Source organism: Rudaea sp., assembly GCF_047601565.1.
Taxonomy (GTDB): domain Bacteria; phylum Pseudomonadota; class Gammaproteobacteria; order Xanthomonadales; family Rhodanobacteraceae; genus Rudaea.
This window is the reverse complement of sequence record NZ_JASGIY010000001.1, coordinates 977,001-1,033,437: the sequence shown is the minus strand read 5'-3', so window position 1 is coordinate 1,033,437 and position 56,437 is coordinate 977,001. Positions and strand designations below refer to the sequence as shown.

Sequence of the window (56,437 nt, the reverse complement as noted above, 5' to 3'; positions counted from 1 at the left end):
TAGATGCCGCCGTCGCCGAGCACGGCGCTGGTCAGGCTCTGGTCGGTGCGCAGCCAGCGACCGCCGATTTCGCTGTAGCCGTAGGCGCGATGCGACACCGGTGGGCCGCCGTGCACGCGCGCGAGCGTGTCGCGCATGCCGAGCGGGACGAAGATGCGCTCGCGCAGGAAATCCTGGAACGGTTTGCCCGATGCACGCTCGACGATCAGCGCCAGCATGGCGTAGCCGGTGTTGCTGTAGCGGTAGCTCGTGCCGGGCGCGAAGTAGAGCTTGTCGGTCTTCTCGATCAAGCGCAGCACGTCGGCGTCGCGCAGTTGCCGGTCCGATTCGGGCACGGATTCGGCGCTGGTCGGCGGCAATGCGCTGGCCGACGGCAGCGGCGCCGGCTCGGGCGGTGACTGCGGCATCACGTCCTCGTAGTCGATCAGGCCGCCGGTATGGGTGAGCAGGTGGCGCAGCGTGATCGCATCGGCCACGCCCGGCAGCGACGGCAGCCATTTGCGCGCGCGGTCGTCGAGCGCGAGCTTGCCGTCCTCGGCGAGCAGCAGGATGGACGCGGCGGTGAATTCCTTGGTCATCGAGGCGAGGCGGTAGTTCGTCGCCGGCATCGCGGCGACGACGTTCTCGAGGTCGGCGTAGCCGTAGCTTTTGCGGATCGCAGGATGGCCGTCGCGCAGCACGAGCAGCGAGGCGCCGGGCACCTTGCCCTGGTAGCGGCGCATCAGTTCGTCGACGCGTTCGTCCGGGTCGCGCCGCGTCGCGTTCGCGCAGCCGGCGAGCGCGGCCGCGGCGAGCGCGGCAAGGAAAGTGCGGCGCGGCATCGCCGCGTGAGGATGGTGCGTGGCGGTCATGGCAAGTCCCCGGAGCAATCGCCTTCACGCGCGAAGACGAAGTTTTTGCAAGTCTAAGCCGAAATCGGGCGGCAGTCGGAAATCAGTTCTGCGCGGCTCGCCCGTCGCGGGAATCGGGAAGGTTGCCCAAGGCCTTGCCGGTCCGCCACGCAGCGCGCGGCTGCCGTCAGCGCATCGCGCGCGCCGATCCGACCTGCGCCTCGAAGTCGTAGTCGAACTGGTCGTAGTAAAGGTTGCCGCCGCGCCATTCCGCCTCGCCGCGCTGCGAATCGACGGTGTCGGAGCGGAAGTGAGTCTTGGCAGGCGTGAACTGGCGGCCCCAGTCGTCGTTGAAAGCGAGGCGGTAAGCGTCGAGGCCGCCCAGATAGAACCCGGCGAGCACGGGGTCGGGGCTGTCGAGGCGGCCCGTGGTCACGTCCACCGGCATCCAGCCGTAGGGCGCCATGTAGAGCTGGCCCCAGTCATGCAGGTTGGTGAACGCGCCGTCGGAATAGACCATGCCCGACTGCCAGCGCGTCGGAATGCCGTTGAGCCGCAGCAGCGTGATTAGCAGCAGCGTCTGCTGGCCGCAGTCGGCGTGGCCGGCGTGCAGCGCGTAGTCGCCGATGTTCGTGATCGTCGAATACTCGCGCGCGCCGGCCCACGGAACCTGATCCACCGCGGCGAACAGCCTCTGTGCGATGCGCCAGGGATTTTTCTCCTCGCCGACGATCTGGCGCGAGAACAGCCGCATCGCCTCGCTGAACACCATGTGCGGTGCACGCTCGGCAACGTAGGGTGCGAGTTCCGGAGTGATCGTCGCCGGCACGACCTTGTCCGCGTCGACGTCGAAATGACGGCCGTAGACGGTCAACTCGTACTGGATCGAAAACACGGTCGGCCGGCCCGCGACCGCGGGTTTTTCCAGATACACCGTGCGCTGCAGCGCCGACTCGGGCGCGATGGTCCGCTTGGCCGGTTCACTGCGCAGGAAGCGCAGGTTCTCCTGCTGGCCGGCGATCGCGCGGGGATACGGAATCCAGGCGCGTACCGTCTCGCCTGCCGGCACCGCGTCGGCCTTGACCGTCAGCGACTGCTTCACGCGCACGTGGCGCGGTGCGGCGCTCGTGGTGTGCGCGGCCGCGGCGGCGTCCAGCACTTCGCGATGGTACGGGTTGAGGTGTTCCATCGGTCCGTCGACCAGCGGTGTTTGCTGCCGGCGCCGCGCCAGCGCCTCGCGGCTCAGGCGGAACAAGTTGGCCGCCGCGCGGCTGAAATAGCGACGTTCGCCGTCGATGATCTGCGACTCGAACAGACCGTGCGCGTCCCAGTTCGCGAACTCGGCGTCGGTCAGATCGGGTATCTCGCTGCGCAGGCGTGTCTTGACCGCGTCGGCGTCGAGCGGGAAATCCAGCAGGATCCGGCGCATGCGCTCGCGCTGGAATTCGAGCGCGTCGCGCGTGACGGCGGGCAATCCTTCCTGCGCGAGCGACGCGGCGATCGCAGACTCGGCCGCGGCGAACTGACCCGCGTCGACGCGTGCGGCGATCAGCGCGAGGTCGGGCCCGGCCGCGAAGGCGGATGAGGCGAGGAGCAGCGCCGGCAGCACAAGCCATACGCGGCGCGGCCTGCGGGTGGTCATCATCCTGCTCGCCGCCGTGCCCATGTTCGCCCATTCCTCGCTGCCTGATCGCGGCCTTGTCTAACATGGCCGCAGGCGCGCGTCAAAAATCGTGTTTTTGCGGTCAGGCTCCCGGCGTAGACGCGGAGTGTCTGCGCCGAACGACATGATGGCGACGACGGTCCCGCGACCTCGGCGATGGGCTTGCCGCTTGAGTCGCCCGGCATCCCTGCTCGGCGTCGACGCCGTGCCCGACGTGTTCGTTACGGTCGGCAAGGTCGGTGCCGACCTTGCCACGATCTGTCTGTCGCGGGCTGCGAAACAGGCGCTATCCCGAATCGGTCGTTGCAGGGGCAAAGAAGCCGCTGTCGGGGTGTTGACGAACCGGGAATCGGATGTATGATTCGCCCCCCTTCGACGAACGCCGCCGCCGGCCCGGTCGGAGGGATGAACACCGGCGAAACTTTCCGAAATTTTTCCGCAAAAAGGTGTTGACGGTTTCAAAAATGGTTGTATAGTAGGCGGCTCCCTCGAACGAAATGTTCGCTGGGCGCGGTAGCGGAAACGCACCGCAGCATTCGATCTTTGACAGTGTGCGCAGGTGACTTGTGTGGGCGCCTTGGGGTGGACAACACGTCCATCGAATCAAGAGCGTCTTCAAGCCTGGATCGAGTCACATCGATCCGAAATTTGAGTAATCAAAGCAGCTTGGTTTCACTCTCTAAAGTAATTTGTCCGTAGGCAATACGGGCTGCAAGTTCAACTGAAGAGTTTGATCCTGGCTCAGAGTGAACGCTGGCGGCATGCCTAACACATGCAAGTCGAACGGCAGCACAGCAGTAGCAATACTGTGGGTGGCGAGTGGCGGACGGGTGAGGAATACATCGGAATTTGCCCTGTCGTGGGGGATAACGTAGGGAAACTTACGCTAATACCGCATACGACCTAACGGTGAAAGCGGGGGATCGCAAGACCTCGCGCGGTTGGAGAAGCCGATGTCAGATTAGCTAGTTGGCGGGGTAATGGCCCACCAAGGCGACGATCTGTAGCTGGTCTGAGAGGATGATCAGCCACACTGGGACTGAGACACGGCCCAGACTCCTACGGGAGGCAGCAGTGGGGAATATTGGACAATGGGGGCAACCCTGATCCAGCAATGCCGCGTGTGTGAAGAAGGCCTTCGGGTTGTAAAGCACTTTTATCAGGAGCGAAATCTGCAGGGCTAATACCCATGCAGTCTGACGGTACCTGAGGAATAAGCACCGGCTAACTTCGTGCCAGCAGCCGCGGTAATACGAAGGGTGCAAGCGTTACTCGGAATTACTGGGCGTAAAGCGTGAGTAGGTGGTTTCTTAAGTCTGCTGTGAAAGCCCCGGGCTCAACCTGGGAATTGCAGTGGATACTGGGGAGCTAGAGTGCGGTAGAGGGTAGTGGAATTCCCGGTGTAGCGGTGAAATGCGTAGAGATCGGGAGGAACACCAGTGGCGAAGGCGGCTACCTGGACCAGCACTGACACTGAGTCACGAAAGCGTGGGGAGCAAACAGGATTAGATACCCTGGTAGTCCACGCCCTAAACGATGCGAACTGGATGTTGGGTGCAACTTGGCACTCAGTATCGAAGCTAACGCGTTAAGTTCGCCGCCTGGGGAGTACGGTCGCAAGACTGAAACTCAAAGGAATTGACGGGGGCCCGCACAAGCGGTGGAGTATGTGGTTTAATTCGACGCAACGCGAAGAACCTTACCTGGCCTTGACATGTCCGGAACCTTGCAGAGATGCGAGGGTGCCTTCGGGAATCGGAACACAGGTGCTGCATGGCTGTCGTCAGCTCGTGTCGTGAGATGTTGGGTTAAGTCCCGCAACGAGCGCAACCCTTGTCCTTAGTTGCCAGCACGTAATGGTGGGAACTCTAAGGAGACCGCCGGTGACAAACCGGAGGAAGGTGGGGATGACGTCAAGTCATCATGGCCCTTACGGCCAGGGCTACACACGTACTACAATGGGAGGCACAGAGGGTTGCGAAGCCGCGAGGCGAAGCCAATCCCAGAAAACCTCTCTCAGTCCGGATCGCAGTCTGCAACTCGACTGCGTGAAGTCGGAATCGCTAGTAATCGCGAATCAGCATTGTCGCGGTGAATACGTTCCCGGGCCTTGTACACACCGCCCGTCACACCATGGGAGTTGGTTGCTCCAGAAGCAGGTAGTCTAACCGCAAGGGGGACGCTTGCCACGGAGTGGTCAATGACTGGGGTGAAGTCGTAACAAGGTAGCCGTATCGGAAGGTGCGGCTGGATCACCTCCTTTCGAGAACGACGTGCACTCCACGGCGTCCACACAAGACACCTGCATTTGAGAAAGTTAAGGGCCTAGGACTTTGGGTCCCAGCGCCCGAAATATCGGGGCTGTAGCTCAGCTGGGAGAGCACCTGCTTTGCAAGCAGGGGGTCACCGGTTCGATCCCGGTCAGCTCCACCAGTTTCCGTGTTTCATCGCGGAATGTTTTTGGGTCTGTAGCTCAGGTGGTTAGAGCGCACCCCTGATAAGGGTGAGGCCGGTGGTTCGAGTCCTCCCAGACCCACCATTTCTCAAATGCCTGCACACTAAACGAAATTTTTCTTGTCGAGCGTTGAGGCCCGACAAGGTTCTTTGACAACTTGGGACGTAACAAGCGTCTGATCTCTCACCGAGATTGGATGTGTCGTTGAGGCAATTAGGCGATTTATCAAGTGAATTGAGAGTGTGGTCCGAAGGCGACTTCGGGTTATATGATCAAGCGAATAAGCGTCTACGGTGGATGCCTTGGCGGTCAGAGGCGATGAAGGACGTGACAGCCTGCGAAAAGCATGGGGGAGCCGGCAATAGGCATTGATCCCGTGATGTCCGAATGGGGAAACCCACCTCGCAAGAGGTATCCCGATCTGAATCTATAGGATCGGGAAGCGAACCCAGGGAACTGAAATATCTCAGTACCTGGAGGAAAAGAAATCAACCGAGATTCCGCTAGTAGCGACGAGCGAACGCGGATTAGCCCAAAAGTCGTATATGTTTTAGCCGAACGGTCTGGAAAGTCCGGCCATAGCGGGTGATAGCCCCGTAAGCGAAAAGGCATATGCGATGAAAGTGAGTAAGGCGGGGCACGTGAAACCCTGTCTGAACATGGGAGGACCATCTTCCAAGGCTAAATACTCCTGACCGACCGATAGTGAACCAGTACCGTGAGGGAAAGGCGAAAAGAACCCCGGAGAGGGGAGTGAAATAGAACCTGAAACCGTAGATGTACAAGCAGTGGAAGCCCGCAAGGGCGACTGCGTACCTTTTGTATAATGGGTCAGCGACTTACTTGTCTGTGGCAAGCTTAACCGTATAGGGAAGGCGAAGGGAAACCGAGTCTGAATAGGGCGAATAGTCGCAGGCAGTAGACCCGAAACCAGGTGATCTAGCCATGCCCAGGGTGAAGGTGCGGTAACACGCACTGGAGGCCCGAACCCACTCCTGTTGCAAAAGTAGGGGATGAGGTGTGGCTAGGAGTGAAAAGCTAACCGAACCTGGAGATAGCTGGTTCTCCTCGAAAGCTATTTAGGTAGCGCCTCGTGCGAACACTCTTGGGGGTAGAGCACTGTTATGGCTAGCGGGTCATCGCGACTTAGCAAACCATGGCAAACTCCGAATACCAAGACGTGCTACACGGGAGACACACGGCGGGTGCGAACGTCCGTCGTGAAAAGGGAAACAACCCAGACCCACAGCTAAGGTCCCCAAATCATCGCTCAGTGGAAAACGATGTGGAAAGGCATAAACAGCCAGGAGGTTGGCTTAGAAGCAGCCACCCTTTAAAGAAAGCGTAATAGCTCACTGGTCGAGTCGGTCTGCGCGGAAGATTTAACGGGGCTAAGCGATGTACCGAAGCTTGGGGTGCATATATTCTTCGGAATGTGTGCGCGGTAGAGGAGCGTTCTGTACGCCTGCGAAGGTGGATCGATAGGTCTGCTGGAGGTATCAGAAGCGCGAATGCTGACATGAGTAACGATAATGGAGGTGAAAAGCCTCCACGCCGAAAGCCCAAGGTTTCCTCGCGCAACGTTCATCGGCGCAGGGTGAGTCGGTCCCTAAGGCGAGGCGGAAACGCGTAGTCGATGGGAATCTGGTTAATATTCCAGAACCGCTCGTGATTGCGATGGAGTGACGGAGAAGGTTAGGTGTACCGGGCGTTGGTTGTCCCGGGGAAAGGCGGTAGGTGTGATCTCTTGGCAAATCCGGAGGTCTCTACACCGAGCACCGAGACGAGCTCTTTTAGAGCGAAGTCACTGATACCACGCTTCCAGGAAAAACTTCTAAGCTTCAGATCACGAGGACCGTACCGTAATCCGACACAGGTAGGCAGGGTGAGAATCCCAAGGCGCTTGAGAGAACTCGGGTGAAGGAACTAGGCAACATAGCACCGTAACTTCGGGAGAAGGTGCACCCAGGATCGTGGCTACGTGCGTAGCTGAGCGATCTTGGGTCGCAGTGACCAGGCCGCTGCGACTGTTTATCAAAAACACAGCACTCTGCAAACACGAAAGTGGACGTATAGGGTGTGACGCCTGCCCGGTGCTGGAAGGTTAATTGATGGGGTCAGCCGCAAGGCGAAGCTCTTGATCGAAGCCCCAGTAAACGGCGGCCGTAACTATAACGGTCCTAAGGTTAGTTAATCGCAGCCTTAGTAAAATCGAACCAAATGCGGGAAACTCCTCAAAAACGTACTGATACTCGCCGATAATTTCGGCAGTAAAAATTCAGACGACACGGGGACAATCCGCAGGAAAGACCCGAATCAACAAATTCGGGAATCCTCAGAGACTTAACGTTCGAGTATGCTTCAATGAAACTTGACGCACAGTGGATAGTGGGATTTGTCGATGGCGAAGGTTGCTTTCATGTGGGTATCAATGCTCACACGGAAATGACCGCGGGATTCCAGGTGCTTCCGGAATTCACCGTGGTGCAACACGAGCGCGACGTGCAAGTGCTTCATGCTCTGAAAAGCTTTTTCGGATGCGGCGTGGTTCGCAGGAATCACGGTGACCGGATGGCTTATCGAGTGCGCAGCCAAGAGCATCTTTTGCAAATCATCATTCCATTTTTCGCCAAGCACTCGCTCAAAACGCGAAAGAACGTGGAATTTCATAAATTCCGCGATATTCTCAAGCTGATGGAAGCGGGGATTCATCTCAAACGGCAAGGAGTCGAAGAAATTCGAGCGATTGCCGCGGCGATGAATCGAGGAGCTACAAGATAAAGTCCGACTGATCCGGAAACGGATGCAGAAACAAATCGAGCGAAATTCCTTGTCGGGTAAGTTCCGACCTGCACGAATGGCGTAACGACAGCGGCGCTGTCTCCACCCGAGACTCAGTGAAATTGAAATCGCTGTGAAGATGCAGCGTTCCCGTGGCAAGACGGAAAGACCCCGTGAACCTTTACTATAGCTTTACACTGAACGTTGAGTTCTTCTGTGTAGGATAGGTGGGAGGCTACGAAGTGCAGGCGCTAGCTTGCATGGAGCCAACCTTGAAATACCACCCTGAAGTGCTTGACGTTCTAACCTGGGCCCGTAATCCGGGTCGGGGACCGTGTATGGTGGGTAGTTTGACTGGGGCGGTCTCCTCCCAAAGAGTAACGGAGGAGCACGAAGGTACGCTCAGCACGGTCGGACATCGTGCAATGTGTGTAAAGGCATAAGCGTGCTTGACTGCGAGATCGACGGATCAAGCAGGTACGAAAGTAGGTCTTAGTGATCCGGTGGTTCTGTATGGAAGGGCCATCGCTCAACGGATAAAAGGTACTCCGGGGATAACAGGCTGATACTGCCCAAGAGTTCATATCGACGGCAGTGTTTGGCACCTCGATGTCGGCTCATCACATCCTGGGGCTGTAGCCGGTCCCAAGGGTATGGCTGTTCGCCATTTAAAGTGGTACGCGAGCTGGGTTCAGAACGTCGTGAGACAGTTCGGTCCCTATCTGCCATGGGCGTTGGATGTTTGAGAGGGGCTGCTCCTAGTACGAGAGGACCGGAGTGGACGTATCTCTGGTGTTCCGGTTGTCACGCCAGTGGCACTGCCGGGTAGCTATATACGGAAGCGATAACCGCTGAAAGCATCTAAGCGGGAAGCGCGCCTCAAGATGAGACATCCCGGAGCTTAAGCTCCCTGAAGGAACCATCAAGACTAGGTGGTTGATAGGTCGGGTGTGTATCGCAGTAATGCCGAGCTAACCGATACTAATGATCCGTGTGGCTTGATCATATAACTCAAAGTCGCTTTGGCTTTGAATGAACTCACTGAGAACTCGCCAAGCAATTGACTCAATGCACGTCGCTCGATGAGAGCTCGACGCAAGTTACGTCCCAAGTCCCAATGTCGGGTTTGCGCCGATCCCTCGATGGATCCGGCTGCAAAACCCCAATGGTTCCCTGGCGGATACAGCAGTGTGGTCCCACCCGTTCCCATCCCGAACACGGAAGTGAAACGCACCCGCGCCGATGGTAGTGTGGCTTAAGCCATGTGAGAGTAGGTCACTGCCAGGGGCTTCATCCAAAACCCTCGAGTCGAAAGGCTCGAGGGTTTTTTCTCCGGGCATCCTGCCCTTCGCCGCTACGCGGCCGGCTGCGCCGTTCGCGCCGCCCCTGCGGCGCAGTGCCCGTGATTTACGGCTCGATGAGCGGCTTCGAACCCGTCGTCGTGGTCTGCAGAGGAGCTGTCGAGCTGTCAAGGAAATCCAGCATCGCCGCAGCCACCGGCCGGGCGTCTTCCAGATGCAGATGATGGTTGCCGGGCAGGCGCACGAGGCTCAGCTTCGGTATCTGCGCGGCGCGCGCGAGCATCAGGCTTTCGGGAATCTGCATTGCCATCGGTTCGGCGAGCACGAACAGCGTCGGCGCCTGCACACCGGCGAGGATCGCAAGTACCTGGTCTTCGGAGAAACGCTGCGGCGAAGCCGGCATCAGGCGTGGATCGGACGACCACGACCAGCCGCCCTCGACTTCGCGGGTACCGCGCAGCACGAGCGCACGTGCTGCGGCATCCGACAAATCGCCAGCCTTGCGCCGTGCCGCAACGGCGATCTCGACGTTGGCGAACACACGCAACGCCTTGCTCGCATTCTCGCGCGATTGCACGATGCCCTTCTGCAGTTGCCCCAGCGATTTCTCGACCGGCGCGCTGACCGCGCCGGCGACTTCGATCAGGAACAGTTTTTCCACGCGTTCGGGAAACGCCGCGGCGACGAAGCTTGCGATGCCGCCGCCCAGCGAATGGCCGAGCAAACTGAATTTCTTCCAGCCCAGCGCATCCGCAGCGGCGAGCACGTCGTCGAGGTAGTCGACGAAGTGGTAGCGCACGCCGGCTGGCCGATGCTGCGAGCGACCGTGACCTGGCAGGTCGATTGCGACGACATGGAAGTGTGCGGCGAGCAACGGCGCGAGCGCGTCGAAGCTGGCCGCGTTGTCGAGCCAGCCGTGGATGGCGAGCAGCAGCGGCAGGGCTGCGTCGCCCCATTCCTTCGCCGCCAAGCGGAGATGCGGCGTGGCTATCGTCAACTCACGCGGCGGCATGAGGCCCGTCCGCCCAGCCTTGCAGATGCCGCCGGATCAGCGCGACAAGCATGTCGACATGGGCCGTTTCCGCGTTGAGCGCGGGAATGTATTCCAGCGACTCTCCACCTGCATCGAGGAAGCGCACACGGTCGCGGATCGCGATTTCCTCGAGCGTCTCCAGGCAATCCACCGAAAATCCCGGACAAAACACCTGGATGTTGCGAATGCCCTCTGCGGGCCAGCGGTCGAGCAGCTCTTCGGTATATGGCTTGACCCAGACCTCGCGCCCGACGCGCGATTGAAATCCCAGCGCACATTCCTCCCCGGTCAGGCCGAGTTTCGCGCGCAGCAGCGCGGCCGTAGCGCGGCACTGGTCGAGATACGGATCGCCGGCGTCGATGCATCGCCGCGGCAGGCCGTGGAACGACAGCAGCAGCTTTTGCGCGCGCCTGTTACGGCGCCAGTATGTCTGCAAGCTCGTGGCGAGCGCGTCGATGTAACGGCCGTCGTCGTGATAGTCGCTGACGAAGCGCAACTCGGGCGGCCAGCGCAACGCCTGCAGCGCGCGCGTGGCTGCGTCGAAGGCCGAGCCGGTCGACGCGGCGGAATACTGCGGATACAGCGGCAGCACGAGCAGCCGGCGCACGCCTGCGGCATGCAGACGCGTGATCGCATCGCGCAGCGACGGATTGCCGTAGCGCATCGCCAATTCCACGCACACACCTTCGCCCGCAAACACGGCATGGAGCTTCCCGGCTAAGGTGCGGCTGTGGACGAGCAGCGGGGAACCTTGTGCGGTCCAGATGCTCGAGTAGGCGTGCGCCGAGCGCGCCGGCCGGATACGCAGGATCGCGCCGTGCAGGATCGGCCACCACAGCCAGCGCGGCGTTTCGATCACGCGCGGATCGGAAAGGAATTCGGCAAGATAGCGGCGCACGGCGGCGGTCGTCGGCGCGTCCGGCGTGCCGAGGTTGACGAGGAGCACCGCGGTTTTCGCCGAAGGCGCCTGCGGCGCGATAATGTCGGTCATGGCCCGATTATACGGGTGCCGACCGTGTCGCCGATTGTCGCGGAGTTCATCCCCGTTGGGTTACTTTTTCGTATCGTCGTGAGAGAGGTTCTTTCGTGAAGCGCCGTTTTCTGACTCTGCTGTTGATTCTGGGTTGCGCCCCTGCCGTGTTCGCCGGAGAGGCGGAAAACCTGCGCGCCGCCAATGCCGTGCGCGTGCTGCGCGAATTGCTGCAGGCGCCCGACAAGGGTCTGCCCAGCGACATGATCGCCAACGCCTACGCGGTCGCTGTGATTCCCGACGTGCTCAAGGCCGGCCTCGTCATCGGCGGCCGCCACGGTTTGGGGCTGCTTTCGGTGAAGACCGAGAACGGCACCTGGAGCAATCCGAGCTTCATCTCGATGTCGGGCGGCAGCATCGGCTTCCAGGCCGGCGTGTCTTCGACCGACGTGATCCTCGTATTCCGCACCCAGCGTGGCGTCGATTCGATCGTGCACGGCAAGTTCACGCTCGGCGCGGACGCCTCCGCCGCGGCCGGCCCGGTTGGGCGCAGCGCGCAAGCATCGACCGACGCGCAGATGAAGGCGGAAATTTTCTCCTACTCGCGTGCACGCGGCCTGTTCGCCGGCGCGGCGCTCGACGGTTCGGTGATCTCGATTGACAACGACGCGAATGCGGCCGTCTACGGCGCGGGCGTCACGCCGCGGCGTATCTTCGCCGGCGGCGTCGGCAACGTGCCCAACGCGATCGTCGATTTCCGCGATCGGCTGGAAGAATACGGCCGCTGAGGTTTCCACGGCGTCGATGCGATATCATTTCAAGTTCGGATCGCAAGGGTTTCCGGAGGATTTATGGGCAGTTTCAGCATCTGGCATTGGCTTATTCTTCTCGTCATCGTCGCGCTCGTGTTCGGCACGAAGCGCCTGCGCAATATTGGCGAGGACGTAGGCCAGGCAATCAAGGGTTTCAAGAAGGGCATGGCCGAGCCGGACGATCAGGCGCAGTTGAAGGCCGATCCGCCCGCGCAGGGCGAGAGTGCCCAGGCCAGGTCGGACAAGGTCGATTCGCATTGATGCAAACGCGGTAGCGCCGCCATGTTCGATTTCAGCTTCGGCGAGATGGGTCTGATCGCGGTCGTTGCCCTGCTCGTGCTCGGCCCCGAGCGCCTGCCGCGCGTGGCGCGTACGGCAGGTGCGCTCGTGCGCCGCGCGCGCAACAGTTGGCAGAACGTGCGCGACGAGATCGAACGCGAACTGCAAGCCGAGGACCTGAAGCGCAGTTTCGAGGAAGCCCGGCGCACGGCCGCCGACCTGCGCGACGACATCCACGGCACTGCCGCCGATCTGCGCGCTTCGGCAGAGAAGACCGCGGAGCAAATCGGGAAAACAACCGACGCGGCGGCGGGTGCCGATTCCCGGAATTCCCCGTTGGCGCAGGAAGCGGTCGGTCATGAGCCACGCTGATCCCGGTGCGGAAAAACCGGGCGACGACGGCGAGCAGAGCTTCATTTCGCATCTGATCGAGTTGCGCGAACGCCTGCTCAAGGCGGTCACCGCGGTGATGATCGTGCTGCTGTGTCTGTTGCCGTTCGCGAACAGGCTTTACGGCTGGCTGGCGCTGCCGCTGGTCTCGCACCTGCCGCAAGGCGGCACGATGATCGCGATCGAGGTGATCGCGCCGTTCCTGATTCCGGTCAAGTTCGCCTTCTTCGTCGCGCTTGTGCTGGCGATGCCGGTGGTGCTCTACCAGCTCTGGGCTTTCGTCGCGCCGGGTCTGTACAAACACGAAAAGCGTCTGGCGGTACCGATCCTGGCTTCCGCAGTGGTGCTGTTCTACATCGGTTGCGCCTTCGCCTATTTTCTCGTGCTGCCGGCCGTCGCCAAGTTCACTGCCGCCTTTGCGCCGGCCGGCGTTACCGTGTCGCCCGACATCGGCAAGTATCTCGACTTTGCCCTGCTGCTGTTCCTCGCCTTCGGCCTGTGCTTCGAGATTCCGGTGGTGCTGCTGATCCTCGTCGTGGTCGGCGTGGTCACGCCGGCGCAGCTCGTCGAGAGCCGCCGCTACGCGATCGTCGCCTCGTTCGTGGCCGCCGCATTCCTAACTCCGCCCGACGCCCTGTCGATGCTGATGCTGGCGATTCCGATGTGCCTGCTCTACGAACTGGGCATCGTCGGCGCGCGCGTGTTGATCCGCCCCGCGGCGGACGACCGCTCGAACGTCCCCGGCGCCTGAGCGCGCGGCGCCTGCGGGAATTTGCACCAAAGTGAAAATGTGCACCGTGTTGCGTCCGCACGTTGCATTTCACTCGCCCTTGTATACAATGTTTTCGCAAACCACCTGATCCGGTTTCCCTCTTTCGGAGTACCTCCATGGCGAAAAACGAAGAAGAAGCCCGCGACGCCTCGTTGCGCGTTTCCAAGAAAGTGCGCGATGCGCTCAAGGCCGCGGCGGCGAACGCCGGCCGGCCGCTGTACGATGTGACCAACGAGGCGATCAACAATTTCCTCGCCAAGGCCTCGACGGCGCGCAAGACCAAGAAGTAAGCGTCACCCGAATTGCACGACCGCAGCGGCAACCGCTGCGGCAGGGGAAGAAGAAAGCGGCCGCCCGGCCGCTTTTTCGTTTTTGCGCACGGGCAGGATGCCGCAATGTATACATTGCGCCGCCGCGCCGTTCATTCGACCGGCGGCAACACGCCGATCACCTCGGGTATCGTGGTCACGCCGCGCGCGACCTGTGCCGCCGCGGAGACGCGCAGCGGCCGCATGCCCTCGGCGAGCGCGGTTTCGGTGAGCCGACCCAGGTCGATTTCGGTCTGGATCAAACGCCGGATCGGCGCGGAGATGCGCATCATCTCGTAGATGCCGGTGCGGCCGAGATAGCCGGTGTTGCGGCATTCCAGGCAGCCGGTCGGGCCGTAGACCTTCGCCGGCGGCGGCAGGCTCCAGCGGTGCACGAGCGCATCCCAGGCGCGCAAGTCGAGTTTGGTCTCGGCCTTGCAGTGCGGGCAGAGCGTGCGCACGAGGCGCTGCGCGACCACGCCGGTCAGGGTCGACTGGATCAGATAGTGCGGCGCGCCGAGGTCGAGCAGGCGCGGCAGCGCGCTCGTAGCGTCGTTGGTGTGCAGCGTCGACAGCACGAGATGGCCGGTCAGCGACGCCTGGATCGCCATCTGCGCCGTTTCGAGGTCGCGGATCTCGCCGACCATGATGATGTCCGGGTCCTGGCGCATCAGCGTGCGCACGCCCATGGCGAAGTCCAGGTCGATCGAAGCCTGCACCTGCATCTGGTTGAATTCGGGCGAGACCATTTCGATCGGGTCCTCGACCGTGCAGACGTTGATGTCCGGCGTGGCCAGATGCTTCAGCGTCGAATACAGCGTCGTCGTCTTGCCCGAGCCGGTCGGTCCGGTGACGAGGACAATGCCGTGCGGCCGTTCGACCAGGCCGCGCCAGATGAGCTCCTCGTCCATCGAGAAGCCGAGCTGGCGGAATTCCTTGACCACGATGTCCGGGTCGAAGATGCGCATGACGACCTTCTCGCCGAACGCGGTCGGCATCGTCGACAGGCGCAACTCGACCTCGCGGCCGCCACTCGAACGCGTCTTGATGCGGCCGTCCTGCGGGCGGCGCTTCTCGGCGAGGTCCATGCGGCCGAGGATCTTCACGCGCGCGGTCACCGCCGTCATCACCGGCGTCGGCAGCTCGAACACCTTGTGCATCACGCCGTCGATGCGGAAGCGGATCGGACTGGTGTCGCGGCGCGGTTCGAGATGGATGTCGGAGGCGCGCTGCTCGAACGCATACTGCAACAGCCAGTCGACGATGTGCACGACGTGGCGGTCGTCGGCGCCGACGTCGCCGGATTTGCCCAGTTCCAGCAACTGTTCGAAGTTGAGGATCGCGCTGGCGTCGTTCTTCGCGTCGCGCGCCTTCTGGATCGAGCGTTGTACGCCGTAGAATTCGACCAGGTAGCGCTGCAAGTCGACCGGATTGACGACGACGCGGCGCACTTCGCGGCGCAGGACATGGCCGATGTCGGCCAGCCAGCGCGTGTCGAACGGCTCGCAGGTGGCCATCGTCACGTGCTGCGAGGAAACCTCGACCGGCAGGATGCGGAAGCGCTGCGCGTAGGCGTGCGAAACCACCTGCGTCACCGCGGCGACGTCGACCTTCATCGGATCGATCTTGAGATAGGGCAGGGCGGCCTTGTCGGCCAGCCATTGCGTCAGCACTTCGAGGCTCAACGGCTTCTTGTCGCGCGCATTGGCGAGTTTGAGATTGGCGATCACCGCGAGCGGATGCAGTTCGAGCTTGCTGCGCGCGGTGCGCGCGTCGGCGCGCACCTTGAGCGCGTCGTCTTCGGCGAGAATGCCGTCGCGCAGCAGCGCGCCGAGCACGGCTTCGAGATCGAGCTTGCGGTGCAACGACAGCTCCGGGTCGGCCTTCGGCGCCGGCGCGTCGGCTGGCGTATTACGTTGCGGAGCGATGGCCATGTTCACCCTGATTGCGGCGGCGTAGTCGTGCTTCAGCCGATATACTAGCGCGCTTTCCGCCCGCCACCGCGCTCCAGGACCTGATTCGCATGCCCGGCCCCACCTTTCAGGACATCATCCAGACCTTGAACCGCTACTGGGCCGATCAAGGCTGCGTGCTGCTCCAGCCGCTCGACACCGAGGTCGGCGCGGGCACGTTCCATCCGGCTACCTTCCTGCGTGCGCTCGGCCCCGAGCCGTGGGCGGCGGCCTACGTGCAGCCCTCGCGCCGGCCGACCGACGGGCGCTACGGCGACAACCCGAACCGTTTGCAGCATTACTACCAGTATCAGGTCGTGATGAAGCCGAACCCGGACGATATCCTCGATCGGTACATCGGCTCGTTGAAGGAACTCGGCGTCGACCCGCTCGTGCACGACCTGCGCTTCGTCGAGGACAACTGGGAATCGCCGACGCTCGGCGCGTGGGGTCTCGGCTGGGAAGTCTGGCTCAACGGCATGGAAGTCACCCAGTTCACCTATTTCCAGCAGGCCGGCGGTCTCGAATGCAAACCGGTGACCGGCGAGATCACTTACGGCCTCGAACGCTTGGCGATGTATCTGCAGAACGTCGATAACGTCTACGATTTGGTCTGGACGCAGGCGCCGCACGGCATCGTCACCTACGGCGACGTGTTCCATCAGAACGAGGTCGAGCAATCGACGTACAACTTCGAGCACGCGAACGTCGAAAAACTGTTCGCGTGGTTCGACACCTGCGAGGCCGAGGCGAAAAAACTCGTCGAGGCCGGCCTGCCGCTGCCGGCCTACGAACAGGTGATGAAAGCCAGCCACACGTTCAACCTTCTCGACGCACGCCGCGCGATCAGCGTGACCGAACGCCAGCGCTATATCCTGCGTGTGCGCACCTTGGCGCGCGCGGTTGCCGAGGCGTATTACTCGCAGCGCGAGAAGCTTGGCTTTCCCGGAATCAAGAAACCATTGCGCGCAGCCTGAAAATCCCTAACCGCGTCATTCCCGCGAACGCGGGAATCCAGTTTCTTCTTTTCATGCTTTTCGTACAAAAGCGAGATCAAGAGGGATTCCCGCGTTCGCGGAAATGACGGCAAAAAAAGAATCGCGTCGAGCTTTCATCATGACTCAATCCAAATCCCTGCTCATCGAACTGGGCACCGAGGAATTGCCGCCGAAAGCGCTCGACGAACTCGCGAGCGCCTTCGCGAACGGCATCGCCGAAGGCTTGAAAAAGCGCGGCGTCGAAACCGACGCGGCGAACGCGAAAACGTATTGCTCGCCGCGCCGTCTTGCCGTGCTCGTTCCGGGCGTCGCCGCGGAACAGCCACTGCAGAAGTCCGAAGTATTGGGGCCGTACCTCAGCATCGGCCTCGACGCGAGCGGCGCGCCGACGCCGGCGTTGCAGGGCTTCGCCGCGAAGAACCATGTCGCCGTCGAGCAATTGCAGCGCCTCGCCGACGCGAAAGGCGAGCGCTTCGTCGCGCGCAGCGAGAAGCCTGGCCGGCCGACGACGGCACTGATTCCCGAAATCGTCGCCGAAGCGCTCAAGGCGCTGCCGATTCCCAAGCCGATGCGCTGGGGCGATCACGACTACGCGTTCGTGCGCCCGGCGCACTGGCTCGTGATGCTCTACGGCGGCGACATCGTCGACGGCGAAATTCTCGGATTGAAGTCGGGGCGCCAGTCGCGCGGCCATCGCTTCCTTCATCCGCGGCCCGTGCACGTAGCCGACGCCGAATCCTGGCTCGATTCGCTGCACGCCGCGAAGGTACTGGCCGATCCGGCCGCGCGGCGTGCGCGCGTGCGCGAGGAAGTCGCGCGCGTGACGAAAGAAACCGGCGGCGTACCGCGCCTGTCCGAGGCGCTTTGCGACGAGATCGCCAACCTGACCGAATGGCCGGTCGCGATCGCCTGCGCGTTCGAGCGCGAGTTCCTCGCCGTGCCGCAGGAAGCGCTCGTGACGACGATGGAGACGAACCAGAAGTTCGTGCCCGTGTTCGACGCGAACGGCAAGCTGACCGAGCATTTCATCGGCGTCGCCAACATCGAATCGAAGGACCCCGCCGAAATCCGCAAGGGCTACGAGCGCGTGATCCGTCCGCGCTTCGCCGATGCGAAGTTCTTCTGGGACGAGGATTTGAAAACGCCGCTGGCCGCGTATCAGGACGGTTTGAAGAACGTCACCTACCAGCAGGCACTCGGCAGCGTCTGGGACAAGAGCGTGCGTGTTGCCGAACTCGCGCGCGTGATCGCCAATCGCCTCGGCGTCGATGCGGGCCTCGCCACGCGCGCGGCGGCGTTGTCGAAGTGCGATCTGCTCACGCGCATGGTCGGCGAGTTCCCCGAACTGCAAGGCGTGATGGGCCGCTACTACGCAACCACGAACGGCGAGAGCGCCGAAGTCGCGCAGGCGCTCGACGAGTTCTATGCACCGCGTTTCGCCGGCGACGGCATCGCGAAGGGCAAGGTCGCGCAGGTGCTCGCCGTCGCCGAGCGCCTCGATACGCTTGGCGGCATCTTCGTCGTCGGCCTCAAGCCGAGCGGCAACAAGGATCCGTTCGCGCTGCGCCGCGCCGCGCTTGGGCTCGCGCGCACGCTGATCGAAGGCGGCCTCGCGCTCGATTTGAAAGCGCTGATCATCGAAGCGCTGCAATTGCTGCCCGAGACGGCGCTCGCCGCGGGCCTGCCGAAGGGCAAGGACGGCAAGCCGCCTGCGCTCGACGCGGGCGCGCGCCGTGGAACGCTCGCTGCCGAACTCTACGATTTCGTGCTCGACCGCCTGCGCAGCTATTACGCCGATCAGGGCATCGCCGCCGAAGCGTTCGAGGCCGTGCGCGCGCTCACGCCGGCCGACCTGACCGACTTCGATCGTCGCCTGCGCGCCGTGGTCGAATTCGCCAAACTGCCGCAGGCGCAGGCACTTGCCGCGGCGAACAAGCGCATCGGCAACATCCTGCGCCAGGCCGGCGGCGACATCCGCGGCAGAGTCGATCCGGCGCTGCTCGACGCCGGCGCCGAAGCCGACCTGCATCGCGCGGTCGAAGAAACGGCAGCCGCGATCGCTCCGCTCGCCGCGCAACGTCGTTACGTCGAAACGCTGCAACGGCTTGCCGGCCTGCGCGAGCCGGTCGACAAGTTCTTCGATGCGGTGATGGTGATGGCCGACGACGTCGCCAAGCGCGCGAATCGCCTTGCACTGCTCCATCGGTTGCGCAGCATGTTCCTCGACGTCGCCGATATCTCGCTATTGCCCGGAGCGTGAGCCGCAATCGCAGTTTTCGCAGCCCGGGCCTTTGCGGCGCAATGCGCTGCTGGCAGACAAGGGGGCCGAACAAGGGTCAATGTCGCAAAAAGACCCCAAATTCCCATCGTAGGGCGGGTCTCGACCCGCCGTCGCATTCCAGTCGAATTTCTCCTACGCGTAATGGCGAGAATTCCCGCAGCGCAAACGCATTCGCTGTTGCATCGTGCAGGCATGTCGAACTATCGCCGCGCATGGGTGCCGGGTGGCGCCTGTTTTTTCACGGTCAACCTGTTGCGCCGGGATTCGCGGTTGCTGGTCGAACGCATCGACGCACTGCGCGCCGCATTCCGTCGCACGCAGGCGCAGCGTGCGTTCGAGATCGCCGCCATCGTGGTTCTGCCCGACCATCTGCATTGCCTGTGGCGATTGCCCGAGGGCGATGCGGACAACGCCACGCGCTGGCGAAACATCAAAGCCGAGTTCTCGCGTGCGGTTCCGCCCGCCGAGCACCGCAGCGCGCGACGGCTGGCGAAGAACGAGCGCGGAATCTGGCAGCGACGATACTGGGAGCATCTGATCCGTGATGAACGCGACTGGTCCGCGCATGTGGACTACATCCACATCAACCCCGTCAAGCACGGCCACGCCGAACGGGTGGCGGACTGGCCGTATTCGTCGTTTCACCGCTACGTGCTTCGCGGCGACTTGCCCGCCGATTGGGCGGGCGCAGCGGCGAGCGAGGGCGGTTTCGGCGAGCGCGGCGCAATCGATGCCGGGACGAGGCGGCCAAGGTAGGCGGGTCAACCAAGGCAGGCGGGTCAAGACCCGCCCTACCGGCATGCGGCTGCCCTTGACCGCCTTGCGCGTTACAACCGGCATGGTAGGGCGGGTCTTGACCCGCCTTACGCGTTTGATCCGCCTTACGCGTTCAATACTCGTAGACAATACTCTGTGTAGCTCCGAACGGCGACGAGCCAATTTCGACGGCACGCATCAAGGAGTCACCCGAGAATAGAAACGCGTACTGCTTCTCACCGGTGTATCCGCCATAACTATTTTTGGCGTTGATACGGCATGGAAGAATCCATCCAGAATAGTCTTTGCCTCCCCATGCGCGACCACTTCCAATCGTTCCCTGCGTCATCTCGCCGCAGTCCCAGTGCGCGGAATAGGGGTCCTCAAAATGCTTTGCATGACTTCCTGAGCGCGAGCAATTGCCTTTTCCTGATCCGGTTTTTCTGATGCAGGGTGCGCCGGCTCAACCTTCTTCCCGTCAACCGATCCGGTGCGCTCGATATTCTTTCGCCGCGCACAAGCATCCATGAAGACTTCGCTTTTCATCCTTGGCTCTTTCGTGTCCATGTATTCCTTCTCGCAAACGAATTTGTCGCCAGGTTCGGCAAATTCAGGGCTTTTCATTTGAGGAAAAGCTTTTGCGGGACAAAGGATTGTGATGGCCACTGCGGAAATAGCTAGAAATTTCACCCTCATCCCCTTGCGATAAAAGGTCCGTAACCTCGTAGGTTGACGAAAACGGGGCCAAGTTCACTTCCCTGACCCCACCTTCGCTCAAAGCAACGGAATCAAAAGCAACGCCACGATATTGATGATCTTGATCAGCGGATTCACCGCCGGCCCCGCGGTGTCCTTGTACGGATCGCCGACGGTGTCGCCAGTGACGGCGGCCTTGTGCGCGTCGGAGCCCTTGCCGCCGAAGTTGCCGTCCTCGATGTACTTCTTGGCGTTGTCCCAGGCGCCGCCGCCGGTGGTCATCGAGATGGCGACGAACAGGCCGGTGACGATGGTGCCGATCAGCACGCCGCCGAGCGCCTGCGCGCCGGCGACCGAGCCGCCGAGCCATTTGAAGCCGAACACGACGACGACAGGTACGAGCACGGGCAGCAGCGAGGGAATCATCATTTCCTTGATTGCCGCCTTGGTCAGCATGTCGACCGCGCGCGAGTAGTCGGGTTTGGTCTTGCCTTCCATGATGCCCTTGATCTCGCGGAACTGGCGGCGCACTTCCTCGACCACGGCGCCGGCCGAGCGGCCGACCGCTTCCATCGCCATCGAGGCGAACAGGTACGGGATCAGGCCGCCGATCAACAGGCCGATGATGACGTAGTGGTTCGACAGGTCGAAGGTGACGTTGGCGAGGCCCGGCTGGCCCGAGAGGTTGTGCGTGTAGTCGGCAAACAAGACCAGCGCTGCCAAACCGGCCGAGCCGATCGCGTAGCCCTTGGTCACCGCCTTAGTGGTGTTGCCGACCGCGTCAAGCGGGTCGGTGACGGCGCGCACTTCCTTCGGCAGTTCGCTCATCTCGGCGATGCCGCCGGCGTTGTCGGTGATCGGGCCGTAGGCGTCGAGCGCGACGATCATGCCGGTCATCGACAGCATGGCCGTGGCGGCGATGGCGATGCCGTAGAGGCCGCCGAGCGCATACGCGCCCCAGATCGACGCGCACACCGCGAGCACGGGATACGCGGTCGATTTCATCGAGATGCCGATGCCGGCGATGATGTTGGTCGCATGGCCCGTGGTCGAAGCCTGCGCGACGTGGCGCACCGGGGCGTACTCGGTCGCGGTGTAGTACTCGGTGATGACGACCATCGCGGCCGTAAGCGCGAGGCCGATCAGCGCGCAGCCGAACAGGTTGCCCGCGCCGATCGGCGTGCCGGCCATCAGCGAGTTGGTGATGAACCAGAACGCGATCGCCGCGATCACCGCCGAAACGGCGACGCCGACGTAGAGCGCATTCATGATCTTCGCGCCGGGCTTGGTCTTGACGAAAAACGTGCCGATGATCGAGGCGACGATGGACACGCCGCCGAGCACGAGCGGATAGAGCACGCCGTTCGGCCCCACCGTGGCGGCGCTGATGCCGCCGAGCAGCATCGTCGCGACCAGCGTGACCGCGTAGGTCTCGAACAGGTCGGCGGCCATGCCGGCGCAGTCGCCGACGTTGTCGCCGACGTTGTCCGCGATCACGGCCGGGTTGCGCGGGTCGTCCTCGGGGATGCCGGCCTCGACCTTGCCGACGAGGTCGGCGCCGACGTCGGCGCCCTTGGTGAAGATGCCGCCGCCGAGGCGCGCGAATATCGAGATCAGCGACGAGCCGAAGGCGAGGCCGACGAGGGCGTGCAGCGCTTTTTCGGTCGGCAAACCGAAATGCAGCAGCGCGAGGTAGTAACCGGCGACGCCGATCAGGCCGAGGCCGACCACAAGCATGCCGGTGATCGCGCCGCCGCGGAACGCGACGTCGAGCGCGGCGGAAATGCCCGAGCGCGCCGCTTCCGCCGTGCGCACGTTGGAGGCGACCGAGACGTTCATGCCGATGAAGCCCGCCGCGCCGGAGAGAATGGCGCCGATCGCGAAGCCGATCGCCGTAGGCCAGCTCAATGCGAAGCCGATGACGACGAACAGCACCGCGCCGACGATGCCGATCGTCGTGTACTGGCGGTTGAGATAGGCGCGCGCGCCTTCCTGGATCGCCGCGGCGATCTGCTGCATGCGCTCGTTGCCGGCGGGCTTGGCCATGATCCAACTGCGCGACCAGACGCCGTAGACGATCGCGAGCAGCGCGCAGATGGGCGCGATCCAGTAACCGTATTGTTGCAGCATGCCTTTCTCCCTTGGAACAGGCTGATGGATGGGAACGACGATGGGGTGGTGCGAAACGAACTTGCCGAAGTATACCCGGCCTCGACGGGATGGGTAACTGCGCTGCGCCATCGCCTCGACGGTATCGTTGTCAGCGCCGATGCGGCGCGCGCGCCAGCGCCCAGACGTCCACGCGCGCGACGCCGGCACGCTTGAGCGTGCGCGCGGCTTCGCGCAGCGTCGCGCCGGTGGTCATCACGTCGTCGAGAATGACGGCGTGCGCGGGTGGCTCGCCATTGGCCGAAAGTACGTCGCCGTTCGCGCCGAACGCGCCGCGCAGGTTGCGGCGGCGCGCGACGGCGTCGAGGTTCGACTGCGCGGCGGTCGCGCGCGTGCGGCGCAGCAGGTCGGGCGCGAGCGCAATGCCGAATTCGCGCGCGAGCGGCCTGGCCAGTTCCAGTGCCTGGTTGTAGCCGCGTTCGCGCAGGCGCGCGGCGTGCAGCGGCACCGGCACGATGACTTCGGGCAGCGTGGCGATCGCGCGGTCGGCGAGCGCCGTGTGCAGCGCGTCGATCCACAGCTCGGCCAGCACGCGCCCGGCCGCGAGGCTGCGGCCGAACTTGAGGCGGGTCAGCAGCAGATCGAGCGGATGGCCATAGAGATACGGCGCGAACGCGGCGTCGAACGGCGGCTCGTTCTTCAGGCATTCGCCGCAGTGTGCCGCAGGCGCGGCGAGCGACAACGCGCAGCGCGCGCAGGCGACGCGATTACGGACGAGGTCGGCGGCGCAGGCGGAGCAGAGGTCTCGCAGGTTTTCGCCGCGCGCGCCGCAGAGCAGGCAGTGCGGCGGCAGCAACGCGAATTGCAGGCGCCGCCAGAGTCCGTCAACTTGCAACGTCGTTTTCCGGTTGACAGGGGTGAGGGGCGAATTCACACTGCCGGCAGTTTACGCCCAAGCCGGAATGCCCGAATGTCCGTGACGATCGAACTCGTGCCGAATCGCGAAACCGTCAGCCGCGCCGAGGTGCTCGCGCTGTTCGCGCTGCCGTTCAACGACCTGCTCGCGCGCGCCCACGGCGTGCACCGCGCACACCACGACGCGAACGCAGTGCAGGTATCGACCCTGCTATCGATCAAGACCGGCGGTTGTCCCGAAGACTGCGCCTACTGTCCGCAGAGCGCGCGTTACGCCACCGGCGTGAAGGCGGAAAAGCTGATGTCGCTCGACGCGGTGCTCGACAAGGCAAAGCAGGCCAAGGCCGCCGGCGCCACGCGCTTCTGCATGGGCGCGGCATGGCGCTCGCCAAAGGACCGCGACGTGGAAAAGGTCGCCGAAATGGTCGGCGCCGTGCGCGCGCTCGGCATGGAAACCTGCGCCACGCTCGGCATGCTCAGCGCGCCGCAGGCATCGAGGCTGAAGTCGGCCGGACTCGACTACTACAACCACAATCTCGACACCGCGCCCGAGTTCTACGGCGAGATCATCCACACGCGCGACTACCAGGATCGCCTCGACACACTCGAAAACGTGCGTGCCGCCGGCATGAAGACCTGCTGCGGCGGCATCGTCGGCATGGGCGAATCGCGCGAGCAGCGCGCCGGCCTTCTGCACATGCTCGCGAGCCTGCCGGAACATCCGCAATCGGTGCCGATCAACCGTCTCGTCCAAGTCGCCGGCACGCCGCTCAACGGCACCGCGCTGCTCGATCCGTTCGAATTCGTGCGCACGATCGCGGTTGCGCGCATTCTGATGCCGCGTTCGATGGTGCGCCTGTCCGCCGGCCGCGCCGAGATGAGCGACGAGTTGCAGGCGCTGTGCTTCTTTGCCGGTGCGAACTCGATCTTCTACGGCGAGAAGCTTCTGACTACCGGTAATCCCGACGTCGAGCACGACCAGGCGCTGTTCGCACGCCTCGGCATCGCGCCGATGCAGGTCGAGCTGGACCCCGGCACGGTGCATGCGGACATCGTCGAAGCAGCATAAGCTTCCCTTCTCCCACCGGGAGAAGGTGGCGCGCAGCGCCGGATGAGGGAAAGACGCGTCAACAACGAATATCACTTCAATTTGTTACGCCTTTCCCTCATCCGCCCTTCGGGCACCTTCTCCCGGGGGAGAACGGAAGAAAAGAGCATGACCCGCCCTGATCTGATCGAACGTCTCGCCGCCGCGCAGGCCGAACGCGCCAGGCACGATCTGCTGCGCCGCCTGCGCGAAGTCGAAGCAGTCGACGGCGTGCATATCTGGATCGACGGACGGACGCTCGTCAATTTCGCCAGCAACGACTATCTCGGCCTGGCGCAACATCCGGCCTTGCAGGAAGCGCTGATCCGCGCGGCGAAGCAATGGGGCGTCGGCGCGACCGCGGCGCATCTGCTCGGCGGTCATCGCGACGAACACGCCGCGCTCGAGGAAAAGCTCGCGCGCTGGACAAAGCGCGACGCCGCGCTGCTGTTCTCGACCGGCTACATGGCCAATCTCGGCGCGATGCAGGCCTTGCTCGGCGAAGGCGACGTCTGTGTGCAGGACAAGCTCGACCATGCCTGTTTGATCGACGGCGCACGGCTCGCGGGCGCGACGCTCAAGCGCTACGTGCATGCCGATGCCGACAGTGCGCGAAGGCAACTCGAAGCGAACCCCGACGGCGCGGCCCTGCTTGCGACCGACGGCGTGTTCAGCATGGATGGCGACGTCGCACCGCTGGCCGGGCTGGCTGCGCTGTGCAAGGCGCAGCGGGCCACGCTGATGGTCGACGACGCACACGGCCTCGGCGTGCTCGGCCAGGAGGGTGCCGGCAGTCTCGCCGATGCGGGTCTGGAGCAGGACGACGCGCCCGTGCTGATGGCGACGCTCGGCAAGGCGCTCGGCGTCTCCGGCGCATTCATCGCCGGCAGCAAGGCGCTGATCGACGGCTTCGTACAGTTTGCGCGTACGCACGTCTACACCACGGCGATGCCGCCCGCGCTCGCGGCAGCGACGAGCGTGGCCGTCGACATCGTGCGTTTCGAGGATTGGCGGCGCGACAAGCTGCGTCGCCTCGTCGCCCATTTCCGCCACGGCGCAGGCGAGCGCGACATCGCTCTGCTCGACTCGCGCACGCCGATCCAGCCCGTGTTGATCGGCGCGAGCCGCGCGGCGCTGGTCGCCGCGCAGCGGCTCGAAAGCGACGGCTGCTTCGTGCCCGCCATCCGCCCGCCGACCGTCGCGCAGGGCAAGGCGCGGCTGCGCGTCACGTTCTCGGCGCTACACGAGGAAGCCGACGTGGAAAAACTCTTGAACGCCCTCGCGCGCGCGATCGCGCATGCGCGCGGGGCGACGAAAAAGGAACGTTGACGCATGCTGCATATCGAAACGGTCGGCGCAGGCCCCGAACTCGTGCTGATCCACGGCTGGGCGATGCACGGCGGCATCTTCGCGCCGCTGACGCCGCTGCTCGCCGAACGCTTCCGCGTGCATGTCGTCGACCTGCCGGGGCACGGTTTCAGTCGTGGCGACGAGAGCGTGTGCGACCTCGCCACGTGGGCCGCCCGCGTGCTCGACGCGACGCCGCCCGCGATCTGGGTCGGCTGGTCGCTCGGCGGCCTTGTCGCGCTGCAAGCCGCGCTGACGCGGCCATCGCAAGTGCACGGCCTCGTCGAGACGGCCGCGTCGCCCCGATTCGTCAATGTCGACGGCTGGACGCATGGCGTCGATCTCGCCGTCTTCACCCAGTTCGCGCTCGGTCTGCGGCAGAACTACCGCGAGGCGATCGAGCGCTTCCTCGCGCTGGAGACGCTTGGCTCGGCGAACGCACAGGCCGAACTGCGCGAGCTGAAGGCGCTCGTGTTCGCGCGCAGCGAGCCCGATATCGAGATTCTCGAACACGGACTGGACGTGCTCGAAACCGCCGATCTGCGCATCCGGCTTGCGCAACTGGCGATGCCGAGCCTGTGGATCGCCGGTCGCCGCGACCGCCTCGTGCCGCCTGCGGCGATGCGCTGGGCGTCCGCACAAAGTATGCAAAGTGGATTTGTGGAAATCGCTTCGGGACATGCGCCGTTCTTGAGCCATGCGCGCGAGGTCGCCGATGCGATCTTCGATTTCGCAGCGAGGTTGCCCGCGCCATGACGCCGCCGTTCGACACGAACCAGGTGCGCCGCTCGTTCGGCCGCGCCGCGGCGAGCTACGAGGCGCATGCGGTGCTCCAGCGCGAAGTCGAGCGACGCTTGCTCGAACGCCTCGACTACGTCGAGACGGCGCCTGCGCGCGTACTCGATCTCGGCTGCGGACCCGGCGCTGCCGCACAGGCGATGCGCTTGCGCTGGAAGAACGCACAGGTGATCGCGCTCGACGCGGCGATGCCGATGCTGGAGCGGGTGAAAGCCCATTGGCTGCGTCCGGTCGCGCGCGTTAATGCCGATGCGCGCGCGCTGCCGCTCGCCGACGCGAGCGTCGGCGTGCTGTTCTCGAATCTGTGCATCCAGTGGATCGATGATCTGCCCGCGCTGTTCGACGAGTTCCGCCGCGTGCTCAAGCCGCGTGGTTATCTCGCGCTGTCGACGTTCGGTCCCGACACGCTGCACGAGCTGCGGGCCGCATGGGCGCAGGCGGACCGCACACCGCATGTCAGCCAGTTCGTCGACATCGCCCGCGTTGGCGATGCGCTGATGCAGGCGGGCTTCCGCGACCCCGTGCTCGACGCCGAACATTTCACGCTGACGTACCACGCCGCGCCGACGTTGATGCGCGAGCTGAAGGCGATCGGCGCGACCAATGCCGATCCGCGGCGCGCGCGCGGACTGACCGGGCGCGCGCACTATCGCCGCGCGGTCGAAGCCTACGAGTCGTTTCGTTTCGACGGCGTGTTGCCGGCGACCTACGAAGTCATCTACGCGCACGCCTGGTCGCCCGATCCGGGCCAGCCGCGTCGCGGACGCGGCGGCGGCGAGATCGCAAGCTTCCCGATCGACCGCTTGCGCGGTTCGCGACGTTGACCGAATCCTCTTGGTCCGTCATTCCCGCTTTCGCGGGAATGACGACAAAAGATCACACCTCACCATGGCGAAAGCACGAAACGAGATGGTCGTTGACCATTCCCGTCGCCTGCATGTGCGCGTACATGATCGTTGAGCCGACGAAGTTGAAGCCGCGCTTTTGCATGTCGCGGCTCAGCTTGTCCGACAGTTCGGTGCGCGCCGGCACGTCGACGTGGCCGCGCCGGCGGTTGCGGATCGGCTTGCCGTCGACGAACGACCAGAAGTAGGCATCGAGGCTGCCGAATTCGCCGATCACCTTGAGCGCGGCGCGCGCATTGTTGCGCGCGGACCAGATCTTCTGCCGGTTGCGGACGATGCCCGGATCGAGCAGCCGTTTTTCCAGCGCCGCGTCGGTCATGCGCGCGACCTTGGCGATGTCGAAGTCGTGGAACGCGCGCCGATACGCTGCGCGCTTGTTCAGCACCGTGGCCCACGACAGGCCCGCCTGCGCACCTTCCAGAACGAGGAATTCGAACAGCTTGTCGTCGTCGTGCAAGGGCACGCCCCATTCCTCGTCGTGGTACGAGTAATACAGCGCGTTACCGCCCTCGACCCAACGGCAACGCGAGAGAGAGGCGGATTTTGCCGTCATTGACCGAGCACCTGCGCGGTCCAGTCCGGCAGGTTGTAGTAGTTGGTCACGCGCGCAATCCTGCCGTCGCGCACGTCGAAGAACGCGCCGGCGGGCAGGACGTACTTTTGTCCGCGCGCGGGCGGCAGGCCTTCGTCGGTGACGAGGTAATCGCCGTGGACGACGAACTCGGCGCCGGCGCGCGCGCCATCTTCGCCGGCCATCACGACGATGTCGCGCAACTGCTCGCGATAGCAGCGTTCCATGTGCTCGAGGAATGCGCGGAATGCGCTCTTGCCCGTCTCGCGCTTGCCCTGGTTGATGTCGTGCGCGACGTCGTCGGTCAGGCAGGCGAGCATGCCTTCCCAGTCGCCGGCGTTGAAGGCGGCATAGTAGCGGCGGATCAGGGCGATCGAATTCTGTTGTGTCATGGTGTTTCCATGTCGATGTTGCCGCCGGAGAGAATTACGCCGACGCGGCGGCCGCGGAAAATTTCGGGATGGCGGAGCACGGCGGCGAGCGCGATCGCCGAAGAGGGCTCGATCACGATCTTCATGCGCTCGAAGACGAGGCGTTGCGCCGCGAGTGTTTGCGCATCGTCGATGGTCAGAACACGCACGCCGTATTGGCGCAACAGCGCGAAGTTGATCTCGCCGAGTTGTCCGCGCAGGCCGTCGCAGACGGTGTCCGGCACGATGTCGGTGACGCGCGCACCGCGGCGCAGCGATTCGAAGGCGTCGGCCGCGCCGGCGGGTTCGGCGGCGTAGAGCTCAATGCGAGGATGAAGCGCCCGGGCCGCGATCGCGCTGCCGCCGATAAGGCCGCCGCCGCCGATCGGCGCGATCAGCGCATCGAGTTCGTCGGTTTCGCGCAGCAATTCGAGCGCGGCCGTACCCTGGCCCGCGATCACGCGTGGGTTGGTGTAGGGGTGGATGAGTTCGGCGCCCGTCTCGGCCTGTATCCGCGCAGCGGCTGCTTCGCGTGCCGCGATCGTCGGCGCGCAGAAGTGCAGGTTTGCGCCATAGGCCGCGATCGCGGCGAGCTTGGACTTCACCGCGTTTTCCGGCACGACGACGTGGGCACGAATGCCTCGCGTACGCGCGGCCAGCGCCAAGGCGGCCCCATGATTGCCCGAGGAATGCGTGACCACGCCACGCGCGGCACAGGCGTCGCCCAGCGTCCACACCGCATTGCAGGCACCGCGGAACTTGAATGCGCCGGCACGCTGGAAGTTCTCGCACTTGAACGCGAGTGTGGCGCCGGCGAGCGCGTCGAGGCTTCGCGCGCGCAGCACCGGGGTGCGCGCGGCATGCGGTTCAATGCGGTGCGCGGCGAATTCGACGTCGACGAAATCCGGCAGGCCCACGGTTGCGACCTGCATGGATCTGGAAGGTTCGGGCATGGGCACGATCATAACCCGGTCGTGCGATGCCGCGGTTGGGTGGGCCGCAGCAACGGAGCTTGCGGCCTGTCGAAAACCCGTCAGTGCTGCGGCAGCTTGTCCAGCGCGGCGGAGACGCGCGCATGCTTGTTCTGCAACGTTTCGATCGCGGTCTGCGGATTCGGGTTCAGACCGATTTCTTCCATGGCCATTTCGATGCGGCCCAGTTCGATCATCAGATCGTGACGCAGATACTGCACGCTGCTGATGGGATTCGAGTGATGTTCGTTCAACATGGTGTTACCCCTGATAGATTTCTTCGGCCCAGAATTCGGGCTGAAAAGGCTAAGCAAGTGTCGTGCCAATTAAGAGTTCATAAAGAAATGCACGGCAAACCATTCATCAATATGGAGTTATTGAGGAAATTTGTTCCATTTCGCAAAATTCTCGAGTATAGTGATTTACGAAGGTGGTCGATTGCTTTGAATTTGCCGGCGCCGGGGGTGACACAACGCGTCCAGACGGGACGAAAATTCGTTGTGACCAGGGGATGGGATGGGAAGCGGGAATCTGCAGCGCTGTGGCAGGCTTCACGTTTTTCTGGTTCGTCCCGAGGTAAGCTCTAAAAAAGATACATTAGATACATTGAGACGGCGAAGTCTGCGGTACGAAGCCTTGGCTCGGCAGAGTCGCGACGCAGAACATAGGGTTACTGGCGCCCGGCATACGGTCCTCTTGGATTCCCCCTGTTCCTAAGACCGCCGGGCGCCAGCCTTTCCTCCTGAAATCCCTTCGCTGGTTCCTTGCTGCGTCCTTCGGACTGGCGCGAATCGGCCCCTGAGCCCAATCATCAACGCGCTGGCAGCGGCGCTGTGCGTTCGTTCGAAGTGCCTACGAATCAAAGCAGGAACCGTGCCAAGCTCGCACTGATATACTCGTCTCTCGTCAATCCCACCTCGGCCGCGCCGGCCTTGCCATGAATTCCGATTCCCACTTCGATGCGATCGTCGTTGGCGGCGGCCACGCCGGCACCGAGGCCGCGCTTGCCGCAGCTCGGCTCGGCGCGCGCACGCTGCTGCTCACGCACAACATCGAAACGCTCGGCCAGATGAGTTGCAACCCCGCCATCGGTGGCATCGGCAAAGGCCATCTGGTCAGGGAAATCGACGCGCTTGGCGGCGTGATGGCGCAGGTCGCGGACCGCGCCGGCATCCAGTGGCGCACGCTCAATGCCTCCAAGGGCGCGGCCGTGCGCGCGACGCGCTGCCAGACCGACCGTGCCCTGTACAAGGCCGCCATTCGCGAGCGCCTGGAAACCCAGCCGAACCTGGCCATCTTCCAGCAGGCGGTGGACGATCTGATCGTGGAAGGGCAGAAAGTGACAGGCGTGGTCACCCAGATGGGCTTGGCCTTCCGCGCCCGCTGCGTCGTGCTGACCGCGGGGACGTTCCTCGCCGGCAAGATCCATATCGGCTTCGAGAACTATGCGGGTGGCCGTGCGGGCGACCCGTCGGCGCAGCGCCTCGCCGCGCGCCTGCGCGAGCTGCCGCTGGCGGTCGATCGCCTGAAAACCGGCACGCCGCCGCGCCTCGACGGCCGCAGCATCGACTTTTCCGCGCTGGCCGAACAGCCCAGCGACACGCCGATGCCGGTATTCTCGTTCTGGGGCGACGCCGCCGATCATCCGCGCCAGGTGCCGTGCTGGATCACGCATACGAGCGAACGTACGCACGAAATCATCCGCGCAGGCCTCGATCGATCGCCTTTGTATACGGGAAAGATCGAAGGCGTCGGCCCGCGCTACTGCCCCTCGATCGAGGACAAGGTGGTGCGTTTCGCCGAGAAAGGCTCGCACCAGATCTTCCTCGAGCCGGAAGGGTTGCATACGACCGAGATTTACCCGAATGGCATCTCGACCTCGCTGCCGTTCGATGTGCAATTGGAGCTCGTGCGTTCGATCAGGGGACTCGAAAACGCCCATATAACGCGCCCGGGCTATGCGATCGAATACGACTATTTCGATCCGCGCGGCCTCAAGGCTTCGCTTGAGACCAAGGCGATCGAGGGCTTGTACTTCGCCGGCCAGATCAACGGCACCACGGGCTACGAAGAAGCCGCCGCGCAGGGTTTGATCGCCGGCCTCAACGCTGCGCGCGCGGCGCAGGATCGCGAGCCGTGGACGCCGCGACGCGACGAGGCCTATATCGGCGTGCTGATCGACGACCTCATCACCGACGGCACGCGTGAGCCGTACCGCATGTTCACCTCGCGCGCCGAATACCGTCTGAATCTGCGCGAGGACAATGCCGACTTGCGCCTATGCGACAAGGGCTTCGAACTCGGCAGTCTCGATGCGGCGTGCTACGACGCATTCCGGCGCAAACGCGAGGCGATCGATGGCGAGACCGCACGCCTGAAGGCGATCTGGGCTGCGCCGAACAATGCGCTCGGGCGCGAAGTCCGCGAGACGCTCGGTATCGAATTGTCGCGCGAAACGAATGCGCTCGACCTGTTGCGTCGCCCCGAACTCGACTACGCGCAACTGATGCATGTCCCCGCGCTCGGGCCGGGCGTCGGCGATGCACTCGTCGCCGAACAAGTGCAGATTTCGGCGAAGTATGCGGGTTACCTCGAACGCCAGAACGAAGAAATCGAGCGCCAGCGCCGCCACGAAGACACCGCCATTCCCGATGCGTTCGACTATGCGCAGGTGCGCGGCCTTTCCGCCGAAGTGACGCAGAAACTCGGGGCGGCGCAGCCGCAGACCATCGGCCAGGCGATGCGCATTTCCGGCGTCACGCCGGCGGCGATCTCGCTGCTGCTCGTGCATCTCAAGCGCGGTCAGCGTCGCGTCGCCTGAGCCGATGCGGCGCGGCCTTCCGTCCCGTGCGCTGGTGGCCGCATTGCTGCTCGCGCCGCCAGCCGTATTCGCGCAGGACGGCGGTGATGCTGAAGCCGCCGTCACGCCCTATCGTCCGACGGTGTCGAATCCCGCGAGCCTGCCGCATGCAGGCCGGATCGAGGGCGAATTCGGCGGCATTGCCAGTCGACAGGATGGTTCGCGCGAAGGCAGCGTGCCGTGGCTGGTGAAGGTCGCGCTGGCCGACGACTACGGCATCCTCGTCGGCGGTAACGCGTATGCGACGAGCACGCCTCCCGGCGGCGAGACGGTGCGCAGGATCGGCGACCTGTCGCTGGAATGGAAGCAGGCGTTTGCGCTGGGCGAGCATGCGGCGTTCGGCATCAAGGCGGGTGAAATCGTGCCGACGGCGCGGCGCACTCTCGGCGTCGGCAAGCCGGCCGGCATCGTCAACGGCATCTACAGTGTCGACCTCGGCGCGACGAACCTCGGCGGCACGCGCTACACGACGCGCGTGCCTGGCGTCTCGCGCTGGCAGAGCACCTGGGCCGGCGCTGCGTCATGGTCGCTCGACCCGATCTGGGGCGCCGCTATGGAATTGTCCGGCGCGCATCAGCGCGGCACGCCCGTGCAAAGCCAGTTGCTCGGCGCAGTGAACTACAACGAATCCGCGCACCTGGTACTCGACGCGGGTTTCTCCTGCGGTCTTGCCCATGCCGCGCACGACAAGAGCGTCTTCGCCGGCGCGACCGTCCTGCTCGGGCGGATCGCTGATTTCGGACGACGCATCGCAGGCACAAGCCCGCGCTGGATTGCAAGCCCGCGCACTCGCCTACAATGCCTGCCCTTTCATCCGGAAAGCCGCTGCCGCTCACCGTATGTCGAACATCGAACTCAAGATCGCCGCCGAAATCGCCGCCAAGCCCGATCAGGTCGCCGCGGCTGTGCAGCTGCTCGACGAAGGCGCCACGGTACCGTTCATCGCGCGCTATCGAAAAGAGGTCACCGGCGGTCTCGACGACACGCAATTGCGCAAGCTCGAAGAACGTCTGCGCTATCTGCGCGAGCTCGAAGAGCGCCGCGTCGCCGTGCTGGCGAGCATCGCGGAACAGAACAAGCTGACCGATGAGCTGAAGGCGCAGATCCTCGACGCCGACACTAAGGCGCGCCTCGAAGACCTGTACCTGCCGTACAAACCCAAACGCCGTACCAAGGCGCAGATCGCGCGTGACGCGGGCTTGCAGCCGCTCGCCGATGCGCTGCGCGCCAATCCAGCGGAGACGCCCGAAGCGCTCGCCACGACGTATGTTGATGCGGAGAAGAACGTTGCCGACGTGAAGGCCGCGCTCGACGGCGCGCGCGTGATCGTGCTCGAAGAGATGAGCGAAGACGCGGCATTGATCGGCGAACTGCGCGAGTGGCTATGGGGCCGCTGCCAGATCCGCGCCAAGGTCGTCGTCGGCAAGGAAGTCGAGGGCGCGAAGTATCGCGATTACTTCGATCACGCCGAGTCGATCAAGGCGATTCCGTCGCACCGCTTGCTCGCGCTGTTCCGCGCGCGCAACGAGGGTTTTCTCGATCTGGATTTGGAGCCCGGCGCGGAAGCCGAACAAGGCCATGCCGAAGCCGAAGGCCGCATCGCCGCGCATTTCGACATCGCCGACCGCGGTCGTCCGGCCGATGCGTGGTTGCGCGAGTGCTGCCGCCAGCTCTGGCGCATCAAGCTGATGTTGCAATTGACCCTCGACCTGTTCGGCCGCGCGCGCGAGGCGGCCGAGGATGAAGCGATCCGCGTATTCGGCAGCAATCTGAAAGACCTGATGATGGCGGCGCCCGCCGGCCACAAGGTCGTGATGGGCCTCGATCCGGGCATCCGCACCGGCGTCAAGGTCGCGATCGTCGAGACCACGGGCAAGGTGCTCGGCACCGGCACGATCTATCCGCACGAGCCGCGCAACGAGTGGGACAAGTCGATCGCGTATCTCGCCGCCGCATGCAGGCAGTTCAAGGTCGACCTGATCTCGATCGGCAACGGCACCGCGTCGCGCGAGACCGACAAGCTCGCCGGCGAGTTGATGAAGAAGCATGCCGAGCTGAAGCTCGCGAAGATCGTCGTCTCCGAGGCCGGCGCTTCGGTGTACTCGGCGTCGGAAACGGCGGCCAAGGAATTCCCCGACATGGACGTGTCGCTGCGCGGCGCGGTGTCGATCGCGCGGCGCTTGCAGGACCCGCTCGCCGAACTTGTCAAGATCGAGCCGAAGGCGATCGGGGTCGGCCAGTACCAGCACGACATCAACCAGGTGAAGCTCGCGCGCGCGCTCGACGCCGTCGTCGAGGACTGCGTCAACCGCGTCGGCGTCGACGTCAACACTGCGTCGGCCTCGCTGCTGTCGCGCGTCGCGGGCCTGAGCGCGAGCGTGGCCGAGAACGTGGTGAAGTACCGCGACGAGCACGGCGCATTCCGCACGCGCGAGGCGATCAGGAAAGTGCCGCGGCTCGGCGACAAGGCGTTCGAGCAGTGCGCCGGCTTCCTGCGCGTGACCAGCGGCGACAATCCGCTCGACGCGTCGAGCGTGCATCCGGAAGCCTATCCGGTCGTCGAGCGCATCGTCGGCGACAGCAAGCGCGAGGTGAAGCAGGTCGTCGGCGACATCGCCTTCCTGCGCTCGCTCAAGGCGGAAAAGTATACCGACGACAAGTTCGGCCTGCCGACGGTGCGCGACATCCTCAAGGAACTGGAAAAGCCCGGCCGCGATCCGCGCCCCGCGTTCCACATGCCCGAGTTCGCCGACGGCATCGAGGACATGAAGGACCTGAAGCCCGGCATGGTGCTCGAAGGCCGCGTCTCCAACGTCGCCGCGTTCGGCGCCTTCGTCGACATCGGCGTGCACCAGGACGGCCTCGTCCACATCTCGGCACTGTCGACCAAGTTCGTCAAGGATCCGCGCGAGGCGGTGAAGGCCGGCGACATCGTCAAGGTCAAGGTGCTCGAGGTCGACCTGCCGCGCAAGCGCATCGCATTGACGATGCGGCTCGACGATCCGGTCGGCGCCGATGCGCAGGGGCGCACATCGGCGCGCGATGGCGGTGCGGCATCGCGCGATCCGCGCGGAGCGAGACCGGTGCCGGGCGGTCGCGGCGGCTTCGCAAAGCCGGGCGCTCCGGCACAGGCCAACAACGCTTTCTCCGACGCCTTCGCGAAGGCGCGGCGGCAATAGCGCGGCGGCAAACTACGCTATGTCATTCCGGCGGTGCGGCCAGGAATGACGGATGGGCGTCAGCGATGCTTTTTCGCCGGCGCGCCTTTCTTCGCCTTGTCGTCGGTCTGCGCGCCGGTCTGCGGCTTCGGCGCATGGCCTTGCGCCACGTCGAGCGCCGCGTCCGCATGTGCTTGCATGGCCTTCGCGTCGGCTTCGGAGACGTCCGAGGTCTGGCCGTTGGCGACTTTTTCGTGCAGCACGAGACTGCCGTCGTCGCCCCAGCCGACCCTCGTCGTCGCCAGCACGGCGCGCGAACCCACCGGCGAAGCTTCGCGCACGATCACCCACGGCTTGTCGTCCTTGTAGGCGATCTTGTAGGTGGTGCGGCCGCTGTCGTCGTAAGCGTCGGTCACCTCACGCACGAACTTGACCTTGCCGTTCGAGGTGAACGCATCCCACGCCGTGCCGAAGTTGTCGTTCGAATACTTGCCGCTGATCTGCTTGAGGTTGCCGGTCTGTGCGGCGGCCTTCTTGTACTCCTCGAACAGCTTCTCGGCCGGCGTCGCCTCTGGCGCGAGCTGAACGTCGACCTTGGCCGTGCGCGCCTTGTCGGTGAGCACCTGATATTCCAGCTTCTTGAGGAAGCGACGGTCGCCGTCGGTCAGGATCGCATCGAGAGCGTAGATGCCCTTCGGATCGACCTTGCCCGCGTCGATTGGCAGGTTGAACGACAGCGGCAGCTTGTTGGCATTCGGGATCGTCGATTGCGCGAGCACGATCTCGGGATGCGCCACGTCGAAGACCTTGATGTCGACCTTGGCCGCGTCGCTGAGGTCGCGCGCCTCGATCAGGCTGATCGTGCCGCTGACCGCGCTCGGGATCGGCGCGACCACGGGTGCGGGCGGCGGTGGCGGTGCGGACGAGCCGCAGGCGGCGAGCAGTGCCGCGGAGAGAACGGTGGTGGCAAGAAGAATTCGCATGGCTAGCCTCCTCGAGCAAATCGAAAATATACGGTGCATCACCCTTTCGTGCAGCAAGCGCCAGCGTTTGCGAAAAATCCGCGATGGAGTTTTTCAGGCCGTTCCTGCGCCGTGCCGACTTCCGCCCACAATGGATCGGGTTCGATTCTAGCCGGACGAGCGTGCGCTGCACAGATGGGTGGCGAAGCCGTTTCGCGGCGTTTGCATTCGAGCCACCCGCAATTTGCGGGGCCGGAGGCGGCCTCGCGAGACGGGCGATGTCAAACATTCGTTAATGTTCGCCCTTCCCAAGCGCCGACAGGCTTGCCGCGATGCGCGCGCAGAGCGCGTCGTAGTCGCCATCGTAGTGGTGGCCGCCCGGCAGCGAAACGTCGCTGACGTTCGGCTTACCGGCCAGCGTCGCGCAGAAGCTGTCGGCGCCTTCGTCGGTACCGTGGACGCAGATCACGGGGACTTTCGACTGCGCGATTTCGGGGCCGATCGGAATCGCGCCGTCGTGGTGGGTGGAGCCGAACCAGTCGCCGACGTGGATTTCGAACACGGCTTCGTCGTCGGGCGAGATCAGCACCTGGGCAGCGATGCGCGCGCGCGCCGCATCGGGCAGGCGGTTGACGACGACCGGTGCGAGGCTGGCGCCGAACGAGTAGCCGATGACGACGAAATCCGCATTCGGATGTTCGCTGCCGTAATGGCCGACGATGCGCGTGACCGCGTCGGCGGCCGCGGCCGGCGTGCGTGTCTGCCAGAAGAATTTCAGCGTGTTGAGGCCGACCACGACGATGCCGCGTTTGCTCAATTGGTCGGCCACGGCGATGTCCAGACCCGCCCAGCCGCCGTCGCCGGTGAGGATGATCGCGATGCGTTCGGCGAACGCGCCCTGCGCGGGCACTTCGACCAGCGGCAGGTCGGCGACGTCGCCCGGCAGTGGCTTGGCGACGCTCGCCGGCGCGGTCAGCCGGGCGACGGCACGGTTCAATTCGTCGCCCGTGTCCGCACGCGGATGGCCGCGCCACGACGGCGGCAGCGGCAGGAAATTCCACAATGCCCGCCACGACGACAGCGCGCCGTCCACGCGCGCGCCGATGGCAAATGGCAGAGGCAGCCAGCGGTTCGGCAGCGCTTTCACCGGCGCGATGCGGAACCGGCTGTCGTCGGCAACGGACATTTCGCCGGCATCGCCCTTGCAGATCGGCTTCGGGAAGCGCGGGGAAAAATCCCAGCCGAGCGTGACGAGGCCGCCGAACGTGCCTTTCGGCGCCTGCGCATCGACCGCGTAGGCGAATGCCGCGCCCGCGCCATCGCCGACCAGGAGTGGATAAGTGAAATTCTTCACTTTTTGATTTTTTTGCATCCAGTCGCTCATCTCCTGGATGTGCGCGGACGGGAAATGGCAAGCGTCGTTCCTGATCGACTCCATTGCCTTTTCGTAGACCGGGTAATCGATGCCGAAAACCAGCGCGCCGTCGTCGGCGAGCGCGGTCGCGAGCGCTTCGGAGCGGGCGTTCCAGCCTTCCTTGTCGGAAACGAAGACGACGGTACGTTTGGCTTCGTCGGCAGGCGCGGCGACGTGGACGTCGCCGAACAGGCCGTAGTGGACCGGAACAGTGCCTGCTTCGGCAGAGGGGTGGAAGAAAAACAGAAGGAGCAAGAAGAATCCGGCGGCGAGCCGGACAATCGCGACGTCATTCCGGCAGGGAATGCCGGAATCCAGGCACCAGGGATGGCGATATTCGGCAAAGCAATGACGACCCGTGTTCACGATATTTGCAGGATATCGCCTGAATTAAGCCGCGCCGCGAAGTGACGTTGGCTTGAATAGTTAGGCTTGCTCTTGAACAAGCGGGAGCAGGCGTGAATCTTTCAGTGCCGCAAGACGATGCCCAATGCCTGACAAGTAATCTTGGTTTGAGGCAAACTCAAGAAACGATGCAACGCTTGATTGGCGAACAAGCATGGCTGCGTCCCAACGCTCGCTGTTTGGGCCAACCAAGAACGGCCCGCCTTTGCCATAGAACAAAACCTCGCCTCCAGAAGCCTCTAAGAATGGAAGCGTATGCTCCATATAAAAACGGTAGGCAGCCTCACCGGAGATTGGCGAAGCTGGCGCAAGCGAAGGATTGGCTGAATAGTCTGCAACTGAGCGAAAGCGCATTAAATTGAGCATGACCACGCTACCCGAAATGCCGCGAGTGAAGAACTCGCGACCTGATTCTTGTGTGGGTTCGAGGTATGTCTGCGGAGTGGTCATAAAAATTCCAAAAGTAGAGAAAATGTGTCAAGCAAGCCTACCGTATTCGGCATCCATGCCGTCTCGATTCCGGCATTCCCTGCCGGAATGACGAGCAGAGAAAAATCATCGCGCCTTGGCCATCAACGCCTCGATCTCGTCCGCATCGTTCGGCACGACCGAGGTGAGGATTTCCGGCGCGCCGCGCGTGACGACCACGTCGTCCTCGATGCGGATGCCGATGCCGCGCCATTTCGCATCCACGCCTTTCGCGTCTGGCGCAATGTAGATGCCCGGCTCGACCGTGACGACCATGCCGGGTTCGAGTTCGCGGTATTCGCCGTCGACGCGGTAGTCGCCGACGTCGTGCACGTCGAGGCCGAGCCAGTGGCCGGTCTTGTGCATGTAGAAGCGGCGATACGAACCCTCGTCGAGGTTCTTCTGCACGCCGCCCTTGAGCAGGCCGAGTTTCACGAGGCCCGCGGTGATCGTGCGCACCGCCGCGTCGTGGTAGGCGATGAACGGCCTGCCGGGCCGTACCTCGGCGATCGCCGCGCGTTGCGCGGCGAGCACGATGTCGTAGAGCACACGCTGCGCCGGCGTGAACCGGCCGTTGACCGGAAACGTGCGCGTGATGTCGGAGGCGTAGCAGTCGAGCTCCGCGCCCGCATCGATCAGCAGCAGGTCGCCGTCCTTGAGCGGCGCATTGTTCGCGCGATAGTGCAGCACGCAGCCGTTCGCGCCGCCGGCGACGATGGGTTCGTAGCTCGGCACCGCACCGTGCTTGCGGAATGCGTGCAGCAGTTCCGCTTCGACCTCGTGCTCGTTCATGCCGGGTCGCACGGCACGCATCGCGCGCAGATGCGCCGCGGCGGCGATCTTCGCGCAGCGCGCCATTACGCGCAGTTCGGCGCGCGTCTTGTACAGGCGCAGGTCGTGCAGGATGTGGCCGAGCGCGACGAACTCGTGCGGCGCGCGCGCGCCGCGGCGGATCTGTTCGCGCACGCGGTTGACCCAGCCGATCAGCTTGGTGTCGAACTCGACGTCGCGGCCGAAGTGGTAGTAGACGCGCGAGCGGCCCTCGATCATGCCGGGCAGGATGTCGTCGATGTCGCCGATCGGGAACGCGTCGTCCATGCCGTAGCGTTCGACCGCGCCTTCGGTGCCGGCGCGCGCGCCGTCCCAGGCTTCGCGCTCGGCGTCGCGCTCGCGGCAGAACAGGATCTGCTCGCCGTGCTCGCGGCCCGGGATCAGCGCGAGCACGGCCTCGGGCTCGCCGAAGCCGGTCAGGTACTGGAAATCGCTGTCCTGCCGGTACGGGTAATGTGAGTCGTTGTTGCGCACGCGCTCGGGCGCGGCCGGCACGATGCAGATTGCGTCGTCGCCGACGATGCGCATGAGCTGTTTGCGGCGGCGGGCGTATTCCTTCGGTTCGATCATGGGTGAGGGCCGAGGGGCGAATGAACAGCGGTACGGCAGGAAGAAGGGCGGTGGCCCGGCTTTTCGGTCCCGGGCCCCCGCGTTCGTGCACGGCGGCACGCGTCCGCATCGCCGGGAAACGCGCGCATTGTAGCAGTCCGCAACGGCTGTCCGGCCGCGCTTCGCGGCGCGTTGACCGTGTTCGGCCGCTTGCATATAGTGCCGGCATGCCCGAATCGCCCAACCTCGTCAACGAGTTCGCCGAGATCAGCGGTCGGCTGGATCGCCTGATCGAACTCGTGCATCGCCTCAGCGAAGAGAATCGCAGCCTGCGCGCGAGCCAGGAACAACTCAGCGTCGAGCGTTCGAACCTGCTGGCGAAGAACGAGCAGGCGCGTTCGCGCGTCGAAGCGATGATCGTGCGCCTGCGTTCGCTGGAGAGCAACGCATGAGCGAGGCGACGCCCGTCGCGGTCAGCATCCTCGACCGCGAGTTTCTCGTCGCCTGCACGCCGGAGGAGCGTCCCGGCCTGATTGCCGCCGCGGCCTACCTCGACGGCAAGATGCGAGAGGTGCGCGGCAATACGCGCACGCAGGGTCTGGATCGCATCGCGGTGATGGCCGCACTCAATATCGCGCACGAGCTGATGCAATCGAAACAGCGCGCCGACATCGACGGCGGCAGCTTGGCGCAGCAATTGCAAAAGCTGCGCGGCAAGCTCGACACGGCGTTGGCGGCGCACGTAAAATAGGCGCGCGTCCCCTGCGGTGTGCGACAGCGCATCCAAACATATCGCCTTGGTCCTATAAACGACCCCGGGATGGCGGTGCGAAAGTCCGTGAGCATGTCCGCCGTGCGCGGAAAGCCTGACGACCAGCGAGCCCTCCCACCTGATCTTCGGATCAAGGTCGTTTGATGTGCATCGGCATCGCGGAGGGCGTTTATTATTGCGTTCGTCCGTGAACGCGAAAGTCAAAAAGCGGCCATCCCTGGCCGCACTTCCAACAACATCTTCCGTTGAACTGGCTTTATTCAGCCGTCATTCCCGCGAAAGCGGGAATGACGGCAACACTGCTCCGTCTCGCCATGCTCCCCGATCCGGTTGCCCTCCGCACGCAAATGCGCACACGCCGCGCTGGTTTGAGCGCCGCTGAACGTGTCGCTGCGGCCAACGGCGTTGCGATCAGCCTCGATGCGCTTCCGGAATTCCACGTCGACCAACGCATCGCGGGCTATTGGGCCGTCGGCGGCGAAATGCCGTTGCATGCGGCGGTCGCGCGGCTCAATGCGCGTGGGCAGCAATACTGCCTGCCGATCGTCGGCAAGGATCGTCGCCTGCGTTTCGCGCTGCTGAAACCGGGCGCGAACCTCAAGCCCAATCGTTACGGCATTCCCGAGCCCGAATGCGCCGCGGCCGACTTGCTGGCGCCGGACGACATCGATCTCGTGCTCCTGCCGTTGACCGCGTTCGACCGTTCCGGCCGGCGTATCGGCATGGGCGGCGGCTGGTACGACCGCAGCTTCGCGTTCCTGCGCGACGTGCCGCGGCCGGCGCAACCGCTGCTGGTCGGAATCGGCTACGCTTTTCAGGAAGTCGCGACGCTGCCCGCGCGAGACTGGGACGTCGCGCTCGACTTCATCGCGACGGAAAACGAACTGATCGATTGCACGCCCCTGGAGAGCCGTCCATGAACTGCTGGCTGATGAAATCCGAACCGGACGAGTTTTCGATCGACGATTTGAAGACGCGCAAAACCGAGCCGTGGAGCGGTGTGCGCAACTATCAGGCGCGCAACCACATGCGCGCGATGCGCAAGGGCGATGAGGTGCTGTTCTACCACTCCAGTTGCGAAGTGCCCGGCGTGGTCGGCATCGCGACGGTCGCGACCGAGGCGCACGCGGATCCGACCCAGTTCGATCCGAAGAGCGACTACTTCGATGCCAAGTCCTCGCACGCCGATCCGCGTTGGTCGCTCGTCGACGTCAAGTTCAAGCGCAAGCTCAAACGCACGATCGCGCTGACCGAGTTGAAGGACCGGCCCGAACTGAACGGCTTCGCCCTCGTCCAGCGCGGCAACCGCCTGTCCGTGCTGCCGGTGACCCAGGCGCAGCGGGATTTCATCTTGTCTCTGGAATGACGATGACGCCGCAGGAACAACAGAAACGCCTCGCTGCGCAGGCCGCGATCAAATATGTCGAGGACGGCAGCATCGTCGGCGTCGGCACGGGTTCGACCGTCGCGCATTTCATCGACGAACTCGGCAAGATTCGCGATCGCATCAAGGCGGCCGTGTCGAGTTCGGAAAAATCGACCGCGGCGCTGAAGGCGCTCGGCATCGACGTGGTCGATCTCAACAGCGCAGGCGAACTGGGCGTGTACATCGACGGCGCCGACGAGTGCGATCCGCGCAAGAACCTGATCAAGGGCGGCGGCGCGGCGCTGACGCGCGAGAAGATCGTCGCGGCCTCATCGAAGAAATTCGTCTGCATGATCGACGCGAGCAAGCGCGTCGACGTGCTCGGCAAGTTTCCTCTGCCGGTCGAGGTGATCCCGATGGCGCGCAGCTACGTCGCGCGCGAAATCGTCAAGCGCGGCGGTCAGCCGGTGTGGCGCGACGGCGTCGTCACCGACAACGGCAACGTGATCCTCGACGTGCACGGCTTGCGCATCGTCGATCCGCCCGCGCTCGAAGCCGAACTGAACCAGATCGCCGGCGTGGTCTGCGTCGGCCTGTTCGCGCGGCGCCGCGCCGACGTCGTGCTGATCGGCGGCGAAGCAATGCCGTGAACAGGTATCTCCTTGCATTGATATCCGCATTCCCGGTCCCGCTGGCCACGGCCGCGCTATCCGCGGAGATTCCGGTCTATTCCTACGAAATCGTTCACGCCTATCCGCACGACCGCGCCGCATTCACCGAAGGCCTGTTCTTCCGCGACGGCTATCTCTACGAGAGCACCGGCATGAACGGCGCCTCGTCGATCCGCAAGGTGGAGTTGAAAAGCGGCCTCGTCGTGCAGCAGCACGATCTGCCGCGCGCCTACTTCGGCGAAGGCATCGTCGATTGGAAGGACAGGCTGATCGCGGTGACCTGGAAATCGCAGACCGGTTTCGTCCTCGACATCAACGATTTGAACAAGGTCGAAAAGGAATTTTCCTACCCCGGCGAAGGCTGGGGCATGACGCACAACGACAGGAACCTGCTGCTCAGCGACGGCAGCTCGACGATCCGCCTGCTCGATCCCGCGACGCTGAAGCAGACCGGCGCGATCCACGTCACCGCGCAAGGGCAGCCGGTCGATCAGTTGAACGAGCTCGAATGGATCAAGGGCCAGATCTACGCCAACCTCTGGCAAACGAACCGCCTCGCGCGCATCGATCCGAAGACCGGCAACGTCACCGCATGGATCGATCTGTCGGGACTGCTCTCGCACGCCGATCGCGACTTCGATCGCGTCGACGTGCTCAACGGCATCGCCTGGGACGCGAAGGGCGATCGCCTCTTCGTCACCGGCAAGTACTGGCCGAACGTTTTCGAGATCAGGCTTGTCGCGCCAGCGACGCCGAAGTAAGCGGCGCATCGTTGGCGGCTTCGGCCGCCGCGCGCGCCAGCAGTGCGGCGGATTCGCCCGGCGCCTCTTCCTCGAATCGATAAACGCCGTCCGCACCCAGCGCATGCCAGCAGTCCAGCCCCGCGCGATAGGGCACTAGCCTGCCGGGCGGCCCGCCCGCGCGGTAGAGAAGATCGTCGCTCATCGGCACGAATCGGCGCATTGCAAATGTCCCGGGGCAGCCTTATCTGCCAGCGTAGTGAAGCAGGACTGCATGGATTGCGCGTGGCCGCCTTCTGGCAATTGTATGGCGATTAGCACAAATTCAATTCGTTTCGAGTACTATCAGGCAAACTCCTGCCCCGGAGAACAAAAACATGCAAAGGGACAATTCCTGGACCACCTTGCGCGGCGCCAAGGACGAGGACATCCCGCTGTTCTCCTCGGCGCTCCTGATCGCCAAGGATGAATACCCGCAGCTCGCCCCGGTCGAATACGAATCGCAACTGCAGGACTACGGCAAGCGCCTGCGCAAGATTCTCGATCCGACCGCGGCGGCGGCCGCCCAGTTGCGCACCCTGAACGATTTCCTGTTCGAAGAGCTCGGTTTTTCCGGCGACGAGCAGGACTACTACGATCCGCGCAACAGCTACCTCAACGACGTGCTCGACCGCCGCCTCGGCAATCCGATTTCGCTTGCGGTCGTGCAGATCGAGCTTGCGCGCCGGCTCGACGTGCCGCTCGAGGGCGTGTCGTTCCCGGGCCATTTTCTCGTGCGCCTGCCGCTCGACGAGGGCATCGTCGTGCTCGATCCGTTCCAGAAGGGCCGCTCGCTCGACGCGGCCGAGCTGCGCCGCCGCGCCCGCACCCATCTCGACACGCACGACATCGACGACGCGCGCCTCGCGCGCATGCTCGAGCCTGCGAGTCATCGCGCGATCCTCACGCGCATGCTGCGCAACCTGAAAGGCGTCTACGCCGAGCGCGAGCAGTGGGACAAGGCGCTGCGCTGCTGCGATCGCCTGCTCACGCTCGATTCGCACCAGCCGTCCGAGTATCGCGACCGCGGTCAGTTCTATCTCAAGCTCGGCCACCTGCGCGCGGCCAGCGAAGACCTGCGCCGCTATCTCGCGCTGATGCCGCAGGCCGACGACGCCGATGCGGTCGCGCTGCAGGTCACCGAGATCGGCACGGATTTGCCAAGATTGAACTGACGCTGCTTTCCTTTTCCCATCGCGAGAAGGAAAGCAGAAGCATCAGATTTCCATCATCTCGAAGTCCGACTTGGTCACGCCGCAGTCCGGACAGGTCCAGGTTTCCGGAATGTCTTCCCAGCGCGTGCCGGGCTCGATGCCGTCGTCGGGCCAGCCCTGCGCCTCGTCATAGATCCAGCCGCAGACCACGCACATGAATTTGCGGAAGGGGGTGTCGTCGGTTTGCGGTACGGCGTTCATCGGCAACTTGATGGAAATCGGGAACGGAAACGGCTTTGCTCGCCGCCTTCGGAATCCCGTCGATTCTACCGTTACACTGGCGCGCATGCATCCACGTCTGACCCGGCGCGGCCTCTACGCGATCAGCGACGGCCCGCGCCCCGATCTCCTCGCCGCCGCCGAAGCCGCCCTGCGCGGCGGCGCCGTGCTGCTGCAATATCGCGACAAGACCGGCGATGCCGCGCGTCGCGCACGCGAAGCACGCGCGTTGAAGGAATTGTGCGCGCGTTTCGAAGTGCCGTTCATCGTCAACGACGACGTCGAGCTTGCGCGCGTTTCGGGTGCCGACGGCGTGCACCTCGGCGAGAGCGACGGCGACATCGCCTCGGCGCGCGCGCGCCTCGGCGCCGATGCGATCATTGGCGCATCCTGCTACGACTCGATCGCGCGCGCGCGGCAAATGGCCGCGGCCGGCGCGGACTACCTCGCGTTCGGCGCGTTCTTCCCGTCTCCGACCAAGCCGAACGCGCGCCGCGCCGCGCCGAACCTGCTGCGCGAAGCGAAACCGCTGGGCCTGCCGCGGGTGGCAATCGGCGGCATCACACCCGACAATGCTCCGCCGCTGGTCGAGGCCGGCGCCGATTTCCTCGCGGCGATTTCCGGCGTGTTCGCGCAGGCCGATCCCGAAGCCGCCGCGCGCCGCTATGCGGCCCTGTATAAAAGTTGAAAAAGTGGAAAACATGATCACGAATCACGAGTGGTTCCAGCGCGCGAAACCCCTGATGCCCGGCGGCGTCAACTCGCCGGTACGCGCGTTCAAGTCGGTCGGCGGCGAGCCGTTCTTCACCGATCACGCCGACGGCGCGTATCTGTGGGACGTCGAAGGCAAGCGCTACATCGACTACGTCGGCTCGTGGGGGCCGATGGTCGCCGGCCACAACCATCCGAAGGTGCGCACCGCCGTGGTCGAGGCCGCGCGCGCGGGCCTGTCGTTCGGCACGCCGTGCCCGATGGAAGTGCGCATGGCCGAGGAGATCACGCGCCTCGTGCCTTCGGTCGAAGTGCTGCGCATGGTCAATTCCGGCACCGAGGCGACGATGTCGGCGATCCGCCTCGCGCGCGGCGCGACCGGGCGCGACAGGATCGTCAAGTTCGAGGGTTGCTACCACGGCCATGCCGACTCGTTCCTGGTGAAGGCCGGTTCGGGCGCGCTGACCCTGGGCGTGCCGACCTCGCCCGGCGTGCCGAAGGCGCTGGCCGATCTCACCCTGACCCTGCCGTACAACGATCTCGACGCGGCCGAGGCGCTGTTCGCCCAGGTCGGCGAACAGATCGCCGGCCTCGTCATCGAGCCGGTCGCCGGCAACATGAACTGCATTCCGCCGCGCCCCGGTTATCTGCAGGGCCTGCGCGAGCTGTGCACGCAGTACGGCGCGCTGCTGATCGTCGACGAGGTGATGACCGGCTTTCGCGTCGCGCTCGGCGGCGCGCAGGCGCTGTACGGCGTCACCCCGGACCTGACCACGTTCGGCAAGATCATCGGCGGCGGCATGCCGGTCGGCGCCTACGGCGGCCGGCGCGAGATCATGGAGAAGATCGCGCCGGCCGGGCCCGTCTATCAGGCCGGCACGCTGTCGGGCAACCCGATCGCGATGGCCGCGGGCCTGGCCATGCTCGAAGTGATCCAGGCGCCCGGCTTCTACGCCGAGCTCGAACGCAAGACGAATCTGCTCACCGACGGCCTGCTCGCAATGGCGATCGAGGCCGGCGTGCCGTTCAGCGTCAACCGCGTCTGCGGCATGTTCGGCCTGTTCTTCAGCGCGGAAAAAGTGGAAACGTATACCCAGGCCACGGCCTGCGACGTCGCCGCGTTCAACCGCTTCTTCCACGCGATGCTCGAGCGCGGCGTCTACCTTGCCCCCTCGGCGTTCGAGGCCGGGTTCATTTCGACCGCGCACAGCGAACAGGACATCGCCGATACGCTCGAAGCTGCGCGCGCGGCGTTCAAGCTTGCCGTCGGATGAATTCTTTCCCCTTTCCCGTCGGGAGAGGGTGCCCAAAGGGAGGGTGAGGGTCCGGGTTCGGATCGAGGTTGCCAAAATGTCCTACTCTTCTCCCGATGGGAGAAGCGGAAAGCGATCAGTTCGCTTCCTTGACCGGAATCGCATTGATGCTGTTCTCGGCCAGCGCGCGCTTGGACAATTCGGTTTCGCTCGCGGTCGCGAACGGCCCGAGGCGCACGCGATGCAGAGTCTTGCCGTCGACGTTGCTCGTGTAAACCTTGGCGCTGAAGCCGAGCATCGCGAGTTTGGCCTTCAGCGCCTCGGCCGCGGCGGCGTCGCTTGTCGCGGTGACTTGCAGCATGTAGCGGCCGCCGCCCGATGACGGCGTTGTCGTAGTCGGTGCCGCCGGATTCTCCGCATTCGTCTGCGCCTGTTGCTTCGCGCGCTGCTGCTCGGCCTTGGCCTTGGCCGAGAGTTCGGCGTCGGGAATCACGACTTCCTTTTCCGGCAGCGCGGTATAGAAATCGTAGTTGCTCTTGGGTGGCGCGGGCGGCGGTTTGGCCGCCTCCTCGGCGAGCGACTTTTCCGATTCCTTCGGCGCGACGGCTTCGGGATTGGGCTGCGGCAGATTCTTGCCGCCGCGCAGCGTCGGAATCTTGCCCCCGTAGAGCACGAGCGCCGAGCCGACCACGCCGAGAACGACGCCGAGCAACACCATCGCCCAGGCCGGCGTCTGCCGGCGGTCGCCGTTGCGGGAAGCCTGCGAATTCCGTTTTGCCATCACATCTGCTCCGGGGCGGAAACGCCCAACAAATCCAATCCGTTCGCAAGCACCTGGCGCGCGGCGACCGCGAGCGCGATGCGCGCATCCCGCAGGTCCGCGTCGGCGACGAGGAACTGGTGCGCGTTGTAATCGGTGTGCAGCGCGTAGGCAAGCTCGCGCAGGTAGGTGGCGATCAGGTGCGGTTCGAGATTGTCCGCCGCCGCCTCGACGACTTCGGGATAACGCGAAATCTCGACCATCAGCGCGCTTTCGTGCTCGCTGTCGAGTCGCGCGAGCTGCGCCGATCCGTTGTCGCGATTCCATTCCAGCCCGCGCTCGCCGAGCTGGCGCAGCACGCTGCAGACGCGCGCATGGGCGTACTGGATGTAGTAGACCGGATTGTCGTTCGACTGCGAGCGCGCGAGGTCGATGTCGAACACCATCTGCGAATCGGACTTGCGCGCGATCAGGAAGAACCGCGTCGCGTCGCGGCCGACCTCGTCGATCAGGTCGCGCAGGGTGACGTAGCTGCCGGCGCGCTTGGAGATCTTCACTTCCTCGCCGCTGCGCATCACGGTGACCATCTGATGCAGCACGTATTCCGGGTAGTCCCCGGGAATGCCCATGTCCAGCGCCTGCAGGCCGGCCTTCACGCGCGCGAGCGAGCCGTGGTGATCGGCGCCGAGTTCGGTGATCGCGCGATGGTAGCCGCGCTGCCATTTCGACATGTGATAGGCGACGTCGGGCAGGAAATACGTGTAGGTGCCGTCGGACTTGCGCATGACGCGGTCCTTGTCGTCGCCGAAGTCGGTCGTGCGCAGCCATAGCGCGCCGCCTTCCTCGTAGGTGTGGCCGTGGGCGACGAGTTCGCGCACGGTTTCCTCGACCTTGCCGTCGGTGTAAAGCGAGGATTCGAGGAAGTAGACGTCGAACTTCACGCCGAACGCGGCCAGGTCCGCGTTCTGCTCATTGCGCAGATAGGCGACCGCGAAGCGGCGGATCGCGTCGAGGTCGTCGGCGTTACTTGCGCCGACGACGACATGGTCCTCGAACTCGACCGCATCGCCGCGCAGGTAGGCCTGTGCGACGTCGACGATGTAAGCGCCGCGATAACCGTCGGCCGGCCAGCCGGCGTCGTCCGGGGTTGCGCCCTTCGCGCGCGCCTGCACCGATTTGGCGAGGTTGTCGATCTGCGCGCCGGCGTCGTTGTAGTAGAACTCGCGCGTCACCTCGGCGCCGCTCGCGGCGAGCACGCGGGCGAGGCAGTCGCCGACCGCCGCGGCGCGGCCGTGGCCGATGTGCAGCGGGCCGGTCGGATTGGCCGAGACGAACTCGACCTGGGTCTTGCGTCCGGCCGCCGTGGTGTTGCGACCGTACCGTGCGCCGTCGCCGAGCACGCGCCGCGTTTCTTCGTGGTACGCGGCAGGGCTCAGGAAAAAATTGATGAACCCGGGGCCGGCGATTTCCACTTTCTGTAAAAGTATATTTTGCGGTAACGCGGCCGAGAGCGCCTGTGCCAGCGCGCGCGGGTTCGTGCGTGCCGGCTTGGCCAGCGCCATCGCCGCATTCGTGGCGAAATCGCCATGCTCGCGGCTCTTGGTGCGTTCGACGACGAAGGCGGCGCTGGCATCGGCCGGCAACGTGCCGGCGCTGCGCAGGCGCTCCAGCGCCTGCCCGATCAAGGTACGGAGTTGTTCTTTCACGAGGGCAGTATCTTCAGAATCGCTGCATATTGTAGGGCCTGGCGATGTTTAGGAAAGGGCGATGCCTCGGCGACGCTGCGTATCGCGGAACTCGAGGCCGAAGACCGCTGTTCGTTCAATATGATTGCCGGCATGCAAGTGTATTGATATAGTAATACACATGGACGCTTCGCTGTTCTTGATCCGGGCCGCCGCACCCGAGCCGATCTATCGCCAGATCGTCGGCCAGTTGCGCCGCATGATCGCGAGCGGGCAGCTCAGGCCGGGCGACACGTTGCCTTCGGTGCGCGAGGTCGCGGGCTTCCACGCGATCAACCCGATGACCGTCTCGCGCGCCTACTGCCTGCTCGAAGCCGAAGGCGCGCTCGCGCGCCTGCGCGGCAAGGGCATGGCGGTCGCGGCCGCGCATCGCCGCGCGCAGTCCGAGGACAAACGCCTACAACTGATCGAACCGCATCTGCGCGATATCGCGCGCCAGGCGCGCGAGCTCGAACTTTCCTCCGAACCGGTGCTGCGCCGGCTCGGCGAACTGCTGGAGAACGAGGAATGAACGCCACCCCTGCCGCCACGAGGGATACCGTCATGGAAACATCCGCAAACGCATCGCAGGTGCACGTTTCGAACGATCAAGCCGTCCCGCTGCGCGCGCGCGGCTTGTCCAAGTCGTATGGCTGGAAAACCGTGCTGCGCGACGTCAGCCTGGAACTCGGGCCCGGCAGCGTGCTCGGCCTGATCGGCCGCAACGGTGCCGGCAAGTCCACGTTGATCCGCGCGCTGCTCGGCCTGATCGAGGTCGACGCGGGCGAGGCGAGCGTATTCGGCGAGCCCGCGTTCGCGCTGAGCGAGGCGGTCAAGGCGCAGATCGGCTACGTTCCCCAACAACCCGATGCGCTGGCCTGGATGCGTGTCGACCAGATGTTCGATTTCGTCGGCCGATTCTATCCGCGCTGGGACAAGGGTTACGTCCGTTCGATGCTGGAGCGCTGGTGGCTGCCGCGCAATCAGGTACTTGCCAAGCTTTCTCCGGGCGAGCGGCAGCGTGTGGAACTGATCCGCGCGATTGCCTCGCAGCCGCAACTGCTCGTGCTCGACGAACCGGCTGCGGCGCTCGATCCGGTTGCGCGTCGCGACCTGTTGCGCGAACTCGCGTTGCGCGACGCCGACAACGAAGGCGCGGTGCTGTTCTCCACCCACATCGTCTCCGACCTCGAACGCGTCGCCACGCATATCGCTTTCCTGCATGAGGGGCGCCTGTTGTTGCACGTGCCGATCGACGATCTCAAGGAACGCTACGCGCGCCTGATCCTGCCCGCGAGCCTCGCATCGCAGGGGCCGTTCGCCGGCGAAATCCATCGGCGCCGGTTGAACGACGGCGGCGTCTCCCTCGTGATCGAACGCGGCGCCGATTGCGACTGGCCCGCCACCGCACGCGAAAGCGGCGCGCGCCTCGACCTGCTCGGCCTCGAAGACCTGTTCGTGGAGATCGCCGGATGAATCTCGTCATCGTATGGAAAACCGGCGGGGCGACGCTCGATTGGGGACAGCGCCGCTTCATCGCGGCGTCATGGGCACTGATGACGCTGCTTGCACTTTTATGGCTCATGAAGCCGAACACGGGCATTGCGGTAATGACCACGTACGCGTTCGGAATGGTTTTCTGGTGGTGCTTCGTCGGCGTCCGTGCCGTGTTGCTGCAACGCGATCTGCGCCTGCTCAAGGTTCCCGAAACGGATCGGGCCATCTTCGCCAGCCTGGCTTTGCAATATCTGCTTTCGGCCATTCTGCCGGTGCTGGCGTTGGCCTGGATCGCTCACGTGGATTTCGTCCGCACCAGCGCATTTTTCACGCTTTGCGTGACCGGGGCATTGCTGTTCCAACTGCTGCCGCGCGTCCTCGGCGTGATCTTCGGGTTTCTGCCAATGTTCATGCAGTATCTGGATGCGTCTGGAAAAATTCCCGGTTTCAACGATCCGGCCTTCGCCGTGGTCGGTTGGGGCATGGCCTGCGCATTTGCCGCCGTTGCCGCGTGGCGGTGGCATGTGTTGCTGAACGCCCGGCCCGATTCCTTCGGCGACTGGAGCATGCCGATGGTGCCGCGGATGCGCGGCCAGGTCGGCATGGGCGCCGGCTGGAAAAATTTCGACAGCAACCTGTTTTTCGCCGCCGGGAACGACGCCATGGCCAGTCGGATAAATATCGATCGCGCCGGGCCCGCCACGCCGATCACGGCCTTGCGGGTCTGGCTCGGCGGCGTATTCGCGCCGACGAGCGCGCCCATGCGCCTCGCCTATGCGGCGCTCGCGCTGCTGCCAGGGGTGCTGGTGATCGCGATCGTCGCCACGCTGTGGCCGGCGATGATCGCCGCGATCGCGTGCGCGCGCCTGTATCGGTTGTTCAACGGCGCCTCGGGAGAAATCGCCTTGCTCGCCGTATTGCCGGGTTTGGGCGTGCGCAAGGCCAAGCGCAATCTGCTGACCGCAAGTTTTGGCCCGGCGCTTGTCGCATTGACCCTGCTCTATGCGGTTTTCGTGGGATTGGCTCTCGCGCATTTCGTCAGTACCGCGCTGTTCGCCTCGATCAGCCTGGCTTTCCTCGGCACCGCGGCGCTTGGCATGACGCTTGGCTTGAGCATCGCAGGCGGGCGCGAGTTGCCCGCGTTCGGTGTGGGAGTACTTTGCATCGCGGCGCTCATGTTGGCGAGCATGACGCCGGCTTTCCTGCAATCCGGCGAGCACGGATTCCGTTTTACGATCGCGGCACGCTGCGTGCTCGGCGCGTGGTTGAGCCTGTTCGCCCTGTGCGCATGGCTCGGCCTGCGCGGTTGGCGTGCATACCGGCGCCGCCCGCATCCATTCCTGCTCAATTCGTGAACCGTCGAGCGCGGGTTTAGGAATTCCTGCACTGCACTGCGTGTATGCTGGCGCACACAGTCACGCGGACGCCGCAGGCGGAAATCCATGCGCATACTCGTGGTGGAAGACGACGCCCTGGTGGCCGACGCGATGCTGCGCGGCCTGACCCAGAGCGGCTTCGCGGTCGATCGCGTCGACCGCGCGGAACGCGCCGAGGCGGCGATGCAGCGCGAGGCGTTCGACCTGCTCCTCGTCGATCTCGGCCTGCCGGGCATGGACGGGTTCGAATTCGTGCGCCGGGTGCGCCGCGCCGGCCATGCGGTGCCGGTGCTGGTGGTCACCGCGCGCGACGGCCTCGCCGACCGCGTCAATGCGCTCGACATCGGCGGCGACGACTACCTGGTCAAGCCGTTCGCGATGCCCGAGCTGGCCGCGCGCTGCCGCGCGCTGATCCGGCGCAGCAAGGCGGAAGGCAACCCGCAGGTCGTCGTCGGCGGCCTGCATCTGGACCTGCCGCGACGCGAGGCACGCGTCGGCGACGAGCCGCTCGACCTGACCCCGCGCGAATGGGCCGTGCTCGAATGCCTCGCCCTGCACGCGGGCCAGGTCGTGCGCAAGGAACGCCTGCAGCAGGCGGTGTCGAGCTGGAACGACGACATCACCACGAACGCGGTCGAGGTTTACGTCTCGCGCCTGCGCGGCAAGCTCGGCGAGGCGGTGTCGATCCGCACCGCGCGCGGACTCGGCTACCGCCTCGACGAAAACTGAACGCGATGGATGCCGCGCCGCGCATTCCCTCGATCCGCCGCCGCCTGCTGCTGCTGCTGACGGCGCCGCTCGCGCTGCTGCTCACCGGCGGCGTGCTGATCGACTACTACTCGACGGCCGCGCCGATCCACGCCGCCTACGACCAGGTGCTGGCCAGCTCGATCGTCGCGGTCGCCGCGCACCTCAATATCGGCAGCGACGGCAAGGTGAAGTCCGAACTGTCCGACCAGGCCATCGCGGTGCTGCGCGCCGACAACCACGACGAAATCTACTACCTCGTGCTCGACACCGACGGCAATTTCGTCGCCGGCGACTCAGGCCTTCCGGTGGCGCCGGCAGGCCGCGACAACCCGTCGTTCGCCGATGCGCACTACCGCGACGCGCCGGTGCGCGTGGCGACCTATCGTCTGACGAACGCGAGCGGCACCATCGCGATCAGCGTAGCCGAGACCACGAACAAGCGCCGCGAAACGCTGCGCAGCATGCTCACCTTCATCGTCGCCAGCGACCTGGCGCAACTGCTCGGCACCTTGCTGCTGGTCTGGATCGGCGTGCGCGTGGGACTGCGCCCGCTGCTCGCGCTGCGCGAACAGATCGCACGCCGCTCCGCGCGCGACCTCGCCGCGCTCGACGAATCCCAGGTGCCGGGCGAAGTGCGGCCGCTGACCCAGGCGCTCAACCGCCTGTTCGCGACCGTCGCCGAAGCGGCGAGCGCACAGCACCGCTTTCTCGCCAATGCCGCGCATCAGCTGCGCACGCCGCTGGCCGGCCTGCAGGCGCAGCTCGAATTGCTGTCGAACGAAATCGCCCAGCAGGGCAGCGCCGATCCCGCCCTGCGCGAGCGCGTCGCGCGGTTGCATGCAGGCATGCAGCGGCTCGGACACACGGCCAACCAGTTGCTCGCGCTCGCGCGCGCGGAACCTTCGGCGAACCCGGCCGGCGATTTCCGCGAGCTCGATCTTGCCGATCTCGCCAAGGACGGCGTCGCCGCGCACTTCGATCGCGCGCTCGCCGCGCGCATCGATCTGGGCCTCGAGGCCGAGTCCGCGCGCGTACAGGCGAGCGACTGGCTGCTGCGCGAACTGCTCGCCAACCTGATCGACAACGCGCTCGCGTATACGCCGGCAGGCGGCAGCGTCACCGTGCGCTGCGGCACCGCCGCCGGCGCGCGCCAGGTTTTCCTCGAAGTCGAAGACAACGGCCCCGGAATTCCCGAAGCCGAACGCGCGCGCGTGTTCGAGCGTTTCTATCGCATCGACGGCGGCGAGCGCGAAGGCAATGGACTCGGCCTCGCCATCGTCGAGGAGATCGCGCGCGCGCACGGCGCAGCGGTCGAACTCGCGGACGGCGCCGGCAAACGCGGCGCGCGCGTGCGGGTGACGCTTGCGGCAGGCGATGCGTGAGTGACATCGGACCGGACGCGTTCGCGCTGCGCTACGCGCGGGATTTCGTGGAATCCTTACTCGTTCGTCAGGCTTTTGTAAGCTTGACCGCGTATCGTAGATACCGTGATGCAGAACTCACTAGGCCGCTACCCCCGGCCTCTGTATCACGATCCCGACGGCCCGCTCTCCCCAGCGGGCCGTTTTTTTCATTGCGGATTGGCGAGTGTGGAACGGAGCGAGGCACGCGGATCAGCGTGCCCAATAACCGCCGTGGTAGCGCCAGCGCGCACCGTACGGTTGCCATCCCGGCGCGACCCAGTGGTAGCCGGGACGCGCGCGGATCCAGTAGCCGTCGACCCAGACGTGGCGGCTGCCGTTCCAGCGCCAGTAGCCGGGCGCCCAGACGAAACCGGCGCGCGGCGGTGGCGCGACCACGACGCGCGGCGGCGGCGGGGCGACGCCGATATCGACGTAGACGCGCGCCTCGGCGGACGACGCGGCGGCCATGAGTGCCGCACCGGCGGCGAGCGCGGCGGCAAGGACAGCGGTGTGCATGCGCATGACGATCACTCCTCGGAATTGTCATTCGGGACGAGTCCGGGGGCATCCGCACGGAACGCACCAGGACCTCGCATGTCGATAATGCGCCGGGGCCGCGCGCGTTGACCATCTGCGCAGCGCATCGTTCAGGCATCGTTGCCGCACCCGCTCAGCGCCGCCCCTGCACCCGCCAATGCCGCAGCGCCTCGCGCGTGCGTCGGCGGCCGGATTCGATCACCTCGTCGGCGCGATGGAATTCGTAGAACGCGCAGGCGTTGCGCGGCACGCGCACGATGAGGTCGGGTGGTTGCGCGGCGAGCTTGTAGCGCGTCACGGTCTGCTGCGCGATGTCGAGCGTGCGCGCGAACAGTTCCAGCGCGCCGGGGTCGGCGGTACGTTCGGCCTGCCGCTTCCCGCGCTTTTCGATCAGGCTGTCGATGAAGCCTGCGATCTTGCGCCGCGCAGGGGCGGGCGCGGCACCGGGTTCGTGCGCGACGTGTTCGTTCGCGGCCAGCGCCTCGTCCATGTCTCCGAACGTGGGATCCTGCGCGCCGGCCGGGCCATCGTCCGTTTCCTCGTCGGGACCGTTGACGTCGATCGCGATCGTGCAGTCGGTCAGGTCGCGCAACGTCGGCGTGACCGGCACCGGGTTGAGCAGGCCGCCGTCGACGAGCGTGCGGCCCTGGTAGTGGTGCGGGCGGAACACGGCCGGAATCGCGATCGAGGCGCGGATTGCGTCGAACAGCGGCCCGCGCGAAAACCATACCTCGCGCTGTGCGTAGAGATCGACCGCGACCGCGGTGTAACTGATCGGCAGATCCTCGATGCGCACCTCGCCGATCAAGTTCCGGATCTGGCCGATGACGCGATCGCCCTTGATGAAACCGCCGCCCGACAGCGTCCAGTCGAGCAGGCGCAGCACGTCGAGGCGTTGCAGCGAACGCGACCAGTCGCGGTAGTCGTCGAGCTTGCCCGCGGCGTAGATGCCGCCGACCAGCGCACCCATCGAGCAGCCGGCGAGGCTGCGGATGTCGAAACCCTGCGCGCGCAGTTCCTCGATCGCGCCGATGTGCGCATAGCCGCGCGCGCCGCCCGAGCCGAGCACGAGCGAAACGGTGGGCGCCGCGCGCGACTTGCTCACACGGGCGCTCCGGCGTAGGCGCCGATCGTGAGCTGGAGCAGGATCTTCATTTCCTCGCGCAAACTCGGCGGCGCGACGATTTCGGCATCCGGTCCGTATTTGAGCACGTCCATCAGCAGTTCCTTCGAATTGCTGTACGGCAGCTTCAACTCGTAGCGCCCGTCCTTGAGCCGCGTACCCTGCTGCTGCGAATGCCAATGTTCGTCGGCCACCCAGCGCGCCGCATGCGCGGAGAAACGCACGGTCGCCCAGTTCTTCGGCGC

At 64.6% G+C, this 56,437-nt stretch carries 51 protein-coding genes, 2 tRNA genes, 3 rRNA genes and 1 other RNA gene (2 of these 57 only partly in view); 34 read left to right on the top strand and 23 right to left on the bottom strand.

Features of this window, described 5'->3' with window-relative positions:
* Positions 1–851 carry the 5' portion of a serine hydrolase domain-containing protein gene (locus tag QM741_RS04415; protein WP_415206522.1) on the bottom strand. The gene continues 307 nt to the left of window position 1, outside the view, so 851 of the gene's 1,158 nt are visible here — the first part of the coding sequence; its start codon is at positions 849–851; its stop codon lies beyond the left edge, outside the window.
* 166 nt (positions 852–1,017) lie between these two features.
* Entirely contained in the window at positions 1,018–2,475 is a 1,458-nt protein-coding gene (locus tag QM741_RS04410; protein WP_415209075.1) for a transglutaminase-like domain-containing protein, read from the bottom strand.
* Between the two features lie 736 nt (positions 2,476–3,211).
* On the opposite strand from QM741_RS04410, the gene QM741_RS04405 reads away from it, so the two are divergent.
* From QM741_RS04405 to rrf, 5 genes are all read left to right on the top strand, one after another.
* A 16S ribosomal RNA gene (locus tag QM741_RS04405) occupies positions 3,212–4,756 on the top strand.
* 94 nt (positions 4,757–4,850) lie between these two features.
* Positions 4,851–4,926 (top strand) — tRNA-Ala (locus QM741_RS04400).
* 29 nt (positions 4,927–4,955) lie between these two features.
* Positions 4,956–5,032, top strand: a tRNA-Ile gene (locus QM741_RS04395).
* A gap of 186 nt (positions 5,033–5,218) precedes the next feature.
* Positions 5,219–8,735, top strand: a 23S ribosomal RNA gene (locus QM741_RS04390).
* A 166-nt stretch (positions 8,736–8,901) separates the two neighbouring features.
* Positions 8,902–9,016 (top strand): 5S ribosomal RNA (gene rrf, locus QM741_RS04385).
* The 16S, 23S and 5S rRNA genes sit together here with 2 tRNA genes alongside, the layout of an rRNA operon.
* A gap of 120 nt (positions 9,017–9,136) precedes the next feature.
* Here rrf and QM741_RS04380 read toward each other — a convergent pair.
* Positions 9,137–10,042, bottom strand: coding sequence for an alpha/beta fold hydrolase (locus QM741_RS04380; protein WP_415206521.1), 906 nt, complete (start codon positions 10,040–10,042; stop codon positions 9,137–9,139).
* Positions 10,029–11,054, bottom strand: coding sequence for a ferrochelatase (hemH, locus tag QM741_RS04375; protein WP_415206520.1), 1,026 nt, complete (start codon positions 11,052–11,054; stop codon positions 10,029–10,031). Before hemH ends, QM741_RS04380 begins: the two co-directional genes overlap by 14 nt.
* A 95-nt stretch (positions 11,055–11,149) precedes the next feature.
* Here hemH and QM741_RS04370 point away from each other — a divergent pair, with 95 nt between their 5' ends.
* From QM741_RS04370 to QM741_RS04350, 5 genes are all read left to right on the top strand, one after another.
* Positions 11,150–11,821, top strand: a complete 672-nt coding sequence (locus QM741_RS04370) for a lipid-binding SYLF domain-containing protein (RefSeq protein ID WP_415206519.1) — start codon at positions 11,150–11,152, stop codon at positions 11,819–11,821.
* Positions 11,822–11,884: 63 nt separating this feature from the next.
* Positions 11,885–12,106 carry a Sec-independent protein translocase subunit TatA gene (gene tatA, locus QM741_RS04365; protein WP_415206518.1) on the top strand — a complete coding sequence of 74 codons (222 nt, stop codon included), beginning with the start codon at positions 11,885–11,887 and terminating at the stop codon, positions 12,104–12,106.
* A 21-nt stretch (positions 12,107–12,127) separates the two neighbouring features.
* Complete coding sequence (gene tatB, locus QM741_RS04360) at positions 12,128–12,496, top strand: Sec-independent protein translocase protein TatB (protein WP_415206517.1); 369 nt, start codon at positions 12,128–12,130, stop codon at positions 12,494–12,496.
* Positions 12,483–13,265: a twin-arginine translocase subunit TatC gene (gene tatC, locus QM741_RS04355; RefSeq protein WP_415206516.1), complete on the top strand. Its 783-nt coding sequence runs from the start codon at positions 12,483–12,485 to the stop codon at positions 13,263–13,265. Before tatB ends, tatC begins: the two co-directional genes overlap by 14 nt.
* A gap of 137 nt (positions 13,266–13,402) precedes the next feature.
* Positions 13,403–13,576, top strand: a complete 174-nt coding sequence (locus tag QM741_RS04350) for a hypothetical protein (RefSeq protein ID WP_415206515.1) — start codon at positions 13,403–13,405, stop codon at positions 13,574–13,576.
* A 131-nt stretch (positions 13,577–13,707) separates the two neighbouring features.
* On the opposite strand, the gene QM741_RS04345 is transcribed toward QM741_RS04350, so the two are convergent.
* A complete protein-coding gene (locus QM741_RS04345) occupies positions 13,708–15,528 on the bottom strand; it encodes a GspE/PulE family protein (RefSeq protein WP_415206514.1) in 1,821 nt (606 codons plus the stop codon).
* Between the two features lie 89 nt (positions 15,529–15,617).
* Here QM741_RS04345 and glyQ point away from each other — a divergent pair, with 89 nt between their 5' ends.
* From glyQ to QM741_RS04330, 3 genes are all read left to right on the top strand, one after another.
* On the top strand, positions 15,618–16,523 hold the full coding sequence (gene glyQ, locus QM741_RS04340) for a glycine--tRNA ligase subunit alpha (protein ID WP_415206513.1): 906 nt from the start codon (positions 15,618–15,620) through the stop codon (positions 16,521–16,523).
* Positions 16,524–16,662: 139 nt separating this feature from the next.
* Positions 16,663–18,804 (top strand): glycine--tRNA ligase subunit beta, encoded by a 2,142-nt coding sequence (gene glyS, locus QM741_RS04335; protein WP_415206512.1) that lies wholly within the window; start codon positions 16,663–16,665, stop codon positions 18,802–18,804.
* A gap of 213 nt (positions 18,805–19,017) precedes the next feature.
* The gene (locus QM741_RS04330) at positions 19,018–19,581 is read left to right on the top strand and encodes an REP-associated tyrosine transposase (protein WP_415206511.1); all 564 of its coding nucleotides are present in this window, start codon (positions 19,018–19,020) and stop codon (positions 19,579–19,581) included.
* A 345-nt stretch (positions 19,582–19,926) separates the two neighbouring features.
* Here QM741_RS04330 and QM741_RS04325 read toward each other — a convergent pair whose 3' ends face one another.
* The 3 genes from QM741_RS04325 to QM741_RS04315 all read right to left on the bottom strand — a co-directional run bounded on the left by QM741_RS04325 (position 19,927) and on the right by QM741_RS04315 (position 23,281).
* Positions 19,927–20,271 carry a hypothetical protein gene (locus QM741_RS04325; protein WP_415206510.1) on the bottom strand — a complete coding sequence of 115 codons (345 nt, stop codon included), beginning with the start codon at positions 20,269–20,271 and terminating at the stop codon, positions 19,927–19,929.
* An 84-nt stretch (positions 20,272–20,355) separates the two neighbouring features.
* Entirely contained in the window at positions 20,356–22,407 is a 2,052-nt protein-coding gene (locus QM741_RS04320; protein ID WP_415206509.1) for a sodium-translocating pyrophosphatase, read from the bottom strand.
* A gap of 130 nt (positions 22,408–22,537) precedes the next feature.
* A complete protein-coding gene (locus QM741_RS04315; protein WP_415206508.1) occupies positions 22,538–23,281 on the bottom strand; it encodes a ComF family protein in 744 nt (247 codons plus the stop codon).
* Positions 23,282–23,356: 75 nt separating this feature from the next.
* Here QM741_RS04315 and bioB point away from each other — a divergent pair, with 75 nt between their 5' ends.
* From bioB to bioC, 4 genes are all read left to right on the top strand, one after another.
* On the top strand, positions 23,357–24,370 hold the full coding sequence (gene bioB, locus QM741_RS04310; RefSeq protein ID WP_415206507.1) for a biotin synthase BioB: 1,014 nt from the start codon (positions 23,357–23,359) through the stop codon (positions 24,368–24,370).
* Between the two features lie 147 nt (positions 24,371–24,517).
* Entirely contained in the window at positions 24,518–25,717 is a 1,200-nt protein-coding gene (bioF, locus tag QM741_RS04305) for an 8-amino-7-oxononanoate synthase (RefSeq protein ID WP_415206506.1), read from the top strand.
* A gap of 6 nt (positions 25,718–25,723) precedes the next feature.
* Positions 25,724–26,491 (top strand): pimeloyl-ACP methyl ester esterase BioH, encoded by a 768-nt coding sequence (gene bioH / locus QM741_RS04300; protein ID WP_415209074.1) that lies wholly within the window; start codon positions 25,724–25,726, stop codon positions 26,489–26,491.
* Positions 26,488–27,357, top strand: coding sequence for a malonyl-ACP O-methyltransferase BioC (bioC, locus tag QM741_RS04295; RefSeq protein WP_415206505.1), 870 nt, complete (start codon positions 26,488–26,490; stop codon positions 27,355–27,357). The genes bioH and bioC overlap by 4 nt, the downstream gene beginning before the upstream one ends.
* Before the next feature lie 52 nt (positions 27,358–27,409).
* Here the strand turns inward: bioC and QM741_RS04290 are convergent, their stop codons facing one another.
* The 4 genes from QM741_RS04290 to QM741_RS04275 form a co-directional block, all read right to left on the bottom strand.
* Positions 27,410–27,991 (bottom strand): DNA-3-methyladenine glycosylase I, encoded by a 582-nt coding sequence (locus tag QM741_RS04290; protein WP_415206504.1) that lies wholly within the window; start codon positions 27,989–27,991, stop codon positions 27,410–27,412.
* Complete coding sequence (locus QM741_RS04285) at positions 27,988–28,401, bottom strand: ketosteroid isomerase-related protein (protein WP_415206503.1); 414 nt, start codon at positions 28,399–28,401, stop codon at positions 27,988–27,990. The genes QM741_RS04290 and QM741_RS04285 overlap by 4 nt, the downstream gene beginning before the upstream one ends.
* Entirely contained in the window at positions 28,398–29,351 is a 954-nt protein-coding gene (locus tag QM741_RS04280) for a pyridoxal-phosphate dependent enzyme (protein WP_415206502.1), read from the bottom strand. The genes QM741_RS04285 and QM741_RS04280 overlap by 4 nt, the downstream gene beginning before the upstream one ends.
* A 101-nt stretch (positions 29,352–29,452) precedes the next feature.
* Positions 29,453–29,647, bottom strand: coding sequence for a hypothetical protein (locus QM741_RS04275; RefSeq protein ID WP_415206501.1), 195 nt, complete (start codon positions 29,645–29,647; stop codon positions 29,453–29,455).
* Between the two features lie 680 nt (positions 29,648–30,327).
* Between QM741_RS04275 and mnmG the strand changes: the two genes are divergently transcribed.
* Positions 30,328–32,211 carry a tRNA uridine-5-carboxymethylaminomethyl(34) synthesis enzyme MnmG gene (gene mnmG / locus QM741_RS04270; protein WP_415206500.1) on the top strand — a complete coding sequence of 628 codons (1,884 nt, stop codon included), beginning with the start codon at positions 30,328–30,330 and terminating at the stop codon, positions 32,209–32,211.
* A gap of 878 nt (positions 32,212–33,089) precedes the next feature.
* Positions 33,090–35,429 carry a Tex family protein gene (locus tag QM741_RS04265; protein WP_415206499.1) on the top strand — a complete coding sequence of 780 codons (2,340 nt, stop codon included), beginning with the start codon at positions 33,090–33,092 and terminating at the stop codon, positions 35,427–35,429.
* A gap of 59 nt (positions 35,430–35,488) precedes the next feature.
* On the opposite strand, the gene QM741_RS04260 is transcribed toward QM741_RS04265, so the two are convergent.
* The 4 genes from QM741_RS04260 to pepP form a co-directional block, all read right to left on the bottom strand.
* Positions 35,489–36,391, bottom strand: a complete 903-nt coding sequence (locus QM741_RS04260) for a YbaY family lipoprotein (protein WP_415206498.1) — start codon at positions 36,389–36,391, stop codon at positions 35,489–35,491.
* 271 nt (positions 36,392–36,662) lie between these two features.
* Positions 36,663–38,039 (bottom strand): AcvB/VirJ family lysyl-phosphatidylglycerol hydrolase, encoded by a 1,377-nt coding sequence (locus QM741_RS04255; protein ID WP_415206497.1) that lies wholly within the window; start codon positions 38,037–38,039, stop codon positions 36,663–36,665.
* Positions 38,040–38,210: 171 nt separating this feature from the next.
* Entirely contained in the window at positions 38,211–38,639 is a 429-nt protein-coding gene (locus QM741_RS04250) for a DUF1330 domain-containing protein (protein ID WP_415206496.1), read from the bottom strand.
* Positions 38,640–38,744: 105 nt separating this feature from the next.
* A complete protein-coding gene (gene pepP, locus QM741_RS04245) occupies positions 38,745–40,058 on the bottom strand; it encodes a Xaa-Pro aminopeptidase (RefSeq protein WP_415206495.1) in 1,314 nt (437 codons plus the stop codon).
* A 206-nt stretch (positions 40,059–40,264) separates the two neighbouring features.
* Between pepP and QM741_RS04240 the strand changes: the two genes are divergently transcribed.
* The 7 genes from QM741_RS04240 (at position 40,265) to QM741_RS04210 (ending at position 43,607) form a co-directional block, all read left to right on the top strand.
* A complete protein-coding gene (locus QM741_RS04240) occupies positions 40,265–40,489 on the top strand; it encodes a TIGR02449 family protein (protein WP_415206494.1) in 225 nt (74 codons plus the stop codon).
* The gene (locus tag QM741_RS04235) at positions 40,486–40,788 is read left to right on the top strand and encodes a cell division protein ZapA (RefSeq protein WP_415206493.1); all 303 of its coding nucleotides are present in this window, start codon (positions 40,486–40,488) and stop codon (positions 40,786–40,788) included. Before QM741_RS04240 ends, QM741_RS04235 begins: the two co-directional genes overlap by 4 nt.
* A 5-nt stretch (positions 40,789–40,793) precedes the next feature.
* Positions 40,794–40,978, top strand: a non-coding RNA gene (ssrS, locus tag QM741_RS04230) — 6S RNA.
* Positions 40,979–41,123: 145 nt separating this feature from the next.
* Positions 41,124–41,729 carry a 5-formyltetrahydrofolate cyclo-ligase gene (locus QM741_RS04225; protein ID WP_415209073.1) on the top strand — a complete coding sequence of 202 codons (606 nt, stop codon included), beginning with the start codon at positions 41,124–41,126 and terminating at the stop codon, positions 41,727–41,729.
* The gene (locus tag QM741_RS04220; RefSeq protein ID WP_415206492.1) at positions 41,726–42,175 is read left to right on the top strand and encodes an EVE domain-containing protein; all 450 of its coding nucleotides are present in this window, start codon (positions 41,726–41,728) and stop codon (positions 42,173–42,175) included. Before QM741_RS04225 ends, QM741_RS04220 begins: the two co-directional genes overlap by 4 nt.
* A 2-nt stretch (positions 42,176–42,177) precedes the next feature.
* Positions 42,178–42,825 carry a ribose-5-phosphate isomerase RpiA gene (rpiA, locus tag QM741_RS04215; RefSeq protein WP_415206491.1) on the top strand — a complete coding sequence of 216 codons (648 nt, stop codon included), beginning with the start codon at positions 42,178–42,180 and terminating at the stop codon, positions 42,823–42,825.
* A complete protein-coding gene (locus QM741_RS04210) occupies positions 42,822–43,607 on the top strand; it encodes a glutaminyl-peptide cyclotransferase (protein ID WP_415206490.1) in 786 nt (261 codons plus the stop codon). The genes rpiA and QM741_RS04210 overlap by 4 nt, the downstream gene beginning before the upstream one ends.
* On the opposite strand, the gene QM741_RS04205 is transcribed toward QM741_RS04210, so the two are convergent.
* Positions 43,576–43,791, bottom strand: a complete 216-nt coding sequence (locus tag QM741_RS04205) for a hypothetical protein (RefSeq protein WP_415206489.1) — start codon at positions 43,789–43,791, stop codon at positions 43,576–43,578. The genes QM741_RS04210 and QM741_RS04205 overlap by 32 nt on opposite strands.
* Positions 43,792–43,963: 172 nt before the next feature.
* Here QM741_RS04205 and QM741_RS04200 point away from each other — a divergent pair, with 172 nt between their 5' ends.
* Complete coding sequence (locus QM741_RS04200) at positions 43,964–44,800, top strand: SirB1 family protein (protein WP_415206488.1); 837 nt, start codon at positions 43,964–43,966, stop codon at positions 44,798–44,800.
* 42 nt (positions 44,801–44,842) lie between these two features.
* Here the strand turns inward: QM741_RS04200 and QM741_RS04195 are convergent, their stop codons facing one another.
* Positions 44,843–45,040: a rubredoxin gene (locus QM741_RS04195; protein WP_415206487.1), complete on the bottom strand. Its 198-nt coding sequence runs from the start codon at positions 45,038–45,040 to the stop codon at positions 44,843–44,845.
* Between the two features lie 85 nt (positions 45,041–45,125).
* Here QM741_RS04195 and thiE point away from each other — a divergent pair, with 85 nt between their 5' ends.
* Both thiE and hemL read left to right on the top strand, forming a co-directional pair.
* Complete coding sequence (thiE, locus tag QM741_RS04190; protein ID WP_415206486.1) at positions 45,126–45,746, top strand: thiamine phosphate synthase; 621 nt, start codon at positions 45,126–45,128, stop codon at positions 45,744–45,746.
* 13 nt (positions 45,747–45,759) lie between these two features.
* Positions 45,760–47,043, top strand: coding sequence for a glutamate-1-semialdehyde 2,1-aminomutase (gene hemL / locus QM741_RS04185; RefSeq protein ID WP_415206485.1), 1,284 nt, complete (start codon positions 45,760–45,762; stop codon positions 47,041–47,043).
* Positions 47,044–47,158: 115 nt separating this feature from the next.
* Here hemL and QM741_RS04180 read toward each other — a convergent pair whose 3' ends face one another.
* Entirely contained in the window at positions 47,159–47,803 is a 645-nt protein-coding gene (locus QM741_RS04180) for an SPOR domain-containing protein (protein ID WP_415206484.1), read from the bottom strand.
* On the bottom strand, positions 47,803–49,488 hold the full coding sequence (gene argS, locus QM741_RS04175; RefSeq protein ID WP_415206483.1) for an arginine--tRNA ligase: 1,686 nt from the start codon (positions 49,486–49,488) through the stop codon (positions 47,803–47,805). Before argS ends, QM741_RS04180 begins: the two co-directional genes overlap by 1 nt.
* Before the next feature lie 160 nt (positions 49,489–49,648).
* On the opposite strand from argS, the gene QM741_RS04170 reads away from it, so the two are divergent.
* From QM741_RS04170 to QM741_RS04150, 5 genes are all read left to right on the top strand, one after another.
* On the top strand, positions 49,649–50,038 hold the full coding sequence (locus QM741_RS04170) for a GntR family transcriptional regulator (RefSeq protein WP_415206482.1): 390 nt from the start codon (positions 49,649–49,651) through the stop codon (positions 50,036–50,038).
* A gap of 32 nt (positions 50,039–50,070) precedes the next feature.
* On the top strand, positions 50,071–50,982 hold the full coding sequence (locus QM741_RS04165; RefSeq protein ID WP_415206481.1) for an ABC transporter ATP-binding protein: 912 nt from the start codon (positions 50,071–50,073) through the stop codon (positions 50,980–50,982).
* A complete protein-coding gene (locus QM741_RS04160) occupies positions 50,895–52,358 on the top strand; it encodes a hypothetical protein (RefSeq protein WP_415206480.1) in 1,464 nt (487 codons plus the stop codon). Before QM741_RS04165 ends, QM741_RS04160 begins: the two co-directional genes overlap by 88 nt.
* Before the next feature lie 87 nt (positions 52,359–52,445).
* Positions 52,446–53,108, top strand: coding sequence for a response regulator (locus tag QM741_RS04155; protein WP_415206479.1), 663 nt, complete (start codon positions 52,446–52,448; stop codon positions 53,106–53,108).
* A 5-nt stretch (positions 53,109–53,113) separates the two neighbouring features.
* Positions 53,114–54,511: a sensor histidine kinase N-terminal domain-containing protein gene (locus tag QM741_RS04150; protein WP_415206478.1), complete on the top strand. Its 1,398-nt coding sequence runs from the start codon at positions 53,114–53,116 to the stop codon at positions 54,509–54,511.
* Between the two features lie 231 nt (positions 54,512–54,742).
* Here QM741_RS04150 and QM741_RS04145 read toward each other — a convergent pair whose 3' ends face one another.
* From QM741_RS04145 to QM741_RS04135, 3 genes are all read right to left on the bottom strand, one after another.
* Complete coding sequence (locus QM741_RS04145; protein WP_415206477.1) at positions 54,743–55,054, bottom strand: hypothetical protein; 312 nt, start codon at positions 55,052–55,054, stop codon at positions 54,743–54,745.
* 148 nt (positions 55,055–55,202) lie between these two features.
* A complete protein-coding gene (locus QM741_RS04140; protein ID WP_415206476.1) occupies positions 55,203–56,174 on the bottom strand; it encodes a patatin-like phospholipase family protein in 972 nt (323 codons plus the stop codon).
* A protein-coding gene (locus QM741_RS04135) for a helix-turn-helix transcriptional regulator (protein ID WP_415206475.1) crosses the window boundary here: on the bottom strand, positions 56,171–56,437 show its 3' portion. It continues 720 nt past the right edge of the window; only the last 267 of its 987 coding nucleotides appear in the window; its start codon lies beyond the right edge, outside the window; its stop codon occupies positions 56,171–56,173. The genes QM741_RS04140 and QM741_RS04135 overlap by 4 nt, the downstream gene beginning before the upstream one ends.

Excerpts from the sequence above, each read along its gene's own strand:
- QM741_RS04150 (WP_415206478.1), top strand. The coding sequence starts at position 53,114 with ATGGATGCCGCGCCGCGCATTCCCTCGATCCGCCGCCGCCTGCTGCTG.
- bioB (WP_415206507.1), top strand. The coding sequence starts at position 23,357 with ATGTCCGTGACGATCGAACTCGTGCCGAATCGCGAAACCGTCAGCCGC.
- QM741_RS04220 (WP_415206492.1), top strand. The coding sequence starts at position 41,726 with ATGAACTGCTGGCTGATGAAATCCGAACCGGACGAGTTTTCGATCGAC.
- bioC (WP_415206505.1), top strand. The coding sequence starts at position 26,488 with ATGACGCCGCCGTTCGACACGAACCAGGTGCGCCGCTCGTTCGGCCGC.
- QM741_RS04275 (WP_415206501.1), bottom strand. The coding sequence starts at position 29,647 with ATGTTGAACGAACATCACTCGAATCCCATCAGCAGCGTGCAGTATCTG.
- QM741_RS04260 (WP_415206498.1), bottom strand. The coding sequence starts at position 36,391 with ATGCGAATTCTTCTTGCCACCACCGTTCTCTCCGCGGCACTGCTCGCC.
- QM741_RS04205 (WP_415206489.1), bottom strand. The coding sequence starts at position 43,791 with ATGAGCGACGATCTTCTCTACCGCGCGGGCGGGCCGCCCGGCAGGCTA.
- QM741_RS04290 (WP_415206504.1), bottom strand. The coding sequence starts at position 27,991 with ATGACGGCAAAATCCGCCTCTCTCTCGCGTTGCCGTTGGGTCGAGGGC.
- QM741_RS04145 (WP_415206477.1), bottom strand. The coding sequence starts at position 55,054 with ATGCGCATGCACACCGCTGTCCTTGCCGCCGCGCTCGCCGCCGGTGCG.
- QM741_RS04200 (WP_415206488.1), top strand. The coding sequence starts at position 43,964 with ATGCAAAGGGACAATTCCTGGACCACCTTGCGCGGCGCCAAGGACGAG.
- QM741_RS04280 (WP_415206502.1), bottom strand. The coding sequence starts at position 29,351 with ATGCAGGTCGCAACCGTGGGCCTGCCGGATTTCGTCGACGTCGAATTC.
- QM741_RS04240 (WP_415206494.1), top strand. The coding sequence starts at position 40,265 with ATGCCCGAATCGCCCAACCTCGTCAACGAGTTCGCCGAGATCAGCGGT.
- QM741_RS04410 (WP_415209075.1), bottom strand. The coding sequence starts at position 2,475 with ATGATGACCACCCGCAGGCCGCGCCGCGTATGGCTTGTGCTGCCGGCG.
- QM741_RS04265 (WP_415206499.1), top strand. The coding sequence starts at position 33,090 with ATGTCGAACATCGAACTCAAGATCGCCGCCGAAATCGCCGCCAAGCCC.
- QM741_RS04155 (WP_415206479.1), top strand. The coding sequence starts at position 52,446 with ATGCGCATACTCGTGGTGGAAGACGACGCCCTGGTGGCCGACGCGATG.
- QM741_RS04180 (WP_415206484.1), bottom strand. The coding sequence starts at position 47,803 with ATGGCAAAACGGAATTCGCAGGCTTCCCGCAACGGCGACCGCCGGCAG.
- QM741_RS04165 (WP_415206481.1), top strand. The coding sequence starts at position 50,071 with ATGGAAACATCCGCAAACGCATCGCAGGTGCACGTTTCGAACGATCAA.
- mnmG (WP_415206500.1), top strand. The coding sequence starts at position 30,328 with ATGAATTCCGATTCCCACTTCGATGCGATCGTCGTTGGCGGCGGCCAC.
- QM741_RS04195 (WP_415206487.1), bottom strand. The coding sequence starts at position 45,040 with ATGAACGCCGTACCGCAAACCGACGACACCCCCTTCCGCAAATTCATG.
- hemH (WP_415206520.1), bottom strand. The coding sequence starts at position 11,054 with ATGACCGACATTATCGCGCCGCAGGCGCCTTCGGCGAAAACCGCGGTG.
- QM741_RS04250 (WP_415206496.1), bottom strand. The coding sequence starts at position 38,639 with ATGACCACTCCGCAGACATACCTCGAACCCACACAAGAATCAGGTCGC.
- glyS (WP_415206512.1), top strand. The coding sequence starts at position 16,663 with ATGACTCAATCCAAATCCCTGCTCATCGAACTGGGCACCGAGGAATTG.
- QM741_RS04320 (WP_415206509.1), bottom strand. The coding sequence starts at position 22,407 with ATGCTGCAACAATACGGTTACTGGATCGCGCCCATCTGCGCGCTGCTC.
- rpiA (WP_415206491.1), top strand. The coding sequence starts at position 42,178 with ATGACGCCGCAGGAACAACAGAAACGCCTCGCTGCGCAGGCCGCGATC.
- QM741_RS04380 (WP_415206521.1), bottom strand. The coding sequence starts at position 10,042 with ATGCCGCCGCGTGAGTTGACGATAGCCACGCCGCATCTCCGCTTGGCG.
- QM741_RS04170 (WP_415206482.1), top strand. The coding sequence starts at position 49,649 with ATGGACGCTTCGCTGTTCTTGATCCGGGCCGCCGCACCCGAGCCGATC.
- QM741_RS04225 (WP_415209073.1), top strand. The coding sequence starts at position 41,124 with ATGCTCCCCGATCCGGTTGCCCTCCGCACGCAAATGCGCACACGCCGC.
- pepP (WP_415206495.1), bottom strand. The coding sequence starts at position 40,058 with ATGATCGAACCGAAGGAATACGCCCGCCGCCGCAAACAGCTCATGCGC.
- hemL (WP_415206485.1), top strand. The coding sequence starts at position 45,760 with ATGATCACGAATCACGAGTGGTTCCAGCGCGCGAAACCCCTGATGCCC.
- tatA (WP_415206518.1), top strand. The coding sequence starts at position 11,885 with ATGGGCAGTTTCAGCATCTGGCATTGGCTTATTCTTCTCGTCATCGTC.
- QM741_RS04235 (WP_415206493.1), top strand. The coding sequence starts at position 40,486 with ATGAGCGAGGCGACGCCCGTCGCGGTCAGCATCCTCGACCGCGAGTTT.
- QM741_RS04330 (WP_415206511.1), top strand. The coding sequence starts at position 19,018 with ATGTCGAACTATCGCCGCGCATGGGTGCCGGGTGGCGCCTGTTTTTTC.
- thiE (WP_415206486.1), top strand. The coding sequence starts at position 45,126 with ATGCATCCACGTCTGACCCGGCGCGGCCTCTACGCGATCAGCGACGGC.
- QM741_RS04345 (WP_415206514.1), bottom strand. The coding sequence starts at position 15,528 with ATGGCCATCGCTCCGCAACGTAATACGCCAGCCGACGCGCCGGCGCCG.
- tatC (WP_415206516.1), top strand. The coding sequence starts at position 12,483 with ATGAGCCACGCTGATCCCGGTGCGGAAAAACCGGGCGACGACGGCGAG.
- tatB (WP_415206517.1), top strand. The coding sequence starts at position 12,128 with ATGTTCGATTTCAGCTTCGGCGAGATGGGTCTGATCGCGGTCGTTGCC.
- QM741_RS04285 (WP_415206503.1), bottom strand. The coding sequence starts at position 28,401 with ATGACACAACAGAATTCGATCGCCCTGATCCGCCGCTACTATGCCGCC.
- QM741_RS04350 (WP_415206515.1), top strand. The coding sequence starts at position 13,403 with ATGGCGAAAAACGAAGAAGAAGCCCGCGACGCCTCGTTGCGCGTTTCC.
- glyQ (WP_415206513.1), top strand. The coding sequence starts at position 15,618 with ATGCCCGGCCCCACCTTTCAGGACATCATCCAGACCTTGAACCGCTAC.
- bioF (WP_415206506.1), top strand. The coding sequence starts at position 24,518 with ATGACCCGCCCTGATCTGATCGAACGTCTCGCCGCCGCGCAGGCCGAA.